Below are 52,863 nucleotides of genomic sequence, written 5' to 3'. Positions count from 1 at the left end.
GTCCGGATAGCCGATCGCCACAGCCAGCGACGAGTTTTTGGTAAGGTTGAGATATTGGCTCGTCAGTGGCGGGATGATGATGCGCATCGCCTGTGGCACCACGACCAACCGTGTTGTCGGCCCCGCCCGCAAGCCGAGCGCATGGGACGCCTCACTCTGTCCCTTGCCGACACCGCGAATGCCGGCACGGACAATCTCGGCGATGAAGGAAGCGGTATAGAAGGACAACGCCAGATAGAGCGACATGAACTCCGGACCGATCAGCGTGCCTCCCCTCAGGTTGAAGGCACCGAGAACCGGATAGTCGAACGAAATCGGAAAACCCTTTATGATCAAAGCCAGGAGCGGAAGACCGATGATGAGGCCGAAGGCCGTCAGGCCAACCGGGAATTGCTGACCAGTTGCCATCTGGCGCTTGTAGGCCCAGCGCCGGACGAGGAACGCGCCGACAATGCCCGCAATGAGGCCTGCGCCTGCGAGCCAGGCACCTTCACCGAACACGGGCGCCGGAAAAAACAGGCCGCGATTGTTGAGAAAGGTGCTGAACGGCAGTTTGATACTTTCCCGCGCTTGCGGCAAAACCGACAAAACGCCCAGATACCAGAAGAAGATGACCAGCAAGGGCGGGATATTCCGGAATACTTCGACGTAGACAGTGCAAAGCTTGCGGATCAGCCAATTGTGCGAAAGGCGACCTATTCCGATGATGAAACCGATGACCGTGGCTGTGATGATGCCGACGACCGCAACTGTCAAAGTGTTGAGAATGCCGACTGCCAGGGCCTTGATGAAGGTCGAATCGCTTGTGTAACTCAGGTAAGGGCTGCTGCTGATATCAAAGCCGGCGCGCCCGTCCAGGAAGCCGAATCCAGAGGCAAGGTTCGCCCGCTGCAGGTTTGTAATGGTATTGTTGACGATCCAGTAGACCAGACCTGCCAGCACAAGAACGGTCACGGTCTGAAAAATATAACCGCGAAATTTCGGATCGTATAAAAGGGATGCTTTTGCGCTGTCTCTGCCGACAGGCGTAATATCCTGTGATGCCATAACCCCTCATTTCTTTAAACGTTTGTTCTTATTGTTATTATTCGTTTGGTGTTGGGAGAGGAGGCAAAGCCCCCTCTCCCTTTTTTATCGCTTGGTGCTTTTCCATTAAGCTCCAGAAATGGAAATGCTCCGATACTTTGTCCGACACAATTCCGAACCGAAACCGGCCCTGGAATTGCGCAAAGCCGATTAGCGGATCGGCATTGCGTACTGCAGACCACCCTTGCTCCATTGCGCATTGATGCCGCGCGCAATCTTGAGCGGGCTGCCGGAGCCGATGTTGCGTTCAAAGACTTCGCTGTAGTTGCCAACAGCCTTGACGATGTTGATGACCCAATCATTGGTGAGGCCGAGGTCTGTTCCAAGCTTGGTGTTGGCTTCCTGACCGAGAACGCGCTTGATCTCCTGATTGTCGCTGTTCTTCAGTTCCTCGACATTGCCTTGCGTGATGCCAAGTTCCTCGGCAGTCAACAACGCAAAATGGGTCCAGCGAATGATGTCGGCCCATTGTGGATCACCCTGACGAACGACAGGGCCCAGCGGTTCCTTCGAAATGATCTCCGGAAGCACGACGTGATCTGCAGGCGCCGACAGCGCCAACCGGTAAGCATAAAGGCCGGACTGATCGGTTGTGTAAACATCGCAGCGACCCGAATCGTAGGCCGCATTTACCTCTTCGACCTTCTCGAACACGACCGGGTTGTATTCCATCTTGTTCGACTTGAAGTAATCGGCAAGATTCAGCTCGGTCGTTGTACCAGCCTGAACGCATACGGAAGCGCCCGACAGCTGCAATGCAGAGTTGATGCCCGACAGCTTCTTCGAATTGATCATGAAACCCTGGCCGTCATAGTAGTTGACGCCCGTGAAATCGAAGCCCTGCGTATCGCGGCTCAGAGTCCAGGTGGTGTTGCGAATCAGTACGTCGATTTCGCCGGACTGCAGAGCAGGAAGACGGTCCTTGGCCGACAGTGGCGTGTACTTCACTTTCGTTGCATCGCCAAACACAGCTGCAGCAACAGCGCGGCAATAATCTACGTCGAAACCCGACCATTCACCCTTATCGTTCGGTGACGCAAATCCCGGCAGACCGGTATTGACGCCGCACTGGAGGAATCCCTTCTTCTTGATGTCGTCAAGTGTTCCAGCCGAGGCTGCGGTCGCCAGGAGAACCAGCGCCGAGGCAGCCAACGCGCCCTTCAAGACAATATTTTTCATAACAAGTGTACCCTTTGGTTGTTGCCTGTCGTTCCCAGAGAGAAAAAACTGCATATTGGCAGGTAACCCCTATACCCCAAAAAGAGGGCCCAATACCTCTCCCATTCACCCCCGCATCGAAGGCCATTCTGCTTCTTTGGTCAAGGGATAATCTTTGCTCAAAATTGGAGCAACAAGCATCCATCGAATGCCCAGCAGCTTAATTTTCCATTATTTCTTGTTGAGATAGCTCTCTGGCCGCCAGAAACGATCACGAAAACGTAAGATAGGCCAGAATCGTCCCCTGTCGAAAAGGAACGCCGTACGGCGGCCCGCAAGGAATCTGGCGAGTGCAACTGTAAATAGAAAGCCGAGACTGTAACCCGCCACGACATCCGTCGCGTAATGGGCGCGCGCGATGATCCGGGTAAACGCGATGAACATGGTCGCGAGGATGATCGGAGCACGCCAGCGTGGAAACCACAGGGCAAGCACCGCGCCTACCGCACCCATGGTGGTGGAATGGCCAGACGGGAAACTTGCGAAATTGTAGCCGGCCTCGAAGGGCGAGAAACTGGTCGTGCCAAGCGTGTCGATAAATTTCGGCCGTGCCCTGCCGATGAAGAATTTTGCAATGTTCGTCAGAATTCCGGCAAGCGCGATGGCCCAGAAGGCGAATGTCGCCTGGGCATAGACCAGACCGAATCGTACACGCCTGGAATGGGCAACACTTGTCCAATCGATGCCGATAAGACAAACGCCGATCGCAAAGGCGGGAATGAGATACCACTGCGACAGACCGATGTCGGTCAGATGGCGCACTTTGCCCAATGTGCCGTAGGACCATAGGGTTCGCGACAGATGTTCATCATAGGGGTGCAACAACAGAATGAGGAAGAAAATCAGCACGACGGCCATCGTCATGCCGTTCGTCCATGCCGGAGGTGACCCCGGATAGGCTGGCCCATTGATGCGGCGCAGAAAACGGACGATGGCTTGACCGGTCCGCCGCAGTGCGGATTTCCGGTGAGGAATTTCAGTCATCTTTCCATTCCGGTTAAGCAAACCTCTCTCCTGTTGCAACGGACGCGCACTGGCATTATCGACTTCCAGAGATCGTCCGCAAATTCTCCCTGACGGTCATCTGATGCGATTTTCTGCGCTTCCGGTGCTCACGTACTTTAAGTACGCTGCGCTCCGGTTCTCAAAAACCACACCAGCTGACACATCACGGAAAAATTTTCAAACGGTCTCTGGTTCAGGCACACAAGATATGGAGACCTACTGATGGAGAAGCAACCGGGCAAGACAATCAAAACGGGCATCAACACCCGCCTTGCCCACAGCGGGTACGATCCGCGCGATTATCACGGTTTCGTCAATCCGCCTGTCGTCCATGCTTCAACCGTGCTGTTTCCCGATGCCGAAACCATGGCGAGCCACAAGCAGAAATACACCTATGCCACTCACGGCACTCCCACCACCGATGCGCTGTGCAAAGCAATCGATGAGCTGGAAGGGTCGGTTGGAACGCTGCTGGTTCCGTCCGGCCTGGTGGCGGTGACGCTTCCCCTTCTGGCATTCCTGTCGCCGGGCGATCATCTGCTGATGGTCGACAGCTGCTACGGCAACACGAGGCATTTCTGCAATACGATGTTGAAACGACTCGGGATCGAAACCGAATTTTACGATCCGCTGGTCGGTGCCGGCATCGAACAGCTCATACGGCCGAATACCCGGGTCGTATTCACCGAGTCTCCGGGCTCCAACACGTTCGAAGTGCAGGATATTCCTGCCATAGTCGAAAAGGCGCATGCGGCCGGCGCGATTGTGATGATGGACAATACCTGGGCGACGCCGATCTATTTCAAGGCGCTCGACTACGGCGTTGACGTGACCATCCACGCGGCTACCAAATACCCCTCGGGGCACTCCGATATCCTGATGGGAACGGTGTCGGCGAACGAGAAATGCTTCAAGACGCTCGATGCCGCCTATACGGCGCTCGGGCTGTGCGTGAGCGGCGACGATGCCTATCAGATCCTTCGCGGCCTGCGCACCATGGGCGTGCGGATGGAACGGCATGCCGAAAATGCTCTCGCAATCGCCAAATGGCTGGAGGGCCAGGACGGCGTCGTGGAAGTATTGCACCCCGCGCTGGAAAGCCATGCGGGACACACCTTGTGGAAACGCGACTTTTGCGGTGCCGGCGGCGTGTTCTCCATCGTCATCGATGGCGGCGTAACACAGGCGAACGCCTTCCTGAACGCATTACGGATATTCGGTCTTGGCTATTCCTGGGGCGGCTATGAAAGCCTGGCGCTGCACGTCCATCTGGGCGGGCGGGTCATCACCGGCAAGAATTATCAGGGACCGGTCATCCGGCTGCAGATCGGTCTCGAGGATACGGCAGATCTGATAGCCGACATCGAGAACGGATTGGCGGCGGCAAAGGCCGCATAAATAGAAGTTGATTTCGATTTGCCTGACGCTCTTGCTATCAAACGTGCATGAACAAGATTGCTGCAATCATCATGCTGCTGGTGGGGCTCAGTATTGGCTGGGTTCCCGTGTTTGCCTCGCCCTCGCGCCTGACGGCTGAGTTATCGGGGACCCCGGCTGCTATCGCTCATATGCATCATTCCGACGCTTGCTCAGGCAAGCAGCACCATTGCCCGCAGGAGACCAAACAGTTGCACCCGCCCGTTTGCGCGGCTTGCATCGGTGTTCCTGCCATCAGCTTCCATATACTGGCGGCAGCGCAGCCCAGAACGATCATTCCACGCGGTGAGCAATTGCCGCTCGTGGCCCGGGTCGATCCTCCGCTTCCACGGCCGCCCCGGAGGGCATGATCGTGTCCAATTCGTCTGGCGCACAGGTGGCGGGCCATAGCCTGTGCCTTATTGACTGGCCCTTTTGAAAGATCACAACAATGAACACGACATTTCTTGCCGGCACGGCATTGATGTGTGTCCTCGCCCTCGCCTCGCCGGCCTTGGCGCAGGACCACAGCGCGCACCAGCAACACGACACGGCGGCAATGCCGGCCGGCGACCAGAGCGCACCATCGAAGGCGTTTGCCGCCGCCAACGCCAAGATGCACAAGGACATGGCGATTGAATTCAGCGGAAACGCAGACAAGGATTTCGTCCTCGGCATGATAGCCCACCACCAGGGTGCAATCGACATGGCGAAGATCGAGCTTGAATATGGCAAGGATGCCGAACTTCGCAAACTTGCGGAGGAAATCATCGCCGCCCAGGAAGGTGAAATCAAACTGATGAAGGCCTGGCTCGCCAAGAGCGGCGGCTAAAAAAGGATCACCCGCCGGTTTGGCACCGGCGGGTGATCCAGGCAAACTCGTATTACTCAGGCCCTACTGGCGCATTTCATAGCCGGCGGCCCGCTTCTGCAGGCACAATTGCCAAAGGCTGTAGGCTGCATCGGCATAGGTCGATGTGCCTGCCTTGAACTCGGCTGAACGCAACGGCAACAAATCCTCAACGACATCCAGTGTGCGTGAAGGAAGGATATCCGTGCAGGTCCACAGCCGCCGGAACACGGCACTGATCGCAACCTGCCTGTCATTGACATCAATCACGGGCTCGTCATTACCGAGTTCCCAATCCTCCAAGGCGTCAATGGCGTCCTGAAATGCGTTATGCAATATGATGGGCGCGTGACCCTCATGAAGTGGGTGCAGCAAACCAGGCATTCCTGTCTCCTCACTCTTGCGTTGCAGTACCGGGGGCTCCCGGAAACGGAATCATAAGGGTGGAAAGCCTCTTTCAGCAAGCCCTAACTGAGATACCATACCAATTTACTAGACATATTGTATTAAATCGAGATTTCGCGACAGATTTACCCAGCTACATTCAACCCCGAATTGCACAAACCGGTATAATCGATTGAATATGCACCCATTTCAATCAAACGGCCACGACAATCCAATATGGGGCCTGTGGAATACGTTCTAGTTTGTCTAGTGAATTTCACTTCCGACGACGACTCAAACGGGCTTTTTCCGGGCCGCCGGCGTGGAGTCAAAACTAACCTCATTGTTAACCTTTGAATTTGCGCTCATTTCCGCAGAGGCGCACCCAGTCGAAGCCTGTTGCGTTTATCGCGAGCCGCCATCTTGCCAAAACGGCGTTGTTAGCCCATTCATGTGGCCGCTGCCCCACGCGATCGAGGATATTGGCATATGACGACAAGGCACCTTCAGGTGATGATACTCTCCGCACTGCTGGCAGGCTGCGGAAACATTCAGGGTCAGCTCGACAACGAAAAAATCTCTTCCCTGCGTTTTGATACGGTCGACTGTCCAGCCCTTGTGGCTCAGCGCAACCAGGCCGCGGCCGAGGTCAGCCGGCTGACCAATGGCGCCGGGTATCAGGATCCAAGCATCATTACGGGTTTTGGACCGTTCCTGCCGGATTACCGCACCGAAAACCAGAAAAAGGCCGGCGCCTTGCAAGGCCAGGTCGATTCAATGAGCCGGTCCATCGACCGCCGGAAGTGCGCGGCCTAGCAACACCTCAAGCCTGCATCGAAATGGCCCCCACGGGGCCATTTCTTCTTGTGACTGCCAATTGCCAGGGGCTAGCTGCCGCGAAGAATCCGGCAAAGCTGCACGAGCCCGCTGTCGTAGCTCATGGCATTGGCCGCAATGTCGCGGCAACGGAGCTTCAGCTTCGAACGCTCGGCCTCGCTGAGCGCTGTCAGTTGCGCCGCGATGGCGCCGGGTCTGGCTATCGTGTCGGTCCTCGTTCCACCGGATGAGGACGTGTATCCGCCACCGGTGACACCGCCACCGGGATTGATACCGCCGCCTTGCGTGCCAGCGCCGATACCCACTCCAACGCCGACACCAGCGTTGCCGCCAATATTTGCGCCGACTGCGGCGTTGACACTTCCACCATTGCCGACATTGGCACCAAGGCCAGCAATTTCCCCGTTGCTGCCGCCAACCCTTGCGCCCGCGCCGGCGCTGATGCCATTATCTACTCTGGCGCCTGCGCCCGCGTTGACACCATTTTGGCCCCGCCAACTGAAGCGGCCGCACCGGCATCGATACCTTTTGAACCGCCGACCGATGCATCGACATCTGTCTTGACGCTACCAAGACCCGCCCTAGCGCCAAGGCCAAGGCCGCCATTTCTCGAACCCCCGACGGATATTCCCTCGGCTGCTGCCGGTATTGCCCCCGTCGCCAATATGAGTGTGCCAGCAAGTATACAAGTCATTTTCTTTGCAAAATGATGCATGTCGCTCTCGTAGCCGTTGCTGTCTCAACAAGTACCCAATACCAGAATTCTCGTCTGGATGAATAGATAATCTCTCAATACATGCTTTGAACCAATTCAAGCGCAAACAATCAATGAAATTCAATATGATATATATTTACTTGAATAAGGTAACCTCATGGAGTATCATAAAATATTCTCACGTCTTTTAGTAAAATTTTACTTTACATGCCAATCATATATTTGAACGCATATCAATATATATTTGTTTTATACGTTAGCTATCTCGTACTGTATGTCACAGCCGCCATCAAGCACCTCACGAAACCATGTTGAGGGGTAGCTCTGTAATAAAAGGCTGATAGGAGCTTTCGGTTCCCTAATCCATTGAAAATTCAATTCGAACCATTGTCCGGGACACAATGCGCACTCACATCTCACGGCATGTTGACCGGTACTGCAGCTGATTCGCCTGTGGATGAATGAGTTCTTGTTGAATAAGCAAAAAATCAGAGTATTTTAGCGCTTTGGGTGGCTTTCAACCGGTTAATTTGTTCTTCTCAAGGGAGTGACAAACAAAATGGAAGAGGTGACGCTGCATACCCCCCACAATGCAAGCTGCGCATCCCCGCAAATATTACAAAGAGTACGCTCGGAAATGCCCAAGAAGACAACCAGTCCGAATAAGCTTTCGGATATTCTGAGGCGCGCCAAAGGCGGATTCACGCATCGTAGATTCAAGGAGCATGCAAAGTAGTAACAGGGTCGTTCCATCGACGCCTTGTAACCTGCCTGCAAACCAAGCCCCGGCAAGGCAACGCGATTGATCGCGGCCGCATCGACTGGACGCATTCCTTGAGTGTGTCCTTCAGAGCGAATTTGACATGGATGAAGGCGAGGTATCACTGGGTGTTGTCTCGCCTTCAACCTGTTTGCGCTGGTCCATACTGAGCGGCAGTACTGCTTGACTGGCAGCAATGGTTGGCTAGGCTAACCATATTCCTCGCCCATGGGTCGAGATGTGCTGCAAAATCATGTATATAGTATCCCAATGGTCTGTCCCTGATCCTGGCAGCATAGCTCGAATTGTTGAGTTGTCTTGGATATATCCCTGTGGCCTGATGTGACCTGAGCCGGATATTTAGATTGGCTTAAAGTCCTCTTGACCACTGTTTTCATTGGCAGATGCGGGAGGCACCAATGGAGGAGGATGACAAGAAGGAGAAGGAGGATTACGCGCCATACCTTACTTCGATATGGGGCTACCTCATCGTCTTTCTGATCATCATACCGATTGTCTTGTACTTAGGCCGCCAGTTCGGAAGGTAACCAGTCGTGTCCAGCGTAATGAAAAAGAGGGCGAAGAACCCCGTCGCAGTTCCGTTTCCGCTATCGAATGACGAAGGTCCATTCGCATTCGACAACGAATTCAGACCGTATCTTTATTGGCCACCAGCAATCGTGATGGTCACGCTGGCAGTTAGCGGCTACCTGATCGGAATGTATTTCGCATCCTGACGGCGCTTTTCCCCGGATCGTGAACAATGTCGCGTACGGCACTTGACGTGCACGTGTGACGAACATTCGATATCAGCGGCTTCCGTTGTATTCCGGAACCTTGTTCTCGTCGCCAAGAATGAGTTTTTGCGGATCATCCTGGATGGTGGAGACACCGCGCTCGATATTTTGGACCGTGCGGCGGCTTTGCGATACAAACCGCTGGACGTCGCGTAGCCTTGGCTCGGTCATGTTGGCGAGATCGTTGGTAATGGAAACCAGGCGCGTGTTAAGCTCCTTCGCCTGCTCCTGATACGCTTGCAGCTTGGACCGCATCGCGCTCACGGTGCTGTCCTTGTCATCGGAAAGCTGCTTGTCGACATTGGCCAGCGTATCATCCACCTTCACCGACGCTGTCTTCACCCGCCCGATGATCTCGCGAGCATCTGCCATGATCTCTTCTAGGCTTTGGGCACGCTGACCATATTTGGTGATCAGCTCCGTGCTGTCGGCTAGGCTGTCAGTAAATGTCTTCGCCTGCTTGATGCTTTCGATGAATGGTCCACGGGTCTCGGCCAGATATTTTTCCGTCGCGGCGGTCGCCTGGTCGACGCGCTCGATCCAGTCCTGTGCGGTCTGGACCAGCGTCTTCAGCGAAGACGGATCAACGTCCATGCGCGCGACCGTATCTTCCTTTTCAGCCTCTTCGAGCAGTTTCGGTTCATAGGCCTTGCCGCCCGTCAGTTCGATACGTGCCTGCCCCGCCAGCAATTCGAATGCCAAGGTCGCAACGGTCGAACGCGTGATGGGGGTGGTCGAGTCGATCTCCGTCTGCACAATGACAGCATCCGGATTGCTTGAATCGACGAACAGGCGTCGGACCTCGCCGACCTTCAACCCGTTGAAGAAAACCGGACTGTTCGCAGCCAGACCCGTGACAGACCCGGGCACGCGGATTTCGAGCGTCGCGGTCTCACGTGTATCGCCATAACGGCCTATCCAGTAAAAGAAACCGAACGCCAGAAGACACACGACCAGACAGAAAACCGATACGAGAAAATAGTTTGCCTTGGTTTCCATCGATGTTCCGGCGCGACTCCGCGGGTGAGTTCTTCAGTCCCTTCATTACTCCGTCAGCTTGCGGCAAATCAACGGCAATAGGTAGCAAAAACCACCGGATTGGAGTTCCTGCATACCGTAGTCCCAAAGGAACATCCATTGTAGGGCCGTGGGCGCACTGTGCGTTACTGTAACGTACTTCACTTGAACCAAGCTGCGGGTCACACTCCTCGCGTTGCAAGCGTCCCGACATGAAATTGCGGTAGAACGATTGCCCATGTTTTCGGATCAGACCCTCATCCGCGTTCTGATCCTGTGAGCGTTCAATATCGCTCCTTCCAAAGAGACCTTGCTTCGCCTTGCCAGGAGGAGAGGTTCCATGCGCTCTCGTTATATGCACGTCTCACACGCCCTGATTGCCGCCGTGGGTTTTACCGCCTTGACCGGAATTGGTTGCCCAACGGCATCCGCACAATCGGTCAGCGGGGAAGCGGGCTCTCCAGGGGCCACGACCACCATCGACGGGAAGCAACTCCCACCATCCCCACCGAAGTTCGGCGGTGTGATCAAGGAGAAAGCTTCCGAGTCACAACCCTGGTGGGCCCCGCGCGTGGTGCCCCCGAAGGGTGCGCCCAACATTTTGCTGATCATGACGGACGACCAGGGCTTTGGCGCACCAAGCACCTTCGGTGGCGTTATCCCCACCCCTGCAATGGATCGAGTTGCCAATGCGGGCCTACGCTTCACCAACTTTCATTCGACATCGCTATGTTCGCCGACACGAGCGGCACTGATAACGGGCCGCAACCACCATTCGGTTGGTGCCGGCGTGGTCGGCGAAATAGCCACGGGATATCCGGGCTACGATTCCATCATTCCAATCGAGAAGGCCACGATCGGTACGATCCTCAAAGAGAATGGCTACGCCACATCGTGGTTTGGCAAGAACCACAACACCCCGTCCTATCAGTCGAGCCAGGCAGGTCCCTTCACCCAGTGGCCGACAGGGATGGGCTTTGACTATTTCTACGGATTCGTCGGCGGTGACGCCAGTCAATGGCAGCCGAACTTGTTTCGCAACACCACCGCCATCTATCCGTTCGAAGGCAACCCCGGCTGGAACCTCGAAACAGCCATGGCCGACGAGGCCATCCACTATGTGAAGCAGTTGAAGGAGATCGCACCCGACAAGCCCTTCTTTGTCTATTATGTGCCCGGGGCCACGCACTCCCCGCACCACCCGACGGCGGAATGGATCAAGAAGATCAGCGACATGCATCTTTTCGACCAAGGCTGGAACAAGCTTCGCGACACCATTTTCGCCAACCAGAAGCGACTGGGGATCATGCCTGACAATGCCAGGCTGACACCTTGGCCAAAAGAGCTGCCGGAATGGGATAGGTTGGATTTCGAGCAGAAGAAGCTCTTCATCAAACAAGCGGATGTGTATGGAGCCTATCTCGCCTATGCCGACCATGAGATTGGACGGGTTATTCAGGCTGTCGAAGACCTCGGCGAACTCGACAACACCTTGATCATCTATATCGGTGGCGACAACGGCGCGAGTGCCGAAGGTATGCTCAATGGTACGCCGAATGAATTTACCACCTTCAATGGTGTAGCCGTGCCCGTGAAGGACCAGCTGCTCTGGTATCCGTTCTGGGGATCAGAGCGAACATTTCCGCATTTCGCGGCCGCCTGGGCGTGGGCGATGGGCACGCCGTGGCGCTTGCCAATGGCTCCAGATTTGGCATCCGGACAGCCGGTTACGGGATGGCGGGCGCGGTTCTGTCCGACTTTGTCCTGATCGGCGCCGTTGCGCTGGGGCTTGGCGCACTGCTTGCGGCGTCGGAATTCTGGTTCTCCGTGGTCAAGTGGATCGGCGTCGGCTACCTGACATTCCTCGGGATCATGCTGTTGCGCTCCAAAGGCACCCTTAATGAGTTTCAAGCCGATCCGAATGTCAGCACCCTGCCCTCCGGCCGCTCGGTCTTCCTCAAGAGCTTTTTCGTCGCCATCACCAATCCCAAGGGATATCTGTTCTTTACAGCGTTTCTGCCGCAATTTGTGGCGCCGGAATTGCCGCAGTTACCACAATATCTGGCGCTCGCCATAACGTTTGCGCTGATCGATTTCACCGTCATGTTCGGCTACGCGCTCTTGGGCGCACGTGCTGTTCGCGTATTGAGGGACAAAGGCGTGCTGTGGCTCGATCGCTTCTGCGGTGGTGCCCTGCTTGCACTCGCCGGCTCGCTGGCATTCTATCGGCGGGCAAGCGCCTGACATTCGAAACGTTATCCGCGCTTGTCGCGCCGGGTCCGCCTATGCGGCGAACCCGTTGATTGAAATGCTGTTTAACGGACTGAGATTACATCGCCCGTCTCGCGATCGATATCGACCCGGATGTCATCGCCGCGCCGATCGATGCCTTCGACCACGAATCTCGACCGGGTCCGCCTGACATTGTCTACATCGCGCACACCTTCAGCGCGGGCAATGCGAACAGCCTGACGCTCACCGATTTCATAGGACCGGCGCTCGACACGCTCTGGAACAGGCTCGCGCAGGCGCACACCATCCGGACCAATTATGATCGACTGTGCAAAGGCTTGCGGCACGGCTGTAGCGGCCATCAGGCCCGCAATTCCTACAATTGCCAATTTCTTCAACATAACATTCTCCTTACATCAAAATCGTACGCGAAATACCGACGCTCCTGAAACCAACGTTTGACTCCCGATAGCGTTCCCTGTCCTGCTTGGGATAGAAACATATCCAAAACGTGGCAACCGCTTCACACAAGATTTCAGTCCGAAATCCCAGGCCCAAATCGAAAGGAAAAAGGAATATCGCGATGGAACATCCGGCAAAGGCAAAGATAGCCCGCGTATGGCGAGGGCGGACGCTGCCGCACGTTGCGGATGAATATGAGGCGTACAACTATGAAGCTGGCATCAAGCCCTTGATCGAGAAGGCTCTCGGCGTCCAGACTTTCCGCGAAGACCGCGTGGACGAAACCGAATTCATGACGATTTCATACTGGGAGAGCGTCGAAGCAATGACCCGCTTCGCCGGCAGCGATCCACGGCGCATCCACCATCTTGAGCGCGACAGGGATTATTTGATCGAGCTTCCTTCGGAAGTGCAAATCCTCGAACTTCGCACCGCTCATGGCCAGACGGCGTGAGTCATGGGCATTTCAAACATCCTGCATCAATCGTGAATGCGTGGGCGCATTATGCCGAGGGCGATGCCTGCGCCCAGAACGATCGGGAGGATTATGACCACGAGAAACCACAGGAATTCAGACATTACGCGTCTCCTTGAATTTCTTGGCAGTACCAGCCGGATATCATAGCAGGTTCTTGCGATTATCGAAAATCGCCCCAGCTTGGCGCTTGCTCGGCCGCCTTCTCCAGTCCGCACCGGCAACATCCAGAAAACCTGCCATGCCCGTCCTCTTGAATCGCTGAACAGTTGGAATGTTCCGGAAGGCACGGCTGAACGGCCGTTACTCACGACTCTAAGTGATTAGGCGTCGATTGATTGTGGCTGCGGCCCAACAAACGTACATTGGGAGCATCGGGTAAAAACAACAAAAGATGGTTGGAGCCATGAAAAAAACTCGAGACTACTACGATTATGAACCGCAACGATCCCGTTCAATCATGGTGAAGCTATGCGATTACGGTGTCGTCATCATGCTGCTGTCGGGCGTGGTCTATTCGACCTATCTCGACATTGAAGCCAGGTTCAAGCCAACCCAGTCCAAGGTTCTGACCGCGAAGCAGACCGCCTCGATTGCTCAATACACGATCGAGTAATCCCCGAAGCGATGCTGGTCCAATCATCGGACTGGCATGGTGAATGTGAACCTTGTCTCGTTCCTATCAGAGCTGACATCCAGGGTCCCGCCATGGGCCTGCGCAATCTGGGACGCGATGTAGAGGCCGAGCCCCAGCCCCTGCACACCCGAGCCGGTCGTGCCGCGGGTGAAGGGTTGGAAAAGCTTTTCCAGGGCGATTCCCGTGATCGGCTCGCCAGCGTTTGAGACCGACACATGCAGTTGTCCGCTCTCGACAAACGCCTGAACCGTCACCGGATCGTCCGACGACCCATAGGTTACGGCATTGCCGAGAAGGTTCGAAAACATCTGGGCAATCCGTCCGTGATCCACGTCGATCTCGGCCGGCAGGTCCATGACAACATGCATTTTCACGTCCGGATTTGCGGAGCCTATTTCCGCGATCACCTGCTGCAAGGTTTCGACCAGGGACCTGTCATGCTGTTTCGTCAGGACCAGCCCGCCGCCAAGCCGTCCGCGTGCAAAGTCCAGCACATTGTCGATAAGGCCAGACATGCGCAGGATGCTGCCTCGCATCATGTTGAGAATCTTCACTGACTTTTCGGTCTGAGGTTCCCGGAGCAGTGCACCGGTACCGCCTGCCAATGAGGCCAGCGGATTGCGTAGATCGTGGCCGAGCACGGCAATGAACTGATCCCGGAGCTCATTGGTGGCCTCAGCGTCAAGCAGGCTTGCGCGGGCCTCGCGGATCGTTTCGTCAGCATCAAGGTGATAGGCAATAAGCTCGGCAAACAGCCGGAACGTCCCCAGGATCTGCGGATTGTTGAGCTTGGCGGGTTTCGGATCGATGGCGCAAAGCGTACCGAAGAAACGGCCGTCGGGAAGCACGATCGGCATGGAGATATAACTCTGCAGACCATAGGTGGCGGGCGTGTGATGCCCGCAATAGACCGGATCTTCCGCAACATTGTCGATGACGATGACTTCGCGAAACTGACGGACTTCATGGCAGAGCGTTGTCTCGACCTTGAGCTCGCCACCCGCCGCCAGCCCAAAGTGGATATTGTCCAGAACCTGACAGGCGACCCACCGGTCTTCAGTCACCCGCGCGACGGCGGCGAATCCCATGCCTGTTGCCCGGCAAACGACATCGAGAATGGTCGGCACAGAAGGGATTCTTTGTACGGCGTCGATGTCGTCCTGAAAGTCATGTGGCATAAGCCGCTGAAACTCGCTTGCTAGTGTCGGGATCATTCACACTAGCCACCCGCAAGCTGTCGCGCAATCGCATCTGTCGGCGATCCAAAATTGTTATTTCACGACCTTTCCCTGCCGGGGCGGACCAGCATACCCGACTGTCTTGCGGCCTCGACGAATACGTCGCGCGCCACGGCGGCGCTGGCCTCTCCCTGTAGGGCAAGCTTGCACATCCTGATTGCCTTTTCCTGGAAATGCTCGTTGTCCGGGGGCCATTTGAGCGCAAGGAAATCCAGTGCAGCCTGAACGGATTCAATAGTCTGCAAATTACCGGACTGATCGGTTTCAAGGGTGAGCGGTTGAAAGGCGTTCTGATCCATCTTCCTTTAACTCGCAGAGTATATGTAGGTTCCAGCCGCATCAGATCGCCGTGGCGCAGCCCGCAGGTTGCGGGCTAGGATGTTGTCAACCTGTCCAGGGAGAGCACATGCCGCGAAAAAGCGCCGGTATTCTCATGTACCGCAACGATGGGGGCGGTCTGAGGGTCTTGCTGGTTCATCCGGGCGGGCCGTTCTGGCGCACGAAGGATACTGGCGCCTGGTCCGTACCGAAAGGAGAGCATGGCGAAGATGAAGACCCGGAAACTGCCGCCCGGCGGGAGTTTCATGAAGAAACAGGGCATATGTTGCACGGAACCGTTCATTCATTGGGCAATATACGGCAAGCGGGCGGAAAGCTCGTAACCTGCTTTGCTGTCGAGGGAACTTTCGACACAGCCAGTCTCACCAGCAATACATTTGAACTGGAGTGGCCACCGCGCAGCGGCGTGCTGCAGTCGTTTCCTGAGGTTGACAAAGCGGCGTGGTTCACGATTCCTGAGGCCAACACGAAAATAATTCCGGGCCAACGTCCGTTTTTTGACCGGCTCGAGGCGCTTGTCGCGGCCGCTGGAGGTCGCAGCGTACCATAGCGATCCCTATGCTTTGCCCGGATCCTCTCCAGCCGCCCAGTCGTCTTCATCATTGTCGTTGAATTCAGACGATGGATCGCCCCCATGTTCGGGCGGGCTCATCGATCGCACCTTGTCTTCGGCCTCATGGCTGAGATGTTGCCAGGTGCGGGCCAGATTTTCCGCCGCCTCGCGATACTGCTCATCGACGTCGGCTTCATCCATGACGTGCAGGAGCTCGTCAAAGTCATTGACGCCCTTCTCTATGACGGCTTGCAGCCGCTCCGCCTGCTCCAGTGTAAGGCTGGGGCGCGCGAGTGCACGGGGAACTTCCTGGACGAGATTCTGAATCAGGTCGGCGTGGCCCTTCAGGCGTGGAATCCATTCAGCTGCCATGTGCGTGGTCCTCGACGGATAATCCTCTGCCATACTATCCCATGTGCCGGCTTTTCCAAAGATGGGACGCTCCAGACGGAAATCCAAAGCCTTCCTGGGTGGTGCAACAAGGAATTGTTTGGAACTTCTGGACGCATTGATGGGTTATGCGGCGAAACTATCCGCGCGATTGCAGGCCTGAACGGTTCTCCGCAATGCTGTGAAAGTGTGTCGGTAAGTTGAATTAAGGGCCTGCTCTCACGATGGCGTGAAAAGGGGAACATCGTGTGAGCAGGCGAAAAAAATCGTGCTATGCGTTTAATTCCACAAGAAGCGCCAACTCAAGCTAGCACCAGTGCTGCAAGCCAGATGCGGAGTTCAGCCATGATTACCTTCAAGCTAAATGGGCAGCAACGAACGTTCGACGGCGATCCCGACACGCCGCTGCTCTGGGTCTTGCGTGATTTCGAGAAGCTCACCGGCACAAAGTATGGATGTGGCATTGCCCAATGCGGCGCGTGCACGGTGCACCTCGACGGCACGACGCGTCGTAGCTGCATCACCCCGACCTCGACGGTAGAAGGGTCCGAGGTCATTACGATCGAAGGCATAGACGGCAAGGAAGCCGAGGCAGTACGCAAGGCATGGATTGCTATCGACGTACCGCAATGCGGCTATTGCCAGTCCGGCCAGATCATGTCCGCCGTATCGCTACTTCAGCTGACTCCAAAGCCAACGAATGAGGACATTGACGGAGCGATGGCCGGCAATATCTGTCGCTGCGCCACCTATCACCGCATAAGGCAGGCGATTCATGACGCCGCCGACACGATGGAGGGCTGAGCCATGACCTTCAACGCTGTCAAAACCACCCGCCGTTCGTTTCTTGCCGGTGCGGGGCTGGTCATCGGTTTCACGCTGGCGCCGAAGGTGTTCAGTGCGTCCGCCATGGAGGGGGTTCCCGCCGGTGGCGACAAGGGCCTTTCGCAGATCAACGCTTTCATAAAGATCGGTCCCGACGACACGGTTACCGTACTATCCAAGCATATAGAGTTCGGCCAGGGGCCCTTTACCGGGCTTGCAACCATTGTTGCCGAGGAACTCGATGCCGACTGGAGCCAGATGCGCGCGGTTCATTCACCGGCCGACGACAAAGGTTACGCCAATCTGGCATTCGGCTTGCAAGGAACGGGCGGCTCGACTTCCATCGCCAACTCCTATGAGCAGTTGCGAAACGCCGGTGCAACGGCACGGGCCATGCTGATCGCTGCAGCAGCTGCAGAATGGAGTGTTCCGGCAAGCGAAATCACGGTCGAGAAAGGCCGTATCAAACATGCCGGGTCGGGCAAGGAAAGTGGATTCGGTGCGCTTGCCGACAAGGCGGCGACCCAAACGCCTCCCACTACGCCGAAATTGAAGGATCCGAAGGATTTCGCACTTATCGGCCAGGAACTGCCGAAGCTCGACACAGTCGGAAAGACCGATGGCACGGCGGTGTTTACGCTCGATATCACAGCCGACGGCATGCTCTATGCCGTTGTCGCCCATCCCGAGCATTTTGGGGCGACCGTGAAGTCGGTGGATGACGCTGCGGCGCGCAAGATTGCCGGTGTCGTTGACATCAAGGCGATCCCGCAAGGCGTGGCCGTCTATGCGGACAATACCTATGCGGCCCTGAAAGGCAGGGACGCTCTTGCGATCGAGTGGGATCTTTCCAAAGCGGAAACACGCTCCAGCGACGAGCTTACGGCCGATTTCGCGAAAATGGTTGGCACCAAGGGACACGAGGCAGCCAATACCGGCGATGTCGACAAGGCCTTTACCGGCAAGGATGTGCAAACCCTAGAAGCCGAGTTTGTCTTCCCCTTCCTTGCGCACGCTCCGATGGAACCACTCGATGCGGTCTTCATCAAGGCAGCCGATGGATCAGTGGACGTCTACAATGGCGCCCAGTTCCCTGGCATGGACAAGAAGGTTGCGGCACAGGTACTCGGCCTCGATGCGGACAAGGTGCGGGTGAATACGCAATTGGCCGGCGGCAGTTTTGGCCGGAAAGCGCAGTTCGGCTCGCCCTATATCGCCGAGGCAGCAGCGGTATTTGCCGCGACTGACGGCAACCGGCCCATGAAACACATGTGGACGCGCGAAGACGACATACGCGGCGGCTTCTACCGGCCCATGTATGTGCACAAGATGCGCGGCGCGATCGACGCCGGTGGCAACATTGTCGGCTGGGACCAGACGATCGTGGGCCAATCGATCATGGGCAAGGCGGAACTCGACGAGACATCCGTCGAAGGGGCCTCGAACCTTCCCTATGTCATACCGAACCTGCGCGTCATTTCGCACAATGTTTCCCTTGCAGTACCGCCGCTCTGGTGGCGGTCGGTCGGCCATACCCATACGGGATTTGCCGTCGAGACATTCGTGGACGAACTGCTGCAAAAAGTCGGTAAGGACCCCGTTGAAGGGCGCCTCGCGCTCCTGACCAAGGAGCCTCGCCATACTGGAACCCTGAAGAAGGTGGCCGAGATGGCGGACTGGGGTTCTGCCGTTCCCGAGGGCCGACAGCGCGGTGTTGCCGTGGTCAAGAGCTTCGGCACCTACGTAGCGCAAATCGCCGAAGTTTCCATCGGCGATGACGGTGCTCCTCGGGTCCACAGGGTGTGGTGTGCCGTCGACTGCGGCGTGGCCATCAATCCCAACGTCATAAAGGCGCAGATGGAGGGCGGCATCGGTTATGGCGTGGGCGCCATTCTTTTCGATGCCGTTACCCTTGGCCAGGGTGGCAAGATCGTGCAATCCAACTTCCACGACTATCGATCACTGCGGATCAATGAGATGCCAGCGGTCGAGGTTGCAATCATCCAGTCACGCGAAGCTCCCTCGGGGGTCGGCGAGCCTGGCGTGCCACCCGCGGGCCCGGCAATCGCCAATGCATGGCGGCGATTGAATCAGAGTCCCGTTCGGCGTCTGCCGATGGTCAATGTCGGCTCGGTCTGAGGGGAAACAGATGAAAAGCAACATCGCCCTTGTTTCCGTGGTCGCTTGCATTGCCATCAATGCGGCGTTCGCCATCTCAAACATTTCGCTGGCGCAGGACAGCCCAGCGAATTCCTTGAAACCGGCCGCTTCCTTCCAGTCGATCGCCGACCAGCAACAGCGTTCAGTGGCGATTTTCGAGGAGGCCGGCAAGGTGATCCAGCATCCGCGATGCGTGAATTGCCATCCAGCGACGGACCGGCCGTTGCAGTCAATGTCGATGCATCCGCATCAGCCGCCCGTCACTCGTGGCGAGGCCGGTATGGGTGTGCCCGGGATGATGTGCAATACCTGCCACGGACCCGAAAATGTGAAGGTTGTTGCGCAGGCGGAGACGATCAAGAGCATTCCCGGCAATGCCAACTGGCACCTTGCACCCATCGAAATGGCCTGGCAGGGCAAGTCGCTTGGCGAGATATGCAACCAGATCAAGGATCCGCAACGCAATGGCGGCATGTCGCTCGAAAAGCTCATCGAACACATGGCTCACGATGATCTGGTTGGCTGGGGCTGGCACCCCGGTGAGGGACGCGAGCCCGTTCCGGGAACTCAGGCAGAGTTTGGAGAGCTTATCCGCACCTGGGTAGAAACCGGCGCCGCCTGCCCCTCTTAGAGGTTCAAAGTTATGCGGGAGTGACCGAACAGAATCGGGCCTGAGTTGGCCGTCCGCCAAAATTCTCCGCGGAGATATCGTCGCCTAATACCAGTGGCGGCGCGTATCCTCACTCAGGGCTCGTCCAACCAGAACGCCGAGGCAGAATCCAAGGAAGCCTACGGTGCCAAGAATTGAAGTTGTCGTTCCCGGGTTGCGCCTTGCCACCTGGGAAACTGTCTGCGCCTGCGTACGCAGCGCGCGCGTCGCACCGGACATGATGGACGACGCATCCTCGGAAATCGATTGGGCAGCAGTTCTGGATTGCTTGCTGCGCACCGGGCTTTTTGCCTTCGCATTCTTTTTTTGAGGCGATGCGCCAGAATTAGCAGGCCTTTTCTGACGATTGTCCGGAGCGGACATGTCTTCGTTGGGTGTGGGAGTATCGACCATTGGGTTCATCCTTTTCCTGTGAGCAACATTTGTAGGGACAAGGCGGGGAGCTGACGCGCCTGATCAAATCTGGACCGGACGAATGGTATCGATCCTGATCTCGCCTTCAATCACGCCCCGCTTGAGATCGGTGCGATCGGTATCCACCACGATGACCGTGTAAAGCTTGTCGTCTCTGAACGCGCTCGCATTGATCGTCGTCACATCATCGGCCGGTGCGGAATCGATTTCCATGAAGTCAAGCTCCCTTCCTGATGCGACCAATCTAGCGTCGCCAGTGTTTCGCGCTGCCACTAGTACCTCTCCCTGAAACGGTGAATTCTGCCAACGGGGATCATCGGACGACGCGGTCGGAACCAGGCGATACAGATGGAGTGTTTGATCCGATCCAGGCAGTGGGGAAGAGCGCCCGGCGGCGTCATGTTGTTGCGCTTGGCTCTCCACCGAGCGCCCAAAGCTGTTCGAACTGCTTCTATCCAACTGCTCGCCCTGCCCTGTATTCTTGATGTCAGCCATCGGAATTGTCCTTTTCATACCTTCCCTTGCGAAACGGAGCCGGCCTTGATTGGTTCCCGGTCCAGCAGGCAGCGGGTTCGTCCGCATCGGCCCGATTGTATCGAGGCGGAGGCATCGAAACGTCAAACTATTCGGCGGTCTTCGCCTGTCATTGACCTCCCGAAGCTGTTCGAGATATGCGCAACGGAACGCAACAGACATGCCGGTGAAATAAGTGTAACAACGCGCCGGTCCGTATAGGCGGGCGGTTAGAATAGCACCTGAACATTTGCGAAGAGCGTGCACGCGGATATTGACGAATAATTCTGATATGCTTGTAGTGCGAGTTCGTATAGTGTTTCGCCGAAAGTGATCGGAGGCCACTATGCCATCAGCAGTCCCCGCCGGTATGTTTTCTTCTTCCGAGATACGCAAACATCGCGACACGATTGCAGAATTTTGCGATGCTGCGGCTGATTTTCTCGACTGGACTTTCGCCGACCACAAGGCGTTCTATGACAAATGGGGCGTGTCCAAGTACTACGGCAACCGCAAGCCTGAGCACCGCACCCGCGACCTTCGCATCAAAGAACTTCGAAAGTTTGGCAAGCCTACATTCCTGGTGGACCAGCAGGTGGCAACTGCCTGCATATTGCTTGCAATGCAGGCCGTAGAGCGCGGCTTCAATGCAACTGGTATGAGCAACACCTGGAAAAAGATCAACAATCAGTTGAAAATCGACCAGAAGTTCTACGGCACCGACTTGCAAATCATGCTGCAACAACTCGGATGGAAGCTCTATTACTGGAACCCGGATCCATCCAAGAACGCAGAATGGGACGCCCAGGACCAGGAGCTCAATCCGCTGAAGCCGCCACGCAAGTGGATGCCGGTATGGGGCGGGCACGCTCTGCGGTTCGCATCGGTCAAGAACCAGGGCATCTATTACGATTCGAAGGTCGACAATTCCACCAAGCTGGTCGGGTTCAAGAAAACGCAGCCTGCCGGCTTCGCGAACGTGCCGATCTTCGTCGGTATCGCCCATGCGGGGTATCACGTGTTCCCTGGACGTCGCGGCGAGGTGGTGGAAGCCCATTCGATGCGCCAGATGATCGACAGGGACAACATCGAGTTCTCCCCGTTCAACCCACTGGCAAGTGGTGGCGGTCCGCGCTGGACCCGATCGGAGAAATACCGCTCGGGCCTCATCGCCGTGCCATTCGACTTCTGAGTAATAGCCGCGATGGTTCACGCACTCATTCGCCTGGCTCTGATATTCATGGCAATGCCGGCATTTGCCGCACAGGATTATCATGGCGCGTGGTTCACCATCGCCTATCCCGATGGCTTTACCGCCATTGAAGGGATCCCAAGCACAACAGCCGACGGGCACGACAGTGCGCGCTTCCGGGACCCTTCCGGTCGCGTTGAATTCTACGTTTATTCGCCCCAGGCCGGCGGCATCGCTACAGACATCGTTCCTGATCCATCCGTGGAAACCCAGGTCGCGGTGGCTGACCAAAAGGGGGCAACAGGCACTGTGCGCTGGACGACCTATGCCGCCAAGGACGGCTCCTATCAACGTTCGGTCGAGGAAACACGCAGCGCCGATGGGACGCAGAATCGGGTTTTCGGCATAAAATATCGCACGTCCGCGGACCTTGCGGATTTCCGCGACGCGTACAGAGCTTTCAAGGAGTCGCTGAAACAGTACCAGGATTGAAGCGCCACAGACCGGTTCACGCGGAAGGTTGTCGGAGGGAACACACCATGCTCAAGCGCGCCGTTATGATCGTTCAGCAGCATCTCAAGGATAAGGGACTTTATCTTGGCGCGGTGGATGGTGCTGCCGGGCCTATAACGGAGGCGGCGGTCACCAAGGGGCTAACCCTGCGCCAGGGCGAGCTGCCGGCCGGCAGCCTTGCTTTCCCGGCTGAGCGGCGGATTACCCTCATGCTGCAATTGATATGCAAGGACAAGGGTATCGAATGCAAACCGATCGACGGCTATTGGGGTCCGGTCACCCAATTTGCCTATGAAAGCATCCTGCAGCTGCAAAACACCGGTACCCTTCCTGATAATTGGCGCGATGATGAGCCCTCTGACGCCAACCCGCACCGGTGGCCGCGCGACACCGGCAACCAGGCGGAAATGAGGTCTTTCTTCGGCCCGCCCGGCAACCCGCCGATAAAGCGCGTGCCGTGCCCATGGTCGCTCAAGCTTGCCTGGGACACACGACAAAAGGTCACTCACATCGGTTGCCACGCCAAAGTAGCAGACAGCGTCGAAGCGGTGCTGGACCGGGTCAACGCCCACTACGGCGCAGGAGAGATCAAGCGTCTGCACCTTGACCTCTACGGCGGATGCTTCTTTTCCCGCAAGAAGCGCGGCGGCTCCACCTGGTCGACCCATGCCTGGGCGGTCGCACTGGATTGGGATCCCACTCGCAATCAGCTGAAATGGGGTCGCGACCGCGCATCGCTTGACCATAAGGATTATGATTTCTGGTGGCATAGCTGGGAGGCACAGGGCTGGGTCAGCCTCGGGCGCTCGCGAAATTTCGACTGGATGCATGTCCAGGCCGCGCGGCTGTAAGCAGCCGCACCATTGCGGCCGCGAGACAAGCCAAACCCAAGTTATTGAAAGGTGGCGATCCCGACTGGATTCGAACCAGTGACCGTCGGCTTAGAAGGCCGGTGCTCTATCCAGCTGAGCTACGGGACCAAATAGGGTTCCGGCGGAACAACGTGCGCCGGAAAAGATGCAAATCCGTAAATCAATGCGTCCAGGGCTGCTTGCGGTCGAAACGGAAGTTTTCCGAATAGGAGACGATACGCCGGCGCAATTCCTTGGGCTCCTGCACCGTATAGGCGATGCCGTTCTTCCGGGCGTATGCGATTGCCTCCTCCTTCGTCTCGAAGGTCAGGCGGATCTGGCTCTTCATGTCGCCCGACGACGTATAGCCCATCAATGGCTCGACCTTGCGCGGCTTCTCCGGCTCGAACTCAAGCGTCCAGGTCTCGGCCTTGGCCGTGCCGGATTGCATTGCGGTTTTCGCCGGGCGGTAGATGCGAGCTGCCATGAAAGAAATCCCCTTGTCTGCAACGCCGATATATTACAGGCAACCGACAAACTCTAGCGTATTTTTGGAAGCTTTGCTGAAAGTGGTCGGAGCGGCAGGATTCGAACCTGCGACCCTCTGGTCCCAAACCAGATGCGCTACCAGGCTGCGCTACGCTCCGTTCCAACTTGAACGCTGTTGTCCCTAGAGATTTCGATTCAAGAACGCAATAGCCGAAGATGGGAAAAAGGCAAAAAAGCAACAAATGGCCTGGGGAGACAGGACACTGCACCAAAGTGCCGCAGATATTGCCACGGATTATCTGCGTGTACTCACGCGGCAGCCCACCGATTCATGATATCGGCGGCATTTGTTGTTACCTTAGCATGCCACTGGCGAAGCCGACTCGGTCAGGATAAGGTTTCCAGGAGGTAAGGTCACTGAGGTTCTCAAACATCGGATAATTGCGCTTGTTGCCCTACAGGAATGATGGTCATGACCAGGGTAAGCCCATTCGTCATCATTTTGAGCGTCATGTCGTTTTTCAACACCGCGGCATCCGCGCAGGAGGCCGTGATTGAAGTTCAATCCCTGACTCTGTCAGACGAGGATTTTCTTAAAGGCAATGACAACGCCGGTACGCCCGTCGTGCTCAACGGCAAGCTGAGCGGCCCGCAGAACAATGGCAAATTGCCGGTTGTCATCCTGCTGCATGGCACAGACGGACCCGGAAGCGGCGCAGTCTGGGGATGGTCAAGGTTTCTCAACAGTATCGGCGTCACGACGCTAAGCCTGGACAGTTATACGACCCGTGGGCTTGCCCACGCATCTTCCGATCAATCCCGGTTTGGCCAGTTCACGCAAATCTACGACGCCTACCGGGCGGCGGATGCGCTGGCCGCCCACGCGAATATCGATGGGGACCGCGTCGCACTGATGGGATTCTCCCGTGGCGGCAACGCGGCCTTGTATTCGGCAATGACACGATTCCAGCAGGCCTTCGGGCCATCCAAGGCTCGTATCGTGGCACACCTGCCGTTTTATCCCGCCTGCAACTTCGAGCTTGTCGACGAATTGAAGGTGACCGTCGCGCCAATTCGCGAGTTCCACGGTGCCGATGACGACTGGACCCTTGCTAAGCACTGTCGCTCCTATATCGAGCGTTTGGCCCAATCAGGCAGCGATGCGAAAATGACCGAGTACAAGGGCGCTTTGCATGCATTTGACAGCCCGCGCAACCCCGCTCGCTACGCTGACCCCGACAACCAGACGTCGCGAAACTGCTGGCGCAGGGAAGAGGATGGAAAGCTGCTGAATGCTGCAACGGGCCTTCCATTCAGCTATGCCGACGCCTGCGTCGAATTCGGCCCGAGCTCGCAGTACAATGATGCTGCGGCCGTGGCGGCTCAAACGGCCGTGAAGTCCATCTTGGACAAGGTTTTTGCGGGAAAGTAAAATTCCAGCACTTTCCTGGAACCAACTTTCCCGTCATGCGTTCTACTATTGCCGAGATCGCGTTGGACAATTCCGAAGCATTTCGACAGGGCTCAGTATTTCACGGCCAAAACCGCGCAATCTGGGCCCACTTTTTTGCTCCGAGCGGCGAACGGGATTGTCGGGAGAACCCACCCTTCGGCCCTCTTGAGCTGGCCGCTTCCGGAGTTTCCGGGCACAGCAGGTCTAAACAAATATATTGAGCTGGCGATTTATTGTTCAGATTCAACGACTCACGCACCATATCGGAAAAAAGATTGGGGACCGATATGATGCGAAATCACGATATCGAACCACTGCATTTTCGAGATTTCATGATCCTGGCTGCGTTGACGGCAACGCTCGCAATCGGATTTTGGGCGACAGTTACAACCATCGCACAGCACAGGCAAACCTTCGACGTTCTACCGGTCGTCACGAGGTCGTAGCGGGGCATTGTGGAAGCGCCGCTTAAAGCGTGGTAAATCCACTCATGCCCTCATCAGACTTTACTCTCAAGCGACTTGCGCCGGATGACGTATCCCGACTGCGTCAGTTGAATGCATTGTTTGGCAAAGCATTTGCCGAAACCGGGACGTACGGGAACGAGCCACCCAGTGATGCCTATGTGGGGGAGTTTCTCGCAAAGGAACACATTGCGACCTTGGTCGCCATGGAAGGCGACACCGTGATCGGCGGCCTTGTCGCCTATGAGCTCGACAAGTTCGAGAGGGCGCGCCGCGAATTCTATATCTATGATCTTGCCGTGGATGGGCGATATCGCAGGCAAGGCATAGCGACAGCCCTGATCAACCACCTGAAAGACATCGCCGCCCGCCGTGGCGCCTGGGTTATCTATGTTCAGGCCGATTACGGTGACGATCCCGCGATTGCACTCTACGAAAAACTGGGCATTCGCGAGGCCGTGCTTCATTTCGACATCGCGGTTGACCCGAAGAGTGAGGACTAGGCCAACGCCTGGAAAGTCTCCTGATGGCGATGCCATCTTGATTGCAGGACGAACCAGAGTTCCGGCATGATGCCAAGGGATTCCTCAAAGCGCAGCGCGATGCTGTCCGTAATCGGATGCCGCCCGGCAACAATGGCGTCGATCGTGGCTGCAGGTATGTCAGCCAATCGCGAAAATTCCTCTATCGAGATGCCGTGCGCTTCGATGCACTCAAGCAAATGCTCACCCGGGTGAATCTCCCAATGCGGCGTCCATCGATTTGCTGGTGTGTTCATGATGTGGTGCCAATCAGCTTTTGTATCCATGCTCGAATCATAACCCGGGCGCGTGTCATCCGAATGAAGAAACCATGACGCGAAAACGGCACTGCCTCATTTCTGCCGCATGACGGCATGTTGCGGGAAGGTAATGTGAACCACACCACGCGAAGCTGCACCCGGAAATAAAGGAAACCAATGGAAGCAGGTGGGCAGCAACGGGCCCGTTCGCCCGTCTGCCGCCTAATCGGCAGCCTTTGACCTGCCAATCTCGTCAACGTGGCTTTGAATGCTGAGCCGATCGAGCGAGGCAAGCGGAAGGTTGACGAATATCTTCAGCCGCCGGTCAAGCTCCACCATGGCGCGCGAGAAGGCTTGCTTGCGCTCCCACGGCTCACCCGTGGCCTTGACCGGATCTGTTGAAGCCCAGTGCGCGCTGACCGGCAGCCCTGCCCAATCGGGCAGCGGCTCACCGGCGGCCGTGTCGCTCAGGGTGAAGACGAAATCGAGCTTCTGTGCGTCAACGGCGCCAAAATCGCGGTAGTGTTTCGGACGCAGCGTATCGGTCGGATAGCCCATCGCTTCCAGAAGTTCGCGAGTTTCCGGCTCCAGCGTGTCGGTGGGATCGAGGCCCGCGCTGTAGGCAACGAAATTAGGCTGGCCAATGCGGTTAAGGATCGATTCGGCCATCATGCTTCTTGCCGAATTGCGCTGTGACAGAAACAGCACGTGAAAGACCTTGGCACTCACAGCTCATCTCCGCGACCGGTTGGCGAATGGGTGAGGTGTCATGCCTAGAATGCAGGCAGAATATGACAATTGCATAACATTCGGCGCCTGGTGCGACTAATCATTCTATTTATCGGTTTCCTCAAATTTACATAAAATTATGCCCTTATTTCATGAGCAAGAGTCGCTTCTGATATGTCGCAACTGCCGTCAAAGCACTTGCGGGCAATCTGAGGGGCCGAGATGACCAGATTTGACCAAACAGCGATATCTGCGCAGGTACGTGACATTGCGTGGCAAACGCACATCAAGCCCGTGCGCAAAAAGATGTCGTTCTCGCAAGGCAAGGCGCTGGTTCACCAGATCTTTGACGACGCCGAGGTTGCGCGTCCCTTCGTCAAGTGCTTGCCGACGAACCACAGCACAGGCGGGTTCCCCACCCAGGAGCACGAGATATTCCTGCAGGACCTGACGTGGGATGACACAGTCATTCACTGTGCGGCAGAGTTGCTGCTGGGTCCGATTGACTCGCAGAGCTTCAGCAACAGGGAAAGCTACGGGCAGAAGGAAATGGAGAATTACCTCTATCTCGCGACCTGTTATACGGGGATGAAGCAACGAACCCTCGAAGCCTATGCCGCGGAACTCTCCGCCATTGCCGGCCTGAACATTCGCGCGCGGCTGACGGTCGGGGCGACGCACTCTTCGTGGGCCGAGATAAAGCCCGGCGACAGGCTCTACGAGACCGCTATCGGAACGGGCTGCCGGCTCTACAAACGCTTTGGCGAGCCGGAACCGCTGCGTGACAACCAAAGCGGCTGACCAGGCCCTCAATCAGGGATGTATCATCGGTGTTGGGTCATTGCCGAGGCGAAACGGGGAACATAAATGCGGGCAGAACTGTTGGTGTTTGCGGCGGTCATCATCTCGACCGCGATGATTGCGTGGCTCTATCTCTTTCAAGTCGACACCGACGATCTGACCGCAACGCCCAATCCATTGACCTGGACCGACTGAGTTTCGCAGGCATCAACACCTGAAGCAGAATGCACAGCAGCCTCAAAGATCAAAAGCTGCCTGTCCCTCGTCGATTGCGGTGACGACGCTCGCAGCGAGTGAGCGCGTGATCTTTGCCTTTTTTTCGAGCGCGGCCTTGTCCAGCCGCTCGACGATGTGATTGGCCGTTGAGAGTGACCGTTCGATGTGGCTTACGAGGAAACTGATGACATTGGGGTCGACGGCGACCTGCCGGTCGGCGAACAGTTTGTAAAGGACACCCGACAAAAGCATGTCATCGGGCTCGCCGATTTCCACCGTCGTTGCAGCCTTCAGACGCGAGGCAAGGTCCGGCAGGGTGACCGGCCAGTTTGCCGGCCATTTGCGCGAGGTCATCAACAGGCTTGAGCCGCTCTGGCGAACGCTGTTGATCAGGTGAAACAGGCCCCCCTCGTCGATTGAAGCGTCACCGATATCGTCGATAAGAAATGGCCCCTTTTCGCCCGATGCCGGCCCGATATTCCGCGCGTCGACGACAATGGCATTGGACTCGGCCTTCCAGACCGCAGCGAGATGGGTCTTGCCTGAGCCGGTCGGGCCAGCAAGCACGACGACCGGAGAGATCCAGCCCGGCCATCGATCGACAATATCCACCGCCGCCATATTCGACGCGGTCACGATCAGATCATCGCGGGAATAGCCCGGCTCATGGCCAAGATCGAGCGGAATCTGACGCGGTGGGGTTATGTTGGTCATGGGCGATGAAATACAGCGGCCAGCGCCGAACTGTCATCTGATTTCTTTGGTCTTCTCGCTTTTGCGATGGTTGCCTGTGTAGAGCGGGGATTGCTGGTAGCGGCTGATGATAAAGCGCACTAGTACGCCAACCGCAGCGGCCGTCGGGACGGCTATAAGCATGCCGGTGAAACCCAAGAGCGAGCCGAAGGCGAACAGCGCGAACATCAGCCAGACCGGATGCAGTCCGACGGAAGAGCCGACAAGCTTCGGCTGGAGGATGTTGCCTTCGATGAACTGGCCAATGCCGAAGGCGATCGCCACGCCAAGGATGTGACCCCATTCCGGCCAGAACTGGACGATGGCGACGCCAAGTGCCAAAACCAGGCCGACCAGCGAGCCGACATAGGGAATGAAGCTGATCAGCCCAGCGAACAGCCCGATCAACAGTCCGAAATTGAGGCCGACGACGGTCAGGCCAACCGCATAGATGATACCGAGCAACAGACAGACAGTGCCCTGCCCGCGCACGAAACCCGCAATGGCCTTGTTCATGTCGTTGGCGATGTCGCGAACCGTGCTGACGTGTTCGCGGGGAACAAGATTGTCGATCTTGGCGACCATCCGGTCCCAATCGAGCAGCATGTAGAAGGCGACAACCGGCGTAACAACAAAGAGCGCCGCCACGTTGATCAAGGTTTTGCCCGAACTCCAGATCGATTGCAGCAGGGTCGTGAGGAAGCCGGCACCCTGCTGGAGCAGGGAATCCAGACTGTTGCGAATGACCGATGCGTCAACGCCGATAAAATCCTTGAGCCATTGCGAATCGCGATCGGCGATAAGCTCCTGGAGAAGGGTCACATAGATCGGCAGGCGGGCGATGAGATCGCTCATTTGCGAGGCAAGCACAGGCACCAGGATAACCAGCAACACCGCGAAGGTTACGATGAACAGCACCAGGATGAGGACTGTCGCCAGAAGTCGGGACAGACCCAGGCGCTCAAGCCGGTCGGCCACGGGATCGAGGAAATAGGCGAGCACGAGCCCTGCCACGAAAGGCAGAAGGATCGAGGAGAAAATGTAGAGAAACAGTGCCAGAAATACCATCGCCCCTGTCCAGAACAGGGCCTGGCGCCGCACGCTCGTCGCCAGCGTATTGACTTGCACGTCGACGTGGATATCGCGCTCGGGGAGAACCTCCACCGGTACTGGCTGAGGCTTCGCCGTGCTTACGCTCTTATTTTCGATCTTGCTCATCACCAGCCATGTGTTTTGTCCAAGCCACGAGATAGGCAGCCGCAGAAGCCGCGGTCAAGAGGGCCGCCACCCACACGAGTGCGGTGCGAAAGCCCGGAAGCGAAAATTCGAATGCCATGTCCGCAAGGGTAACAGCGATCAGAATGATCTGAAATGCCGTATTCGCCTTGGAAACAAGCAACGGATGCATTTCCATGGGCCGGCCAATGACAGCGCCCAGTAGCACCGCGCCTACAATAAAAATATCGCGTGATACGACGATGACAACGAGCCACACGGGCAACTGTTCCAGAAAACCCAGAACGACAAACAGGGAGACGAGCAGAAGTTTGTCGGCGATGGGATCGAGATAGGCACCGAGTTCCGAACGCTGGTCGTAGCGTCTTGCAATGTAGCCATCCACGCCGTCGGACAGCCCGGCAATGACGAAACCGATCAGTGCTGCGCCCACGTATTCGGACAGCAAAGCCATGACGATGAAGGGAACAAGGATGAACCGGAAGATCGTGATGTAGTTGGGGATGGTCACGAGGCGCGAATTCCTGATGGGGGCATCTCTTAGTTAAATGGCGGGCATGGGCGCATTGCTCAAGCCCAAACAGCTGGCAAAGTGTTATAATTCGGGTTTTCTTGGCGCCAGGGTTACTCAGACCTTGCAGCAACGCCGGAGTCGTGCCATTTCGCGGTCATCAACTCCCGGAGCAGATCATGAGCGTGAAAAGCGAGCCCACCAAAGGTGGCAACAATGGCCTCACCTATGCACAGGCAGGCGTCGACATCGATGCCGGCAATCTGCTTGTCGAGAAGATCAAACCGATCGTCCGCTCCACGCGCCGCCCTGGCGCCGACGGCGAGATTGGCGGTTTCGGTGGTCTGTTCGACCTGAAGGCTGCAGGTTTCACCGACCCGGTTCTCGTCGCGGCCAATGACGGCGTCGGAACCAAGCTGAAGATCGCAATCGACGCCGGTGTGCATGATACGGTCGGTATCGACCTTGTCGCCATGTGCGTCAACGACCTTGTTGTACAGGGTGCCGAGCCGCTGTTCTTCCTCGACTACTTCGCCACGGGCAAGCTTGATCCCGACCAGGGAGCAGCCATCGTCAGCGGCATTGCGAAAGGCTGCCTGCAGGCGGGTTGCGCCCTGACTGGCGGCGAGACGGCGGAAATGCCCGGCATGTATCGCGACGGTGACTATGACCTTGCCGGATTTGCCGTGGGCGCGGCCGAGCGCAATGATCTGCTGCCATCCGCCGATATCACCGAGGGCGATGTGATTATCGGCCTCGCTTCCTCCGGGGTTCATTCCAACGGCTTCTCGCTGGTGCGCCGCATCGTGGAGCTTTCCGGCCTTGGCTGGGATGCCGACGCGCCGTTCAAACCCGGGACGACGCTTGGAGAGGCGCTGCTGACGCCGACGCGCATCTATGTGAAGCCGCTGTTGGCGGTCATCGGCCAAACCAAGGCAATCAAGGCGCTGGCGCACATTACCGGCGGCGGTTTTCCCGACAACATACCCCGCGTTTTGCCCAAGACCCTGACTGCAAGCATCGACCTGTCGGCCATAAAGGTTCCGCCGGTGTTTTCGTGGCTGGCAAAGACCGGCGGCGTAGAGCGCGACGAGATGCTGCGGACGTTCAACTGCGGTATCGGCATGATCGCCGTCGCGGCAGCGGAGCATGCCGACATCGTCCTCGACGCCTTGAAGGCTCAGGGCGAACAGGCAGTCCGGCTTGGCACGATGATTGCCCGCGCCGATGCAGGCGTCGTCTACCAGGGCACGCTCGCACTGTGAGTACGGGCATTCCGAAGAAGCGTGTCGCAGTCCTCATTTCAGGGCGCGGCTCCAATATGGGTGCACTCATCGAAGCGGCAAAGGATGCCGGCTATCCTGCGGAGATCGTTACCGTTATAGCCAACAAGGCCGATGCTGGCGGCCTCGACACGGCCCGGAAGCAGGGCATCCATGCCCAGGCTATCCCGCACCGCGACTACGCCGCGAAACAGCGGCATGAAGCAGCCGTTTCGGAGGCATTGCGTGCTGCAAGAGCCGATATCGTCTGTCTTGCCGGCTACATGCGTTTGCTTTCACCGGAATTCGCGCGGGAGTGGGAAGGAAAGATGATCAATATCCACCCTTCCCTGCTGCCACTGTTCCGCGGGCTCCACACCCATGACCAGGCGCTGGAAGCGGGCGTGCGCGTGCATGGCTGCACAGTCCATTTCGTGACGGCAGGCATGGATGAAGGCCCGATAATCGCGCAGACCGCAGTGCCGGTGAAGACTGGTGATACGGCAGAGACCCTCGCCGAGCGGGTTCTTTCGGTCGAGCATGAGACCTATGCCCGTGCGCTGGCACTCGTGGCGACAGGCCAAGCGTTGATGCAGAATGGCAGGACGGTTTTCCGCGACTAATCAGCTCCAAAATTCTTGTTAGATCGACGGATCCGCCAACCGCACCCAGACCTTGTTGTCATGGAAGGCGGCACCACCATTGGGCGCCGGCGAATCCGCACCCGTCAGCACATTGATGCCCTCGCCACGTTCGAAAGCGGAATTGGCGAAAATACCTTCGGAAATCACCACGCCGCGTTTCGTCACGGCCTGAACGCGCGCATGCACGATGACCTCACCGCGGTCATTGCCAACCTCGACGCGGGCACCATCTTTGATGCCGAGTTCCGCCGCATCTGCTGGGTGGATCAAAAGCTCAGGCCGCCGTTCCTTGGCGAGCGAGGTGGGCGTTTCGGCGAATGATGAATTAAGGAAGTTGTGTGCCGGTGACGTGGCGAGCCGGAATGGATGTCTTTTGTCCGCGACCTCGATTGCTTCCCAATAGTCTGGCCATTGTGGCAGCGTATCAACCGGCCCCTGCAACCCCATCGACTTCGGCGGGCGGTTCGGCGACGGGCCGCCCGTCCAATCCGGTCTGAAACGGAATTTGCCATCGGGCCAGTTGAAGCCCTTCGTGTAGTGGGCCGTTTCGAAATCCGGCTGAATATCGAGCCAGCGGGACTCCTTGAGGGCATCGAAGCCGGGCAGATTGCTCGCATGCAACATGTTGTCGATCAATGTCCTGGCATCGAGATCGAACCCCGGAAGGTGGCCGACGCCAAGGCGTTCGGCCAGTTCGTTGATGACATAGAGATTTGGCCGGGTCTCTCCGGGACCATCGATCAGCTTCGGGCCAAGGACGATATGCTGCTGGCCGCCGCCACGATAGATGTCGTCGTGCTCCATGAACATGGTGGCGGGCAGTACAACATCGGCAAGCTTTGCCGTATCGGTCATGAACTGCTCATGCACCGCCATGAAGAGGTCATCGCGCAGCATGCCCTGTTTTACCAGGCGCTGTTCCGGCGCGACATTGGCAGGGTTGGTGTTCTGCACCAGCATCGCCATGACCGGGGGACCATCATAGAGCGCGGCCGGATCGTTGGTCAGGGCGGCGCCGATCTTGCACTGGTCGATATGGCGCACGGACGGATCGGCAAACGCCCTGCCCTCGATCTCCCGCTTGTCCATGCTGAAAATGCCCGAATTGGAATGCAGGCAACCGCCGCCCTCGTATTTCCATGCGCCTGTGACCGCCGGAATTGATAAGGCCGCATGCATGTTGACTGCACCATTGCGCTGGCGGGCAAATCCATAGCCGAGGCGGAAGAATGTCTTCTTGGTTGTGCCGACCAGATGGGCAAATTGCTCGATTTCGGCAACGGACAGACCGGTGATCCCGGCGGCCCATTCCGGCGTACGATCCTTAAGGTGCTGCTCAAGGCCCTTGGGATCATCCGTGTAGGCGTTGAGATAATCCCAGTCCGCATGACCGTCGCGAAAGAGAACATGCATCACCGCGCAGGCGAATGCTCCATCGGTTCCGGGCTTCAGCACCAATCCCAGATCAGCCTGCCTCACGGTTGCAGTCTCATATATGTCAATGGCGACGATCCTCGCGCCGCGCTCCTTGCGGGCCCGTACGGCGTGGGTCATCACATTGACCTGCGTTGCGGCCGCGTTGGTACCCCAGATCACGACGCAGTCCGACTTGGCCATTTCGCGGGGATCGACCCCGCCGAGCTTGCCGGTTCCGGCATAGAACCCCGACCACGCAAGGTTGGTGCAAATGCTGTCGAACTGGTTGGTGTATTTCTTGGCATGCCGCAGGCGATGGATCGAATCACGCTGCGCGAGGCCCATCGTGCCGGCGTAGTAATAGGGCCAGATGCTTTCGGAACCGTATTGAGCCTCGGCGCTCAGGAACCGCTCGGCGATCAGGTCAAGCGCTGCTTCCCAACTTGCCTCCTTCCAAACGCCCTCACCCTTGGCCCCGCCCCGAACCACAGGTTTCAACAGCCGCTCCGGATGATGGATGCGTTCGGCATAGCGGGCGACCTTGGCGCAGATGACACCCGCCGTGTAGGTGTTTTCCTTGGCGCCACGCACACGGCCGATATGGCCCGTATCGAGTACTTCGATATCCAGTGCGCATGTTGAAGGGCAATCGTGGGGACAGGCGGAATGGCCCGTGCGAAGAAGGACAGGTTTGTTCATGGCCTATCCTTAACGCAAAAAATGATACGCAGAAATGCTGCTTTTTGTCTTGATGACAAAGTTTGCAATCCGCCTTGACGCCCGATACGCGTCTTGTTAGTTAAGTAATTGCTTTAGTATTGATCGAGCAACCGGCTGGAGGGGCGCCATGACGCTGAAACTGTATTTTCACCCGCTGTCGTCATTCTGCCAGAAGGTTTTGATCGCGCTCTATGAGAAAGAACTGCCGTTCGAGAAGGAAATCGTTGACTTCATGGATCCGGTAGCCAGCGCCAGCTTCACCGAAATTTGGCCAATCCGGCAATTTCCGGTGCTGCGCGACGAGGCGAACGGCCGGACAATCCCTGAATCAAGCATGATCATCGAATATCTTGACCAGCATTATCCGGGTAAAGTGCAAATGCTGCCCGCCGATCGCGAACTTGCATTCCGGGCGCGGCAGCTCGACAGGTTCTTCGACCTGCACGTGCAGGCACCGATGCAGAAAGTCGTGACCGACAATTTCCGGCCGAAGGGCTATAATGACCCGTTTGGCGTCGAAGAAGCCCGCGGCAAACTGAAGACAGCCTACAGCGTCCTCGAGAAAGAGCTGGCGGGCAAGAGGTGGGCCACCGGAGACCAGTATACAATGGCGGATTGCGCTGGTTCACCGGCGCTCTTCTATGCAAACCTGTCGGTGCCGTTCGCCGGGCATTCCAATCTGGCCAGCTATCTGGAAAGATTGATGAATCGCCCCTCTTTCGCCCGCGCTGTCGAAGAGGCGAGACCTTATTTCAGCATGCGGCCGGAATAGATCAGGCCAGCCGCATCACAGCCGCGCCGGCAGCTATGAATCCGACCGCGACAAGCCGCTTGATCCCCACGCTTTCATTGAGAATGATGGCGGATATTGCTACGGCAAAGAGGATCGATGTTTCCCGCAGGGCAGCGACCGCAGCCACCGGCGCCATGGTCATTGCCCAAAGTGCCAATCCGTAGGACCCGAGCGTGCCAACGCCGCCGATTGTTGCAAGGCGGGTGCGCCTGACAAAATGCGGCCAGAGTTCACCCCGGCGCATGACCATTGTCCAGAGGAGAAGCGGCACAGCATTCAGCACGAATACCCACATGGTATAGGAGGCCGGCGCGCCGGAGTGACGAACCCCGACACCATCGATGAGCGTATACGATGCGATGACGACAGCATTGATCAAGGCGAACATGGTGGCAGCACGGTTTGATGCCGCTCTGCGGCGCGATTCCAGCGCAAGTCCCAGCACACCGCCGCATATCAAAGCAATGCCCATCCATTTCTGCATGGAAAGTACTTCGCCGATCAGTGGACCGCTTGCGATGGCAACGATCAATGGGGCTGTACCGCGCATGATGGGGTAGGCCTGGCTCATGTCACCACTTCGATACGCCGCGGCAACGAGCGTAAGGTAGATGACCTGGGCAACGCCCGAGGCGGCCAGGAATGGCCAGCTTTCGCGGGCTGGCGGCTGCAGGAACGGAAGGCAGCAGGCGGCAATGATGCCGGCCGAGGTGACCACAACAACGGTGTTGAGGAATTTGTCGCCCTCGGATTTGACCACGGCGTTCCAGCTGGCATGCATCAGCGCAGCAAACAGCACGACGAGGACAACGGTTCCGGACATGATTTGACCCCAACACGTCGGCCATCCGCGTGCTCACAATGCTCTATGACAGATTTGTGTCAGACGGCAAATTCCATAATCGCGAGATTAACATCAACAATTCTAAAGGATGCTGCTGCGCGCTTGCGAACGGGCAAACATCGTGAAACAAGCGAGACCATGAACTACCGTCACGCCTATCATGCCGGCAATTTTGCCGATGTGGTGAAACACATCATACTGACGCGCATCGTCCTCTATCTGCAGCGCAAGGACCAGGCCTTCCGCGTTGTCGACACCCATGCGGGCATCGGCCGATATGACCTGCAAGGCATAGAGGCCGGCAAGACCAATGAATGGCAAAGCGGGATTGGTCGCCTTCTGGATGCAGAGGTCGATGCCGGCGTCGCCCAACTCATTCAGCCCTATCTCGATATCGTGCGCGCCGAGAACCCCGATGGCGAGATGCGGCACTATCCGGGTTCACCCCTGATCACACGTCATTTGCTGCGCCGCCAGGACCGGCTGTCGGCCCTCGAACTCCATCCCAAAGACGCCGAACTGTTGTCGGAGGTCTTCGAGGGTGACATCCAGGTGCGCGTAACGAGACTCGACGGGTGGCTGGCGCTTGGGGCACACCTGCCCCCGAAGGAGAAGCGCGGGCTTGTTCTGGTTGATCCGCCATTCGAGGTGGCGGGCGAATTCGATCGGATCGTCGACGGACTGGTACGGGCTCACAAACGGTTTGCCGGGGGAACGTTTGCCCTGTGGTACCCGATCAAGGACCGAAACGAGGTACGGCGGTTCATTGCTGCGCTGCATGACACTGGCATACCCAAGATAATGCGCACGGAATTGATGATTCGTGGTGTTTCGGCCGAGCCGCGACTGGACGGGACCGGAATGGTCATCGTCAACCCGCCCTTCACGCTCCATGACGAACTGCGAACGATACTGCCAGCGTTGTCGAAAATCCTCAGTGAGGAACAGAATGCAGGCTTTACCCTCGATTGGGTCCGCGGCGAGCAAGATCGCACTTGACCGCAAGTAAGTGCTAGTTGAGATTGTCGCCAGGAAGATATTCACGGAGAGTGATCATGGTACGCGTATCGTCCCTACTTGCTGCAGGCTTCGCCGTTGGCTTGGCTTTGACCTCGATCACCGCGCCGGCACGGGCGGCTGATTATTCGCGCGGCACAGCCTATGACGATACGTGCGGTCAGTCGCATGTTCTCAACCGCATCGTCAGCAGGTTCTCCTATCAGGTGCACCATGTGCCCTACCTGCCACAAGTGTCGATCGTAAACTTCAGCAACGTGCAGCAAAGCCGGTATGAACCGAGCCGCGAACCGGAGCTTGCTGCGGTGGCCCGCCATTATTGCCGGGCAACAGCGCACCTTTCCGATGGCGACCAGCGCCCTGTCTGGTATCTCATCGAAGAGGGCCAGGGCTTTGTTGGCATCGGTAACAATGTCGAGTTCTGTGTCGCCGGTTTTGATCGCTGGCACGTCTACAACGGCAAGTGCAAGACGCTGTACTGAGTGCAGACAATAACCCTATCTAAAACTTGGACCTAGGCCATGCCAGCCGGCAAACTGGCGCGCTATGTGCTTCTTGCGGCACTGATTGGCATAACGGTACTTACTTACTTGCGGGAGCAGGACCGGCCGCATGGCACCTCTCCCAGTTCAAGCCCGCCATCGGAACATCAAGCGGACCCTTCGCCGCGACCTTCACCCATTCCTGCCGGATCTGGCTTTGATTATTACGTGCTCGCCCTGTCCTGGTCGCCAAGTTATTGCGCAGCCGAGGGTCCAAGTGCGAACCGGCAGCAATGCGCCTCCGGCAAATCCTATGGCTTCATCGTACACGGGCTCTGGCCGCAATATGAACGCGGCTACCCGCAAGATTGCGATACTTCACAGCCGCGGGACGTCCCCTTTGCCCGTGCGAAGCAACTTTCCGACATCATGCCGTCGACCGGGCTTGTCGTGCATGAATGGCGCAAGCATGGTTCCTGCACGGGACTGAGCCAGGACGACTATTTTACTCTGATACGAAAGGCGGTCGAGCAGGTCTCAATCCCTTCAGCCTATCGCCAGCCAACGCAGCGCCCGCTAGTGAATCCGCTCGTTCTGGAACAGGCCTTCGTCTCGGCCAATCCTGGCCTCACGCCCGACGGAATTGCCGTTACCTGCGACCGCGATTATTTGCGCGAGGTGCGCGTCTGCCTGACCAAGGATCTGAACTTCCGCATCTGCCCCGAGGTGGAACGCGCAAGCTGCCGGAAACGATCGGTGGAAATGCCGGGAACACAATAGGGAGTTTGCTAAACGGTGCGGTGGGTTTACGGTTCGGCATCGAATCGCCATTGCTGGAGCGTCACCGTGACGAAAGTTCTCTATTCCCCTGCCTCGCCCTACAGCACCAAGGTCAGGATGGCCGCTCTTTATGCGGGTATTCCGGTTGAATCCGTTCTGGTCGACAGCAACGCCGAACCGGCGCTATTGATCGATGCGAACCCCTTGGGCAAAATTCCGACGCTCATTCTCGATGACGGCAAGGCAATCTTCGACAGCCGGGTAATTACGCAGTATCTGAACCGTGTTTCCGGCAACAGGATTTTCCCGCGCAATGCGGAAAAGCGGCTTGAGGCCGAACAATTGGAATCCATTGCCGACGGCCTGTGCGACGTGTTGCTTGCACATGTCTACGAGCGCCGGTTTCACCCGGAGGAAAAAATTCACCAGCCATGGCTCGATCGCCAGTGGAGCAAGGCAATCCGCGTACTCGATCAGTTGAATGCGGCCCCGCCCCGTCTCAGCAAGAAAATCCATGGGGGGCATATCGCTTTGGCAGCCGCCCTCGCCTATGCGAGCCTGCGTTTTGAAGGCAAATGGGAAAAAGGCCGCTCGAATCTGAAGCGCTGGCAAAAGCGCTTCGAGGAATTGCATCCGGAATTGGCCGCGCTATTGCCGAAATAGGGTCCAGACACAAAAAAGCCGGGCAGTTGCCTGCCCGGCTTTTTCTGGGACATACGCGGCTTAGAACTTGTAGCCAACGCCCAGACGAACTTCATTCGTGGTCAACTTGCTGGATACGTCATCAGCACCGCCGAGATCGTAATCCTTCCGGCCGTAGTCGGAATAGCGGTACTCAAGACGGCCAACGATGTTTTGCGTGATCTTGGCTTCCACACCGGCACCGGCGGTCCAGCCGATGTGTGTGTTGGAATCGCTGCCCGTTGCGGAGGAGAGCTTGCTGTTGGTCACGGCAAGACCACCTGTGCCGTAGAGCAGGACAGGATTGAGGTCGATACCGGCGCGAGCACGGACCGAGCCTTCTACACCCTGCTTGGCCTTGACGCCATCGCGGGTTTCGTCGCCGCCGGAGTAACCAAGATCGGCTTCACCGCCGTATACGAACTGGCCGTTCTGGAAATTGTAACCACCATAGGCACCGCCCTTGAGGCCGTCCGCATTGATGTTGCCATCTTCCGTCTTGTGCTTGTTCCAGCCGTAACCGCCATAGGCACCGAGATAGGCGCCGGACCAGTCAGAAACCGGTGCTTCAACGATGGCTTCTGGAGCGGGAGCCTGTTCGACGACCGCGTCAGCAGCAAGAACCGGGGCGGAAAGGGTCAGCACTGCGGCCGAAGCGAGGATCATTTTTTTAAGAGTGCGCATGGCAATCTCCTTTATTAGAACTCTTTTACACGCAGCGGGCACTGGTCGGGGGGAAAACCAAAGATTGCGTCCGCTTTGACGAGACTGACATTCGCTGCGCATTGTGGCGGCACTCGCTCCGGACTGTGAAAAGAAGCGGTCCAGAAAATGGCGGAAATGCGATGTGTTTTTTGTGCAACAATCAGAATTCTTCAATGAATTCAATTGATTTTGAATATAGCTATAAAATAGAATCGTCTCGGTATTTGGGTCGGATTTTCGGTTAAGTGAATCTATATTGCACCGCAATATAATATACTTAACAAAGTCTTAATTTTTTCTTTTGTCTGACGATTGACGTTGACATTCTGCCACGATGCGGGCGACGAGGAGCGCGAATTCGATCAACGGGCTCGATCCATTGCAACTGTTCACTGCTGACCTTACGCCCTCGCGCTTTCACTCGGCGATCCTTATATACGTCGCTGAATCGCAAATTGAGGAAAGACCCATTGAAGACTGACCGACCCGTTGTCCTTGTAACCGGTGGCGCCAAGCGGATCGGCAAGGCCATTGTCGAAGATCTGGTGGCTCACGGCTTTGCCGTCGGCATTCATTGCAACCATTCGCGTGATGAAGGCGAAGAACTTCTCACCGACATATATGCGGCGGGTGGTACCGCCTGTGTCGTGCAGGCCGATCTGGAGGACAGCACTGCCGTTCGCCGGCTGATCGGTAACGTACAGGCCCAACTCGGACCGGTACAATTGCTCGTCAACAATGCTTCGACCTTCCAGGACGATGGCATCGGCAATCTGGCGGACGATCAAATCTGGGACAAGCATTTTGCTGTTCACGTCAAGGCGCCGGTGCTGCTCGCCGATGCAATGGCGGCCGCCCTGCCCTCCGATATGGACGGTCTGGTCGTGAACATGATCGATCACCGGGTATGGAAGCTCACGCCCAAGTTCTTGTCCTACACATTGTCGAAGGCTGCGCTTTGGACGGCAACGCAAACGCTGGCGCAAGGACTGGCGCCGCGTATTCGTGTCAACGCGATTGGTCCGGGACCAACAATGCCGAGCCACAGACAGACGCAATCAGACTTCGACCGCCAGGTCAGCACACTCCTGTTGAAACACGGGCCCGATCTGTCAGAATTTGGCGGCACGATCCGCTTTCTCTGGCAGTCGCGATCCATCACGGGGCAAATGATCGCGCTCGATGGCGGTCAACATCTGGCGTGGGAAACGCCCGATGTATCAGGAATAGCAGAATGAACGATCCGGTGAACCCATCAACCAGCCCCAAGCAAACTCTTTCGGATGATGTCGGAGAGGATGGCATCGACATCGTGCTGGCGGAAGACGGGGAAGAAACACCCGCGACCGGCAATGAGCCCACGCGTGACGTCGCCGCGTTGATCGGGGCGATCGAGTGGGATTCTGCCATCGTCAGTGACGGCACCAGCGGCGCGGATGTGATCGCAGCGTTGGTGAAACGCCTGCCGAACAAACCCGGCGTCTACCGCATGTTCAACGAAGGCGGCGATGTTCTTTACGTCGGCAAGGCCCACAGCCTGAAGAAGCGCGTGTCCAATTATGCGCGTGGTCAGGGCCATAATAACCGCATCGCGAGGATGATCCGCGAAACGGCGAAGATGGAGTTCGTCGTAACCCGCACCGAGACGGAAGCGCTGCTACTGGAAGCCAATCTGATCAAGCGCTTGCGGCCGCGCTTCAATGTATTGATGCGGGACGACAAATCCTTTCCGTACATCTTGCTGACAGCACCGAAACAGATAGAAAGACGGCTTGCTCCCGGAATTTTCAAGCATCGTGGTGCGCGGTCGAGCAAGGGCGACTATTTCGGACCATTTGCCTCTGCGGGCGCGGTCGGGCGAACGATCAATGCCTTGCAGCGGGCATTCCTGTTGCGCACCTGTACCGATTCATTTTATGAGAACCGGACGCGGCCCTGCCTGCTCTATCAGATCAAACGCTGCTCCGGGCCCTGCACAGGTGAGATCAGCGACGCGGACTATGACGAACTGGTCAGCGAGACCAAGGCCTTCCTCTCCGGCAAGAGCCAGGCAGTGAAAACGCATTTGTCGGACGCCATGCGCGAGGCCTCGGCCGACCTCGATTTCGAACGGGCCGCGATCTATCGCGACCGTCTGTCGGCGCTGTCCCATGTGCAGTCGCATTCGGGCATCAATCCGCAATCGGTGGAAGAAGCGGATGTCTTCGCGATCCATCAGGATGGTGGCGTGACCTGTATCCAGGTGTTCTTCTTCCGTACGGGCCAGAACTGGGGCAATCGGGCCTATTATCCAAAGGCAGACCCATCACTCTCCGGCGCCGAGGTACTTGGTGCGTTTCTGTCGCAATTCTACGACGACAAGCCCTGCCCGGCGCTGATCCTGCTTTCCGAAACTGTCGAGGACCAGGAATTGCTTGGCGTGGCTCTCACGGCGAAGTCCAACCGCAAGGTGACGATAAGCGTTCCGCAGCGCGGGGAAAAAAGAGAGCTGGTCGAACATGCGTTGAGCAATGCGCGCGAGGCACTGGGCCGTCAGCTGGCCGAGACTTCATCCCAATCGCGGCTGCTCAAGGGTGTGGCTGAGACATTCGGCCTGGAAAAGGCACCGCGACGCATCGAGGTCTATGACAATTCGCATATCATGGGCACCAATGCGATTGGCGCGATGATCGTTGCGGGACCGGAAGGCTTCGTGAAGAATCAGTATCGCAAATTCAACATACGCTCGACCGAGATCACGCCGGGAGACGACTTCGGCATGATGCGCGAGGTGATTGAGCGACGCTTCAGCCGGCTTGTGAAGGAGCACGGCACGCCGGAGAACAAGGATGTGCCGGCAGAGGACATCGAGATCGATGAATTCGACGACGATTCCGATGCTTTCCCCGCATGGCCGGATATTATCCTCATCGATGGCGGCCAGGGCCAGATGAGCGCCGTGCGCGGCATCCTGCAGGAGTTGGAAATTGCGGACAAGGTTACGGCAATCGGCGTCGCCAAGGGCGTCGACCGCGACGCGGGTCGCGAGCGCTTCTTCATGGAAGGCAAACAATCCTTCACCTTGCCGCCGCGCGATCCCGTGCTGTATTTCCTGCAGCGGCTGCGTGACGAGGCGCACCGGTTCGCCATCGGCACACACCGGGCCAAACGCAAGAAGGAAATGGTCAAGAACCCACTCGACGAGATTGCCGGAATAGGTCCTTCACGCAAACGTGCGCTCCTGCATCAATTCGGCACGGCCAAAGCAGTTTCACGGGCCGCTGTCGAAGATTTGATGAAGGTCGACGGTATATCTGAAGCGATGGCGATAACAATTCGCGACCATTTCCGTACATAGCTGATTTCAGGACATAAATGCGCCCGACTTGTTATTGATTGGCTTGACTGATCGCGGTCGAACCCCTTTGATCGGCGCTGATTTGATTGGTTGGAAACATGCCCAGAAACAACGCCTACTCACTGCCGAATATCCTGACCTATGCCCGCATTATCGCAGTTCCGCTTGTGGTCCTTTGCTTCTTCCTCGAAGGCCGCCTGCAATCCAGCGACGCAGCCCGATGGGGAGCCCTGGCGATATTCCTGATCGCCAGTATCACCGATTTCTTCGACGGCTATCTGGCGCGCATATGGCAACAGACATCGACGATTGGCCGCATGCTGGATCCGATTGCCGACAAGCTTCTTGTCTCGGCGGTGCTCCTGCTCCTTGCAGCCGATGGCACAATCGCCGGCTGGACATTGTGGGCAGCGATCATCATCCTTTGCCGCGAAATCCTGGTTTCGGGCCTGCGCGAATATCTTGCGGAGCTAAAGGTCAGCGTGCCGGTGAGCAGGCTCGCCAAGTGGAAGACCACGATCCAGATGGTAGCGATTGCGTTTCTCCTGGCCGGGCCTGCCGGCGACAAGATCGTGCCGATCATCACGATCTTCGGCATCATTCTGTTGTGGATTGCCGCCCTGATAACGCTGTACACTGGCTGGGATTATTTCCGGGCAGGACTGAAACATGTGGTGGATTGAAGCATGACGAAACTCGTCTATTTCGCCTGGGTACGCGAGCGCATCGGCAAGGGTGAGGAGTATCTCGACCTTGAGCCGTCCATCGTGACGGTCGGCGATCTGCTTTCCCATCTGAAGACACGCGGCGAAGAATATGAGGCGGCATTCGAATACCCGGAAGTCATTCGCGTCGCGATCAATCAGGAACATGTCGATCACGATACGCCGATCAAGGGAGCGGATGAGATTGCGCTCTTTCCGCCGATGACCGGGGGATAAGGCATGAGCACGGTCAAACCGCTCATTCTCATCCAGACCGGGGACTTCGATACGGCGGCCGAAATTTCCCGCATGACGAGGGGACGCCGGGACATCGGAGCGGTCGTCACCTTCAGCGGTTTATGCCGCGACGAGGGCGGAATGATTTCGGCACTCGAAATCGAACACTACCCCGGCATGGCTGAGGCAGAAATTCGCCGCATCGCCGAGGACGTGCTTGCCCGCTGGACCTTGACCGGCCTGACAGTGGTGCATCGCTTTGGTTTCATCAAACCCGGGGAAAATATCGTGCTTGTCGTTGCCGCGTCCGCACATCGCCACGCGGCGTTCGAGGCAGCGTGTTTCCTGATGGATTACCTGAAGAATGCAGCGCCCTTCTGGAAGAAGCAGCATCTCGTCAGCGGCGAGGCAAGCGATTGGGTCGAAGCCAAGGCAAAAGACAAGGAAGCACTCCAGCGCTGGACGACTGTCAAATGAATCGTATCGCCGTAGGATCGCTCATCATCGGCTTCGTAGCGGTTCTCGCCCTGCTGGTCATGTCATTGTCGGCCCGCAGCGATGAACCCACGGACGTAAACTGGCTTGCCGAAGACATCGGTGGCGGCGTCATCGACTACGCGCAGACTACGCTGATGATCAAGAGCGACGGCTCTGTTTCAGGATCGGGCGGATGCAACCGTTTTATGACCAGCGCGTCGATTGATGGCTCAAAGATCACATTCAAGCCAGCCGCTGCAACGCGCATGATGTGCGCCCCAGCACTGATGGATCAGGAGCAAAAGTTCTTCTCGGCCCTGGAGCAGACGCGAAGCTTTGCAATCGACAGCGCGACCAAAAAGCTACTCCTGCACAATGCAGACGGGAAGATTACTGCGCGCTTGGCGCGCCAAGATTAATCCAAAACATAAAAAAAGCCGGGCAAGCCCGGCTTTTTCTTGACTGTTACGCGGATCAGCCGACGATTTCTGTACCCGAGAACCAGTAGGCGATTTCTTCGGCAGCAGTCTCAGGAGCATCGGAACCGTGAACCGAGTTCTCGCCGATCGACAGGGCAAACGTCTTGCGGATCGTGCCTTCGTCTGCATTTGCCGGGTTGGTCGCGCCCATGATCTCACGGTTGCGGGCAATGGCGTTTTCACCCTCGAGAACCTGGACGATCGTTGGGCCAGAGGACATGGAGTCGACCAGTTCGCCGAAGAACGGACGTTCCTTGTGCACTGCGTAGAAGCCTTCGGCCTCGCGGCGGCTCATCCAGACGCGCTTGGAAGCAACAACGCGAAGGCCAGCTTCTTCAAACTTCTGGGTGATGGCACCGGTAAGATTGCGGCGGGTCGCGTCCGGCTTGATCATCGAAAAAGTACGTTCAATTGCCATGGAATAAAACCTTGTCATTAGGGGGAATGGTGGCGGCTCTATAGCGGGAGCAGGCCCATTTGCCAATAGATCTTTTGCCACTGGGTCCGGGTTGCTATACCGCCGCAGCCTTGATCTTGCGGGCGATGCCGCCGTGGAGATCCAGGCAACGCTCGAACCAGTCCTGCACGGGATCGCCCTCATCAAACAAACTGTACGGTGTAAGGACTCGCACCCATTGGAAGGCGCCAAAGACAATATAGTCACCAAACAGAGGTCCGTCGCCGCCGATGAAAGGCTGTGACAGCAGCATCTTGCGGATGGGTTCGAGGCTCCTGGTGAAAGCAGCGCGCTTGTCATCGCGTTCAGCGGCCACATCCTCAAGCTTGCGGCCAAACATCTTTTCACGACTCTCGCGAAAATAAGCCTTGTTGGGCTCATCGAGCAGGTCATGCACCGGCATGAGGATTACGACATTTATGAAAGGATGAAGGATCATCTGCGAGTAGCCTTCGACAAAGCGGGCCATCGCACGCCCGCCCTCGCCCTTGAACAGCGATGGCCGGTCCGGATATTTGTCCTCCAGGTAAAGCGCAATGACGAAGGAATCGGCCACCACGCTTTCGCCATCGCGGATGATCGGCACCTTGGCCGAACAACCATTCTCTAGCTGAGGAATGTCCTTGAACGAGATGGTGTTACGGTCAAAGGGCAGCCCCTTGTGCGCCAGTGACATGACGGTTTTCCAGCAATGCGGGCTGAAGGGGCGGCCTTTGTCGGCACCGACGAGCTCGTGCAGAATTATTCCCATGGAAAGAGGCCCTCCTTCAGATATTGTGTCAGCAAGACTGGCTCTTATCCACTGAAAGTCAACGTGATGGAACAGCATTTCCGTATGTTCGCGGCCTATAACCGCTGGGCCAACGAGCGGCTATATGCAGCGGCAGCCGATTTAGACGATGACCAGTACCGGCGCGACATGCACGCGTTCTTTTCGTCATTGCATGGCACACTCAACCATCTGCTCGTAACCGACCGGATCTGGTTCTACCGCTTTACCGGCGAAGGCGATGCCCCGAAGGCGCTTGATGCGGTCCTGTTCCACAAGCTGGAAGATTTGACCGCGGCACGGGTGAAAGAAGACGCGCGCATCATCGCCTGGGTCAACAAGCTGGACCATTCGGCCATTTCCGGGCGGTTCACCTATACAACTGTCAGCGACATGCGGACGATCAGCCAGCGGCTGGCACCGGCGCTTGCTCACCTCTTCAATCACCAGACGCACCATAGGGGCCAGGCTCACGCCATTTTGACTGCGCTGGGAAAATCGGCCCCATCCTTCGATCTCATCCAGTTTCAACGGACTGAAGAGGGACGCCCCTATTCATAGTGGTTGCATCAGCATGGCGCGCCCTTCGACAAGCTCAAGATGAGGGTATGGGTAGCCTGCAACGCCAATCACCAGCAATGCAAATCCCGCCACAAGCTCAGGATGAGGCCGCAACGCCAATCGCCAACTTGCAATTCATGGTAAGCCGCATCGAACTGCGCACACCAGATATGCATCACGAATACCTTGCGGAAATACCATTTCCCGTGCAAAAGCGCGCCCATGCTTATTCTTGACGACATATCCGTGCGTATGGCCGGCCGACTGCTGATCGATCACGCCAGCCTGAACCTACCCTCCGGCACGAAGGCGGGGCTGGTTGGGCGCAATGGCGCCGGCAAATCCACGCTGTTCAAAGTGATCACCGGCGAGCTTCACGCGGAAACCGGTGATTTCTTCCTGCCGAAGAATGTCCGCATCGGTCAGGTTGCACAGGAAGCACCTGGCACCGAGGATTCGCTGATCGAAATCGTGCTTGCCGCCGATACCGAGCGCACGGCATTGCTGGCAGAGGCCGAGACCGCCGCCGACCCGCACCGCATCGCTGACATCCACATCCGTCTTGCCGATATCGATGCCCATTCGGCCGAAGCGCGCGCGGGCGCCATCCTTTCCGGCCTTGGCTTCGACGCCGAGGCACAGAAGCGGCCCGCTTCGTCATTCTCAGGCGGATGGCGCATGCGCGTGGCACTGGCTTCGGTTCTCTTCGCCGAACCGGACCTCCTGCTTCTCGACGAGCCCACCAACTACCTCGATCTCGAGGGCACACTGTGGCTCGAGGATTACGTGCGGCGTTATCCGCATACGGTCATCCTCATCAGCCACGATCGGGATCTGCTGAACTCGGCCGTCAATTCGATCATCCATCTTGACCAGACCAAGTTGACACTGTGGCAGGGCAATTACGATCAGTTCGAACGGCTGAGGTCGGAAGCGCTGGAACTGCAACAGAAGCAGCGCACGAAGCAGGAAGCGCAGCGCAAGCACATGGAAGCGTTCGTCGAACGTTTCCGGGCCAAGGCATCCAAGGCAAAGCAGGCGCAGTCGCGCCTGAAAGCGTTGCAGAAGCTGAAGCCGATCGCCGCTGTCATCGAAGATCACGTGCAGCCGTTTCATTTTCCGGAGCCGGAGAAGGTCGTGGCGTCACCGATTATCGCAATCGAAACCGGTGAAGTGGGCTATACCCCGGGCAAACCCGTTTTGCGTCACCTCAATCTTCGCATTGATGCCGATGACCGCATTGCCCTGCTCGGGTCGAACGGCAACGGCAAATCAACGCTGGCCAAGCTGATTGGCGGACGCCTTCCGCTACAAAGTGGCCGGATGACCGTCGCCCCCAATCTCAAGATTTCATTCTTCGCCCAGCATCAGCTTGACGACCTGATCCCTGAGGACAACGCGATCGAGCATGTGCGCAAGTTGATGCCGGATGCGCCGGAAGCCAAAGTACGAGCGCGCGTTGCGCAGATGGGACTGGCGACGGTCAAGATGAACACCGCGGCCAAGGATCTGTCCGGCGGCGAAAAGGCGCGTCTGCTGATGGGCCTTGCAACGTTCCATGGTCCGAACCTGCTCATCCTCGACGAGCCCACCAACCATCTGGATATCGACAGCCGTGAAGCGTTGATGTACGCGCTGAACGATTTCAACGGCGCCGTCATCCTGATTGCCCACGACAGACACCTGATTGAAGCGACGATGGACCGGCTCTGGCTGGTACGGGATGGCGGTGTCGCGCCCTATGATGGCGATCTCGATGCCTACCGTGCCCTTGTTCTGGCCGATGCCAAGGCCGAGCGGGCGGGTTCCGGCAAGGCCATTGCCGATGAGGGCCAGAAACTGACCAAGGCCGAGCAGCGCAAGCTTGCCGCGCAAAAGCGCGAGGCGCTCAAGCCCTTGCAAAAGAAAATCCAGGAGGCCGAAGCGCAGGTCCATCGCTTCCAGAAGAAGATCGACACCCTGCAAATGCAGCTGGCCGATCCGGCCATCTACACGCGCGAGCCCGCCAAGGCGACGCAGATCGGCAAGGAAATCGGCTACGCGAAAACGTCACTGGCGCGTGCCGAGGAAGAATGGTTGACGCTTTCTGGCGAATACGAAGAGGCGATGGCCGATCTCTAGAGCCTTTCACGGCTAACCGAAAAGCTATCAGCCATCCCCTCTTTTCAGTTCTTTGGCAATGCCGTGAGAAGTACACCCTTCTTCTTCATCGGCAAGGCAAACCCCGCCGCGAATGCGCCAAGGCCGATGATTGTTGATACCGAGAAGACAATGATCGTCGCGTCGCGCAGCGCGTCGGGTGTCGTGGCTTCAGGGTAACCCACGGCATTGGCAACGAGGCCGGCCACGGCGGCGCCGATTGCATAACCGGCAGACTGCAGGGTCGGCAGCAGGGCCGATGCGCGGTCGCGCTCACCACTGCGCGCCGATTCCATCACCGACTGACTGAGAAAGCCCCAACTAACACCAAAACCCGTTCCAATCGCGATCTGGCCCAGCATCACGACAAGCGGCCTGTCGACGGAAAAACCAGCGACGATGGTGGCGAGGCCGGCAACGAGCAGCGTCGGTCCGAGCCGGATCAACCACGCACGACGACGCGGATCCTGAATATTGGCAACGACGATTGCGCAGGTGCTCCACGCAATAGCGAAGGTGGCGCTGAAGGCTCCGGCCTTCGTAGGGCCATAGTCCCAGAGATCCTGCAGTGTCATGACCAGATAGACCGAGGTGGAGGCTTGCGCTACCGGCATCAGCAGGACGATCCACAGGCCAATACCGACGGTGGAATTGAACGCGAAGGCGTCGGACGGGAAAAGCGGTGTGCGGCTGCGCCGGTCAACGACAATGACCAAGGCCAGGACTACCGCGGCACCGACGACGCACAACACTTCCATTGCAACCACCTGCATTATGCTGGCCAGCGCAACCAGCATGATGCCGCAGCCGATGGCAGCCAGCCGCAGGAACGGTACGGAAAGGCGAGCGACCTCGCCCGAAAACCGCGGCACGATGAGAAAGACCAGCGCGATAAAGATCAGGGCCAGAGGCACATTGACAAGGAATGCGGCGCGCCATGACAGATGTTCCGTAAGCAGACCCGAAATCAGTGGTCCACCGAAGGCGGCGACGGCCCAAACGACGGCCTCTGCGCCGAAAACCTTGGCGACCAGCCGCGATGGAAAGAGTTCGGGGATGAGCGCGTAGCAGATGGCGGCAATGATGCCCTCGCCCAATCCCTGCAGTGCGCGCCCGACCAGGACTTCGGTCATTGAACCGGCAAAGGCCGCAAGTAGGGTGCCAGCAAGAAAAACCAGCGCTGACGCCACAAGTGCTGTCCTCGCGCCCACGCGCGCCTTCAGCAATGCACCACTGGCGCCACCGACAATGGAAAGGACAAGGTAGAGCGTAAAAGCCCAGGATATCAGCTCAAGTCCACCAATTTCGCGTACCGCCGTCGGGAGTGAGGTGGAGACCAGGAAACCGTTGAAGGCAAAGAGGGCAACGCCGAGACATAACGTCAAGATTGCCGCCGAATATGAGGGGCTCAGGAGTTCCGACCAGCTGGTGCCGCCGGCTTCTTCTTGCTTGTCGTTCATGGTATTTCCTCATTTAACAAGTTTTTTATTGTTATATTCGACCAATAAAACAAGCAATAGCTTTTTAAATTAATCTTGCTATCTTATGCCCATGCAGGATCGCACGACAAATCGCATGCTTTATTCGCTCAAGGTTTCTGGCCCGCAGACCGCAGCTGCTCTGGCAGACCGGCTTGGAGTCACTGCCGTGGCGATAAGGCAAATGTTGGCCCGGCTGCACGAAGATAACCTCGTTGATTTCGAAGACAGCCGTGAGACTGTAGGCAGGCCGAAGCGGTTCTGGCACTTGACGGATGCCGGAAACGGGCAATTTCCCGATAATCACGCGGGCTTGACGGCAGATATCCTTGCTTCCGTCTCTGCGGTTTTTGGCGAGGATGGGCTCGACCGGCTCATATCCCACAGGGAAAAGTCGACGCTGGCTCAATACCGTGAAGCTCTTGAGCCAACGTCCAGTATCGAGGCGAAAGTCAACCGTCTTGCGGAGATAAGGTCGGAAGAAGGTTATATGGCCGAGGCCGGGCGCGATGAAAGCGGCGCGTTCACATTGATCGAGAATCACTGCCCAATCTGCGTGGCAGCCAGATCCTGCCAGAAATTGTGCAGATCGGAGCTCGAGGTATTTCAGGCCGCGCTCGGACCCGACGTCGAAGTCACGCGTTTGGAACACATTCTCAAAGGTGCGCGGCGATGCGCCTATAGCATTACGGAAAAGGCGAGAATATAGACCGCACTAGCGCGGAGCGATGAAGCTGTAGAGCATCGGGCTCATATATTTGCCGCCGACGTGCCAGTAATCGCGCAGCGGTCCCCCCTCACACTCAAATCCAAGACGAGTGACAAGCTTGATAGAGGGCGTATTGTCAGGGTGGATGATCGCCGTTATCCGGCGGGCTCTCAGATTGTCCACGCAATGGGACAGCATTGCCTGGGCTGCCTCGCCCATCAGGCCGCGCCCGTGCCATTCGGCATTGAGGATATATCCTATTTCCAGCCTGTGGTTGCGTGCCTCACGATGGTGGTAGTTCACCATACCGATGCATTCATCGGTTTTCCTGTCCGCAACGGCCCAGGCAAGTGCCTCGTATGGCGATGTCGTCTTGGCAAGGATGCGTACCCAGCGCCGCGTTTCCTGAATGGAATCACAGGCGGTGAAATCCCAGTAGCGCATGAGTTTGTCGTCGCCAAGGCAAGCGTGCAAACCGATATCGTCCCTCGACTCGAACTGGCGCAGACGCAGCCGCTCGGTGAGGATCGTCGGAAAAGTGCCAGCCTGATCAGCCATTCACCTGCCCCACTTTGGTTGAGGAGGTGCCTCCTTAGCCGCCGACCTGCGCCTGCGGCGCAAGAGGATGAGGCCGACAATGCCGATGACAGTCAGGGCAATACCCCCTGACACGACACGCCAGTCAGCCTTGACGACATCCCGGCGCAGGACAAGGTCGACCTGTGCCACTTCGAGACCATCGTAATCGCCGGGACCAATCGTGATGGTATAATCGCCATCCGCAACGGTATCGATGTCACCGATGCTGTCGCGATAGACCTGCGGTCCCTGTGGCGAGCCTTTGTTGGCTGCCTTGGAACTGGCATAGCTCAAGGTCTCGACCAGAATGTCCCTGCCCTGCCGCGTCACCACCGCCGTAAGCGCCGTACGGCCTTCTGTCGGGATGAAATTGCGCAGCGGTTGCATATCGACGAACGCGCGTACCGGCGCATCGCCTTGCTGCAGATGGACGGTGACGGGCCTGTAGGGGCCGGAACGATCGTAGACACGCCACGAACCGATCTCCTCACCGGAAAAATGCGTGTTGGCCCATGGATATCCCAGTCCAAGCAAGAGCCCAACGATCAGCAGGAGCAAAAGGAACAGACGCATCTCAAGCTTTCTTTTCCCACCGCCCTTCGGCGTTCTGTTGCCAGTAAGTCAGCGAATGG

65 protein-coding genes, 2 tRNA genes and 1 pseudogene (2 of these 68 only partly in view) are annotated in these 52,863 nt (G+C 57.3%); 38 read left to right on the top strand and 30 right to left on the bottom strand.

Features of this window, described 5'->3' with window-relative positions; all coding sequences use genetic code 11:
• From K9U38_RS10675 to K9U38_RS10665, 3 genes are all read right to left on the bottom strand, one after another.
• Positions 1-1,047: the 5' portion of an amino acid ABC transporter permease gene (locus K9U38_RS10675; protein ID WP_224494300.1), read on the bottom strand. The gene continues 150 nt to the left of window position 1, outside the view; only the first 1,047 of its 1,197 coding nucleotides appear in the window; it begins with the start codon at positions 1,045-1,047; the stop codon falls past the left edge of the window.
• Positions 1,048-1,236: 189 nt separating this feature from the next.
• Positions 1,237-2,265 carry an amino acid ABC transporter substrate-binding protein gene (locus K9U38_RS10670; protein ID WP_224494299.1) on the bottom strand — a complete coding sequence of 343 codons (1,029 nt, stop codon included), beginning with the start codon at positions 2,263-2,265 and terminating at the stop codon, positions 1,237-1,239.
• 210 nt (positions 2,266-2,475) lie between these two features.
• Positions 2,476-3,288 (bottom strand): phosphatase PAP2 family protein, encoded by an 813-nt coding sequence (locus K9U38_RS10665; RefSeq protein ID WP_224494298.1) that lies wholly within the window; start codon positions 3,286-3,288, stop codon positions 2,476-2,478.
• A gap of 243 nt (positions 3,289-3,531) precedes the next feature.
• On the opposite strand from K9U38_RS10665, the gene K9U38_RS10660 reads away from it, so the two are divergent.
• The 3 genes from K9U38_RS10660 to copM all read left to right on the top strand — a co-directional run bounded on the left by K9U38_RS10660 (position 3,532) and on the right by copM (position 5,557).
• A complete protein-coding gene (locus K9U38_RS10660) occupies positions 3,532-4,707 on the top strand; it encodes a cystathionine beta-lyase (RefSeq protein WP_224494297.1) in 1,176 nt (391 codons plus the stop codon).
• Positions 4,708-4,754: 47 nt separating this feature from the next.
• Positions 4,755-5,096, top strand: a complete 342-nt coding sequence (locus K9U38_RS10655) for a hypothetical protein (RefSeq protein WP_224494296.1) — start codon at positions 4,755-4,757, stop codon at positions 5,094-5,096.
• Positions 5,097-5,176: 80 nt separating this feature from the next.
• On the top strand, positions 5,177-5,557 hold the full coding sequence (copM, locus tag K9U38_RS10650) for a CopM family metallochaperone (protein ID WP_224494295.1): 381 nt from the start codon (positions 5,177-5,179) through the stop codon (positions 5,555-5,557).
• Positions 5,558-5,620: 63 nt separating this feature from the next.
• Here copM and K9U38_RS10645 read toward each other — a convergent pair whose 3' ends face one another.
• On the bottom strand, positions 5,621-5,959 hold the full coding sequence (locus K9U38_RS10645; protein WP_224494294.1) for a BRA0787 family protein: 339 nt from the start codon (positions 5,957-5,959) through the stop codon (positions 5,621-5,623).
• Positions 5,960-6,448: 489 nt separating this feature from the next.
• On the opposite strand from K9U38_RS10645, the gene K9U38_RS10640 reads away from it, so the two are divergent.
• Positions 6,449-6,775 (top strand): hypothetical protein, encoded by a 327-nt coding sequence (locus K9U38_RS10640; protein WP_224494293.1) that lies wholly within the window; start codon positions 6,449-6,451, stop codon positions 6,773-6,775.
• A gap of 71 nt (positions 6,776-6,846) precedes the next feature.
• On the opposite strand, the gene K9U38_RS10635 is transcribed toward K9U38_RS10640, so the two are convergent.
• Both K9U38_RS10635 and K9U38_RS10630 read right to left on the bottom strand, forming a co-directional pair.
• Positions 6,847-7,101: a hypothetical protein gene (locus K9U38_RS10635; RefSeq protein ID WP_224494292.1), complete on the bottom strand. Its 255-nt coding sequence runs from the start codon at positions 7,099-7,101 to the stop codon at positions 6,847-6,849.
• Between the two features lie 146 nt (positions 7,102-7,247).
• On the bottom strand, positions 7,248-7,490 hold the full coding sequence (locus tag K9U38_RS10630; protein WP_224494291.1) for a hypothetical protein: 243 nt from the start codon (positions 7,488-7,490) through the stop codon (positions 7,248-7,250).
• 1,200 nt (positions 7,491-8,690) lie between these two features.
• Between K9U38_RS10630 and K9U38_RS22005 the strand changes: the two genes are divergently transcribed.
• The gene (locus K9U38_RS22005; protein ID WP_255607106.1) at positions 8,691-8,819 is read left to right on the top strand and encodes a hypothetical protein; all 129 of its coding nucleotides are present in this window, start codon (positions 8,691-8,693) and stop codon (positions 8,817-8,819) included.
• A gap of 261 nt (positions 8,820-9,080) precedes the next feature.
• Here the strand turns inward: K9U38_RS22005 and K9U38_RS10625 are convergent, their stop codons facing one another.
• Positions 9,081-10,067, bottom strand: a complete 987-nt coding sequence (locus K9U38_RS10625) for an MlaD family protein (protein WP_224494290.1) — start codon at positions 10,065-10,067, stop codon at positions 9,081-9,083.
• 373 nt (positions 10,068-10,440) lie between these two features.
• Here K9U38_RS10625 and K9U38_RS10620 point away from each other — a divergent pair.
• Positions 10,441-11,775, top strand: a pseudogene (locus K9U38_RS10620) (sulfatase-like hydrolase/transferase); the annotation flags it as partial.
• Positions 11,712-12,329: a LysE family translocator gene (locus K9U38_RS10615; protein ID WP_224494373.1), complete on the top strand. Its 618-nt coding sequence runs from the start codon at positions 11,712-11,714 to the stop codon at positions 12,327-12,329. The pseudogene K9U38_RS10620 and the gene K9U38_RS10615, both read left to right, overlap by 64 nt.
• Before the next feature lie 71 nt (positions 12,330-12,400).
• Here K9U38_RS10615 and K9U38_RS10610 read toward each other — a convergent pair whose 3' ends face one another.
• Positions 12,401-12,718 carry a PepSY domain-containing protein gene (locus K9U38_RS10610; RefSeq protein ID WP_224494289.1) on the bottom strand — a complete coding sequence of 106 codons (318 nt, stop codon included), beginning with the start codon at positions 12,716-12,718 and terminating at the stop codon, positions 12,401-12,403.
• 182 nt (positions 12,719-12,900) lie between these two features.
• On the opposite strand from K9U38_RS10610, the gene K9U38_RS10605 reads away from it, so the two are divergent.
• Both K9U38_RS10605 and K9U38_RS10600 read left to right on the top strand, forming a co-directional pair.
• Entirely contained in the window at positions 12,901-13,233 is a 333-nt protein-coding gene (locus tag K9U38_RS10605; protein ID WP_224494288.1) for an antibiotic biosynthesis monooxygenase family protein, read from the top strand.
• 427 nt (positions 13,234-13,660) lie between these two features.
• Positions 13,661-13,870: a hypothetical protein gene (locus tag K9U38_RS10600; protein ID WP_224494287.1), complete on the top strand. Its 210-nt coding sequence runs from the start codon at positions 13,661-13,663 to the stop codon at positions 13,868-13,870.
• Positions 13,871-13,893: 23 nt separating this feature from the next.
• Here K9U38_RS10600 and K9U38_RS10595 read toward each other — a convergent pair whose 3' ends face one another.
• Positions 13,894-15,105: a GAF domain-containing sensor histidine kinase gene (locus K9U38_RS10595; protein ID WP_224494286.1), complete on the bottom strand. Its 1,212-nt coding sequence runs from the start codon at positions 15,103-15,105 to the stop codon at positions 13,894-13,896.
• Between the two features lie 62 nt (positions 15,106-15,167).
• Complete coding sequence (locus tag K9U38_RS10590) at positions 15,168-15,428, bottom strand: DUF982 domain-containing protein (RefSeq protein WP_224494285.1); 261 nt, start codon at positions 15,426-15,428, stop codon at positions 15,168-15,170.
• Positions 15,429-15,535: 107 nt separating this feature from the next.
• On the opposite strand from K9U38_RS10590, the gene K9U38_RS10585 reads away from it, so the two are divergent.
• Complete coding sequence (locus tag K9U38_RS10585; RefSeq protein WP_224494284.1) at positions 15,536-16,018, top strand: NUDIX hydrolase; 483 nt, start codon at positions 15,536-15,538, stop codon at positions 16,016-16,018.
• Positions 16,019-16,024: 6 nt separating this feature from the next.
• Here the strand turns inward: K9U38_RS10585 and K9U38_RS10580 are convergent, their stop codons facing one another.
• Positions 16,025-16,393 carry a hypothetical protein gene (locus K9U38_RS10580; RefSeq protein ID WP_224494283.1) on the bottom strand — a complete coding sequence of 123 codons (369 nt, stop codon included), beginning with the start codon at positions 16,391-16,393 and terminating at the stop codon, positions 16,025-16,027.
• A gap of 363 nt (positions 16,394-16,756) precedes the next feature.
• Here K9U38_RS10580 and K9U38_RS10575 point away from each other — a divergent pair, with 363 nt between their 5' ends.
• Genes K9U38_RS10575 through K9U38_RS10565 form a run of 3 tightly spaced genes read left to right on the top strand, consistent with a single transcriptional unit; the run spans position 16,757 to position 20,027 of the window.
• Entirely contained in the window at positions 16,757-17,215 is a 459-nt protein-coding gene (locus tag K9U38_RS10575; RefSeq protein ID WP_224494282.1) for a (2Fe-2S)-binding protein, read from the top strand.
• A gap of 3 nt (positions 17,216-17,218) precedes the next feature.
• Entirely contained in the window at positions 17,219-19,375 is a 2,157-nt protein-coding gene (locus K9U38_RS10570; RefSeq protein ID WP_224494281.1) for a xanthine dehydrogenase family protein molybdopterin-binding subunit, read from the top strand.
• Positions 19,376-19,385: 10 nt separating this feature from the next.
• The gene (locus tag K9U38_RS10565) at positions 19,386-20,027 is read left to right on the top strand and encodes an Isoquinoline 1-oxidoreductase subunit (protein WP_224494280.1); all 642 of its coding nucleotides are present in this window, start codon (positions 19,386-19,388) and stop codon (positions 20,025-20,027) included.
• Positions 20,028-20,111: 84 nt separating this feature from the next.
• Here K9U38_RS10565 and K9U38_RS10560 read toward each other — a convergent pair whose 3' ends face one another.
• Positions 20,112-20,459, bottom strand: a complete 348-nt coding sequence (locus K9U38_RS10560; protein WP_224494279.1) for a hypothetical protein — start codon at positions 20,457-20,459, stop codon at positions 20,112-20,114.
• 63 nt (positions 20,460-20,522) lie between these two features.
• The gene (locus K9U38_RS10555) at positions 20,523-20,975 is read right to left on the bottom strand and encodes a hypothetical protein (protein ID WP_224494278.1); all 453 of its coding nucleotides are present in this window, start codon (positions 20,973-20,975) and stop codon (positions 20,523-20,525) included.
• Between the two features lie 364 nt (positions 20,976-21,339).
• On the opposite strand from K9U38_RS10555, the gene K9U38_RS10550 reads away from it, so the two are divergent.
• Genes K9U38_RS10550 through K9U38_RS10540 form a run of 3 tightly spaced genes read left to right on the top strand, consistent with a single transcriptional unit; the run spans position 21,340 to position 23,549 of the window.
• On the top strand, positions 21,340-22,185 hold the full coding sequence (locus K9U38_RS10550) for a hypothetical protein (RefSeq protein ID WP_224494277.1): 846 nt from the start codon (positions 21,340-21,342) through the stop codon (positions 22,183-22,185).
• Between the two features lie 12 nt (positions 22,186-22,197).
• Positions 22,198-22,677, top strand: coding sequence for a hypothetical protein (locus K9U38_RS10545; RefSeq protein ID WP_224494276.1), 480 nt, complete (start codon positions 22,198-22,200; stop codon positions 22,675-22,677).
• A gap of 47 nt (positions 22,678-22,724) precedes the next feature.
• Entirely contained in the window at positions 22,725-23,549 is an 825-nt protein-coding gene (locus K9U38_RS10540) for a peptidoglycan-binding domain-containing protein (protein ID WP_224494275.1), read from the top strand.
• A gap of 52 nt (positions 23,550-23,601) precedes the next feature.
• On the opposite strand, the gene K9U38_RS10535 is transcribed toward K9U38_RS10540, so the two are convergent.
• The 3 genes from K9U38_RS10535 to K9U38_RS10525 all read right to left on the bottom strand — a co-directional run bounded on the left by K9U38_RS10535 (position 23,602) and on the right by K9U38_RS10525 (position 24,196).
• A tRNA-Arg gene (locus K9U38_RS10535) sits at positions 23,602-23,678 on the bottom strand.
• A gap of 52 nt (positions 23,679-23,730) precedes the next feature.
• The gene (locus K9U38_RS10530) at positions 23,731-24,036 is read right to left on the bottom strand and encodes an ETC complex I subunit (RefSeq protein WP_224494274.1); all 306 of its coding nucleotides are present in this window, start codon (positions 24,034-24,036) and stop codon (positions 23,731-23,733) included.
• A gap of 83 nt (positions 24,037-24,119) precedes the next feature.
• Positions 24,120-24,196 (bottom strand) — tRNA-Pro (locus K9U38_RS10525).
• Between the two features lie 314 nt (positions 24,197-24,510).
• On the opposite strand from K9U38_RS10525, the gene K9U38_RS10520 reads away from it, so the two are divergent.
• The 3 genes from K9U38_RS10520 (at position 24,511) to K9U38_RS10510 (ending at position 26,458) form a co-directional block, all read left to right on the top strand.
• Entirely contained in the window at positions 24,511-25,470 is a 960-nt protein-coding gene (locus K9U38_RS10520) for a dienelactone hydrolase family protein (RefSeq protein ID WP_224494273.1), read from the top strand.
• Positions 25,471-25,781: 311 nt separating this feature from the next.
• The gene (locus K9U38_RS10515) at positions 25,782-25,937 is read left to right on the top strand and encodes a hypothetical protein (protein WP_224494272.1); all 156 of its coding nucleotides are present in this window, start codon (positions 25,782-25,784) and stop codon (positions 25,935-25,937) included.
• Positions 25,938-25,981: 44 nt separating this feature from the next.
• Entirely contained in the window at positions 25,982-26,458 is a 477-nt protein-coding gene (locus K9U38_RS10510) for an AAC(3)-I family aminoglycoside N-acetyltransferase (protein ID WP_224494271.1), read from the top strand.
• Here K9U38_RS10510 and K9U38_RS10505 read toward each other — a convergent pair.
• On the bottom strand, positions 26,455-26,733 hold the full coding sequence (locus K9U38_RS10505) for a HigA family addiction module antitoxin (protein WP_224494270.1): 279 nt from the start codon (positions 26,731-26,733) through the stop codon (positions 26,455-26,457). The two genes, K9U38_RS10510 and K9U38_RS10505, sit on opposite strands and share 4 nt — an antisense overlap.
• A gap of 225 nt (positions 26,734-26,958) precedes the next feature.
• Positions 26,959-27,465: an arsenate reductase/protein-tyrosine-phosphatase family protein gene (locus tag K9U38_RS10500; RefSeq protein ID WP_224494269.1), complete on the bottom strand. Its 507-nt coding sequence runs from the start codon at positions 27,463-27,465 to the stop codon at positions 26,959-26,961.
• Between the two features lie 222 nt (positions 27,466-27,687).
• On the opposite strand from K9U38_RS10500, the gene K9U38_RS10495 reads away from it, so the two are divergent.
• Together K9U38_RS10495 and K9U38_RS22000 are read left to right on the top strand one after the other, a co-directional pair.
• Positions 27,688-28,266: a hypothetical protein gene (locus tag K9U38_RS10495; RefSeq protein WP_224494268.1), complete on the top strand. Its 579-nt coding sequence runs from the start codon at positions 27,688-27,690 to the stop codon at positions 28,264-28,266.
• Between the two features lie 66 nt (positions 28,267-28,332).
• The gene (locus K9U38_RS22000; RefSeq protein WP_255607105.1) at positions 28,333-28,461 is read left to right on the top strand and encodes a hypothetical protein; all 129 of its coding nucleotides are present in this window, start codon (positions 28,333-28,335) and stop codon (positions 28,459-28,461) included.
• Positions 28,462-28,503: 42 nt separating this feature from the next.
• Here K9U38_RS22000 and hdaA read toward each other — a convergent pair whose 3' ends face one another.
• Genes hdaA through pgsA (K9U38_RS10480) form a run of 3 tightly spaced genes read right to left on the bottom strand, consistent with a single transcriptional unit; the run spans position 28,504 to position 30,961 of the window.
• Positions 28,504-29,196 (bottom strand): DnaA regulatory inactivator HdaA, encoded by a 693-nt coding sequence (hdaA, locus tag K9U38_RS10490; protein ID WP_224494267.1) that lies wholly within the window; start codon positions 29,194-29,196, stop codon positions 28,504-28,506.
• Positions 29,197-29,229: 33 nt separating this feature from the next.
• Positions 29,230-30,432 (bottom strand): AI-2E family transporter, encoded by a 1,203-nt coding sequence (locus K9U38_RS10485; protein WP_370631894.1) that lies wholly within the window; start codon positions 30,430-30,432, stop codon positions 29,230-29,232.
• Complete coding sequence (gene pgsA / locus K9U38_RS10480; RefSeq protein WP_224494266.1) at positions 30,413-30,961, bottom strand: CDP-diacylglycerol--glycerol-3-phosphate 3-phosphatidyltransferase; 549 nt, start codon at positions 30,959-30,961, stop codon at positions 30,413-30,415. Before pgsA (K9U38_RS10480) ends, K9U38_RS10485 begins: the two co-directional genes overlap by 20 nt.
• A gap of 179 nt (positions 30,962-31,140) precedes the next feature.
• On the opposite strand from pgsA (K9U38_RS10480), the gene purM reads away from it, so the two are divergent.
• Together purM and purN are read left to right on the top strand one after the other, a co-directional pair.
• Positions 31,141-32,226 carry a phosphoribosylformylglycinamidine cyclo-ligase gene (gene purM / locus K9U38_RS10475; RefSeq protein WP_224494265.1) on the top strand — a complete coding sequence of 362 codons (1,086 nt, stop codon included), beginning with the start codon at positions 31,141-31,143 and terminating at the stop codon, positions 32,224-32,226.
• Positions 32,223-32,846: a phosphoribosylglycinamide formyltransferase gene (purN, locus tag K9U38_RS10470; protein ID WP_224494264.1), complete on the top strand. Its 624-nt coding sequence runs from the start codon at positions 32,223-32,225 to the stop codon at positions 32,844-32,846. The genes purM and purN overlap by 4 nt, the downstream gene beginning before the upstream one ends.
• An 18-nt stretch (positions 32,847-32,864) precedes the next feature.
• Here the strand turns inward: purN and K9U38_RS10465 are convergent, their stop codons facing one another.
• Positions 32,865-34,982 (bottom strand): molybdopterin oxidoreductase family protein, encoded by a 2,118-nt coding sequence (locus K9U38_RS10465; protein ID WP_224494263.1) that lies wholly within the window; start codon positions 34,980-34,982, stop codon positions 32,865-32,867.
• A gap of 148 nt (positions 34,983-35,130) precedes the next feature.
• On the opposite strand from K9U38_RS10465, the gene K9U38_RS10460 reads away from it, so the two are divergent.
• A complete protein-coding gene (locus tag K9U38_RS10460) occupies positions 35,131-35,775 on the top strand; it encodes a glutathione S-transferase family protein (RefSeq protein ID WP_224494262.1) in 645 nt (214 codons plus the stop codon).
• Between the two features lies 1 nt (position 35,776).
• Here K9U38_RS10460 and K9U38_RS10455 read toward each other — a convergent pair whose 3' ends face one another.
• Positions 35,777-36,619 carry an EamA family transporter gene (locus K9U38_RS10455; RefSeq protein ID WP_224494261.1) on the bottom strand — a complete coding sequence of 281 codons (843 nt, stop codon included), beginning with the start codon at positions 36,617-36,619 and terminating at the stop codon, positions 35,777-35,779.
• Positions 36,620-36,778: 159 nt separating this feature from the next.
• Here K9U38_RS10455 and K9U38_RS10450 point away from each other — a divergent pair, with 159 nt between their 5' ends.
• From K9U38_RS10450 to K9U38_RS10435, 4 genes are all read left to right on the top strand, one after another.
• Positions 36,779-37,639 (top strand): 23S rRNA (adenine(2030)-N(6))-methyltransferase RlmJ, encoded by an 861-nt coding sequence (locus K9U38_RS10450; protein WP_224494260.1) that lies wholly within the window; start codon positions 36,779-36,781, stop codon positions 37,637-37,639.
• A gap of 56 nt (positions 37,640-37,695) precedes the next feature.
• Entirely contained in the window at positions 37,696-38,139 is a 444-nt protein-coding gene (locus tag K9U38_RS10445; protein ID WP_224494259.1) for a hypothetical protein, read from the top strand.
• Between the two features lie 39 nt (positions 38,140-38,178).
• On the top strand, positions 38,179-38,919 hold the full coding sequence (locus K9U38_RS10440; protein ID WP_224494258.1) for a ribonuclease T2 family protein: 741 nt from the start codon (positions 38,179-38,181) through the stop codon (positions 38,917-38,919).
• 66 nt (positions 38,920-38,985) lie between these two features.
• The gene (locus tag K9U38_RS10435; RefSeq protein ID WP_224494257.1) at positions 38,986-39,582 is read left to right on the top strand and encodes a glutathione S-transferase N-terminal domain-containing protein; all 597 of its coding nucleotides are present in this window, start codon (positions 38,986-38,988) and stop codon (positions 39,580-39,582) included.
• A 60-nt stretch (positions 39,583-39,642) separates the two neighbouring features.
• Here the strand turns inward: K9U38_RS10435 and K9U38_RS10430 are convergent, their stop codons facing one another.
• A complete protein-coding gene (locus tag K9U38_RS10430) occupies positions 39,643-40,284 on the bottom strand; it encodes an outer membrane protein (protein WP_224494256.1) in 642 nt (213 codons plus the stop codon).
• 491 nt (positions 40,285-40,775) lie between these two features.
• Here K9U38_RS10430 and K9U38_RS10425 point away from each other — a divergent pair, with 491 nt between their 5' ends.
• The 6 genes from K9U38_RS10425 to K9U38_RS10400 all read left to right on the top strand — a co-directional run bounded on the left by K9U38_RS10425 (position 40,776) and on the right by K9U38_RS10400 (position 45,479).
• On the top strand, positions 40,776-41,543 hold the full coding sequence (locus K9U38_RS10425; protein ID WP_224494255.1) for an SDR family oxidoreductase: 768 nt from the start codon (positions 40,776-40,778) through the stop codon (positions 41,541-41,543).
• Positions 41,544-41,683: 140 nt separating this feature from the next.
• Entirely contained in the window at positions 41,684-43,642 is a 1,959-nt protein-coding gene (gene uvrC / locus K9U38_RS10420; RefSeq protein WP_370631901.1) for an excinuclease ABC subunit UvrC, read from the top strand.
• Between the two features lie 98 nt (positions 43,643-43,740).
• Positions 43,741-44,325 carry a CDP-diacylglycerol--glycerol-3-phosphate 3-phosphatidyltransferase gene (pgsA, locus tag K9U38_RS10415; RefSeq protein WP_224494254.1) on the top strand — a complete coding sequence of 195 codons (585 nt, stop codon included), beginning with the start codon at positions 43,741-43,743 and terminating at the stop codon, positions 44,323-44,325.
• Between the two features lie 3 nt (positions 44,326-44,328).
• The gene (gene moaD, locus K9U38_RS10410) at positions 44,329-44,583 is read left to right on the top strand and encodes a molybdopterin converting factor subunit 1 (protein WP_224494253.1); all 255 of its coding nucleotides are present in this window, start codon (positions 44,329-44,331) and stop codon (positions 44,581-44,583) included.
• A gap of 3 nt (positions 44,584-44,586) precedes the next feature.
• Positions 44,587-45,060 carry a molybdenum cofactor biosynthesis protein MoaE gene (locus K9U38_RS10405; RefSeq protein WP_224494252.1) on the top strand — a complete coding sequence of 158 codons (474 nt, stop codon included), beginning with the start codon at positions 44,587-44,589 and terminating at the stop codon, positions 45,058-45,060.
• Positions 45,057-45,479: an META domain-containing protein gene (locus K9U38_RS10400; RefSeq protein ID WP_224494251.1), complete on the top strand. Its 423-nt coding sequence runs from the start codon at positions 45,057-45,059 to the stop codon at positions 45,477-45,479. The genes K9U38_RS10405 and K9U38_RS10400 overlap by 4 nt, the downstream gene beginning before the upstream one ends.
• A gap of 55 nt (positions 45,480-45,534) precedes the next feature.
• Here K9U38_RS10400 and ndk read toward each other — a convergent pair whose 3' ends face one another.
• Both ndk and K9U38_RS10390 read right to left on the bottom strand, forming a co-directional pair.
• A complete protein-coding gene (gene ndk / locus K9U38_RS10395; RefSeq protein ID WP_224494250.1) occupies positions 45,535-45,957 on the bottom strand; it encodes a nucleoside-diphosphate kinase in 423 nt (140 codons plus the stop codon).
• Positions 45,958-46,051: 94 nt separating this feature from the next.
• Entirely contained in the window at positions 46,052-46,747 is a 696-nt protein-coding gene (locus K9U38_RS10390; RefSeq protein ID WP_224494249.1) for a glutathione S-transferase family protein, read from the bottom strand.
• 66 nt (positions 46,748-46,813) lie between these two features.
• Between K9U38_RS10390 and K9U38_RS10385 the strand changes: the two genes are divergently transcribed.
• The 3 genes from K9U38_RS10385 to K9U38_RS10375 are packed head-to-tail and all read left to right on the top strand — an operon-like array spanning position 46,814 to position 49,447.
• A complete protein-coding gene (locus K9U38_RS10385) occupies positions 46,814-47,326 on the top strand; it encodes a DinB family protein (protein ID WP_224494248.1) in 513 nt (170 codons plus the stop codon).
• A gap of 47 nt (positions 47,327-47,373) precedes the next feature.
• Positions 47,374-47,562, top strand: a complete 189-nt coding sequence (locus K9U38_RS10380) for a hypothetical protein (protein WP_224494247.1) — start codon at positions 47,374-47,376, stop codon at positions 47,560-47,562.
• Entirely contained in the window at positions 47,549-49,447 is a 1,899-nt protein-coding gene (locus K9U38_RS10375; protein ID WP_224494246.1) for an ABC-F family ATP-binding cassette domain-containing protein, read from the top strand. Before K9U38_RS10380 ends, K9U38_RS10375 begins: the two co-directional genes overlap by 14 nt.
• A 44-nt stretch (positions 49,448-49,491) precedes the next feature.
• On the opposite strand, the gene K9U38_RS10370 is transcribed toward K9U38_RS10375, so the two are convergent.
• Positions 49,492-50,925, bottom strand: coding sequence for an MFS transporter (locus K9U38_RS10370; RefSeq protein WP_224494245.1), 1,434 nt, complete (start codon positions 50,923-50,925; stop codon positions 49,492-49,494).
• Positions 50,926-51,040: 115 nt separating this feature from the next.
• Between K9U38_RS10370 and K9U38_RS10365 the strand changes: the two genes are divergently transcribed.
• Positions 51,041-51,652, top strand: a complete 612-nt coding sequence (locus tag K9U38_RS10365; RefSeq protein ID WP_255607103.1) for a helix-turn-helix transcriptional regulator — start codon at positions 51,041-51,043, stop codon at positions 51,650-51,652.
• Between the two features lie 6 nt (positions 51,653-51,658).
• On the opposite strand, the gene K9U38_RS10360 is transcribed toward K9U38_RS10365, so the two are convergent.
• The 3 genes in view from K9U38_RS10360 to K9U38_RS10350 are tightly spaced (at most 1 nt apart) and all read right to left on the bottom strand, a layout consistent with a single transcriptional unit that may run on beyond the window.
• Positions 51,659-52,210 carry a GNAT family N-acetyltransferase gene (locus K9U38_RS10360; protein WP_224494243.1) on the bottom strand — a complete coding sequence of 184 codons (552 nt, stop codon included), beginning with the start codon at positions 52,208-52,210 and terminating at the stop codon, positions 51,659-51,661.
• Positions 52,211-52,804, bottom strand: a complete 594-nt coding sequence (locus K9U38_RS10355) for a hypothetical protein (protein WP_224494242.1) — start codon at positions 52,802-52,804, stop codon at positions 52,211-52,213.
• Position 52,805: 1 nt separating this feature from the next.
• Positions 52,806-52,863: the 3' end of a DNA polymerase III subunit chi gene (locus K9U38_RS10350; RefSeq protein WP_224494241.1), read on the bottom strand. The gene runs 392 nt beyond the window's last position; 58 of the gene's 450 nt are visible here — the last part of the coding sequence; its start codon lies beyond the right edge, outside the window; its stop codon occupies positions 52,806-52,808.

Source organism: Phyllobacterium lublinensis (genome assembly GCF_020164435.1).
GTDB classification, from domain to species: Bacteria; Pseudomonadota; Alphaproteobacteria; order Rhizobiales; family Rhizobiaceae; genus Phyllobacterium; species Phyllobacterium lublinensis.
Note: the sequence above shows the minus strand (reverse complement) of the source record. Positions and strands in the feature narration are given on the sequence as shown.

What these genes read in the sequence shown, in the direction of transcription:
- K9U38_RS10355 (WP_224494242.1), bottom strand. Translation starts at nt 52,804, where the DNA reads ATGCGTCTGTTCCTTTTGCTCCTGCTGATCGTTGGGCTCTTGCTTGGA.
- K9U38_RS10520 (WP_224494273.1), top strand. Translation starts at nt 24,511, where the DNA reads ATGACCAGGGTAAGCCCATTCGTCATCATTTTGAGCGTCATGTCGTTT.
- purM (WP_224494265.1), top strand. Translation starts at nt 31,141, where the DNA reads ATGAGCGTGAAAAGCGAGCCCACCAAAGGTGGCAACAATGGCCTCACC.
- K9U38_RS10380 (WP_224494247.1), top strand. Translation starts at nt 47,374, where the DNA reads ATGGGTAGCCTGCAACGCCAATCACCAGCAATGCAAATCCCGCCACAA.
- K9U38_RS10600 (WP_224494287.1), top strand. Translation starts at nt 13,661, where the DNA reads ATGAAAAAAACTCGAGACTACTACGATTATGAACCGCAACGATCCCGT.
- K9U38_RS10530 (WP_224494274.1), bottom strand. Translation starts at nt 24,036, where the DNA reads ATGGCAGCTCGCATCTACCGCCCGGCGAAAACCGCAATGCAATCCGGC.
- K9U38_RS10630 (WP_224494291.1), bottom strand. Translation starts at nt 7,490, where the DNA reads ATGACTTGTATACTTGCTGGCACACTCATATTGGCGACGGGGGCAATA.
- K9U38_RS10370 (WP_224494245.1), bottom strand. Translation starts at nt 50,925, where the DNA reads ATGAACGACAAGCAAGAAGAAGCCGGCGGCACCAGCTGGTCGGAACTC.
- K9U38_RS10390 (WP_224494249.1), bottom strand. Translation starts at nt 46,747, where the DNA reads ATGGGAATAATTCTGCACGAGCTCGTCGGTGCCGACAAAGGCCGCCCC.
- copM (WP_224494295.1), top strand. Translation starts at nt 5,177, where the DNA reads ATGAACACGACATTTCTTGCCGGCACGGCATTGATGTGTGTCCTCGCC.
- K9U38_RS10495 (WP_224494268.1), top strand. Translation starts at nt 27,688, where the DNA reads ATGACCAGATTTGACCAAACAGCGATATCTGCGCAGGTACGTGACATT.
- K9U38_RS10450 (WP_224494260.1), top strand. Translation starts at nt 36,779, where the DNA reads ATGAACTACCGTCACGCCTATCATGCCGGCAATTTTGCCGATGTGGTG.
- K9U38_RS10660 (WP_224494297.1), top strand. Translation starts at nt 3,532, where the DNA reads ATGGAGAAGCAACCGGGCAAGACAATCAAAACGGGCATCAACACCCGC.
- pgsA (WP_224494254.1), top strand. Translation starts at nt 43,741, where the DNA reads ATGCCCAGAAACAACGCCTACTCACTGCCGAATATCCTGACCTATGCC.
- K9U38_RS10575 (WP_224494282.1), top strand. Translation starts at nt 16,757, where the DNA reads ATGATTACCTTCAAGCTAAATGGGCAGCAACGAACGTTCGACGGCGAT.
- K9U38_RS10645 (WP_224494294.1), bottom strand. Translation starts at nt 5,959, where the DNA reads ATGCCTGGTTTGCTGCACCCACTTCATGAGGGTCACGCGCCCATCATA.
- K9U38_RS10640 (WP_224494293.1), top strand. Translation starts at nt 6,449, where the DNA reads ATGACGACAAGGCACCTTCAGGTGATGATACTCTCCGCACTGCTGGCA.
- hdaA (WP_224494267.1), bottom strand. Translation starts at nt 29,196, where the DNA reads ATGACCAACATAACCCCACCGCGTCAGATTCCGCTCGATCTTGGCCAT.
- K9U38_RS10570 (WP_224494281.1), top strand. Translation starts at nt 17,219, where the DNA reads ATGACCTTCAACGCTGTCAAAACCACCCGCCGTTCGTTTCTTGCCGGT.
- K9U38_RS10430 (WP_224494256.1), bottom strand. Translation starts at nt 40,284, where the DNA reads ATGCGCACTCTTAAAAAAATGATCCTCGCTTCGGCCGCAGTGCTGACC.
- K9U38_RS10445 (WP_224494259.1), top strand. Translation starts at nt 37,696, where the DNA reads ATGGTACGCGTATCGTCCCTACTTGCTGCAGGCTTCGCCGTTGGCTTG.
- K9U38_RS10595 (WP_224494286.1), bottom strand. Translation starts at nt 15,105, where the DNA reads ATGATCCCGACACTAGCAAGCGAGTTTCAGCGGCTTATGCCACATGAC.
- K9U38_RS10670 (WP_224494299.1), bottom strand. Translation starts at nt 2,265, where the DNA reads ATGAAAAATATTGTCTTGAAGGGCGCGTTGGCTGCCTCGGCGCTGGTT.
- K9U38_RS10375 (WP_224494246.1), top strand. Translation starts at nt 47,549, where the DNA reads ATGCTTATTCTTGACGACATATCCGTGCGTATGGCCGGCCGACTGCTG.
- K9U38_RS10625 (WP_224494290.1), bottom strand. Translation starts at nt 10,067, where the DNA reads ATGGAAACCAAGGCAAACTATTTTCTCGTATCGGTTTTCTGTCTGGTC.
- K9U38_RS10440 (WP_224494258.1), top strand. Translation starts at nt 38,179, where the DNA reads ATGCCAGCCGGCAAACTGGCGCGCTATGTGCTTCTTGCGGCACTGATT.
- K9U38_RS10540 (WP_224494275.1), top strand. Translation starts at nt 22,725, where the DNA reads ATGCTCAAGCGCGCCGTTATGATCGTTCAGCAGCATCTCAAGGATAAG.
- K9U38_RS10465 (WP_224494263.1), bottom strand. Translation starts at nt 34,982, where the DNA reads ATGAACAAACCTGTCCTTCTTCGCACGGGCCATTCCGCCTGTCCCCAC.
- K9U38_RS10580 (WP_224494283.1), bottom strand. Translation starts at nt 16,393, where the DNA reads ATGGCAGCTGAATGGATTCCACGCCTGAAGGGCCACGCCGACCTGATT.
- K9U38_RS10605 (WP_224494288.1), top strand. Translation starts at nt 12,901, where the DNA reads ATGGAACATCCGGCAAAGGCAAAGATAGCCCGCGTATGGCGAGGGCGG.
- K9U38_RS10385 (WP_224494248.1), top strand. Translation starts at nt 46,814, where the DNA reads ATGGAACAGCATTTCCGTATGTTCGCGGCCTATAACCGCTGGGCCAAC.
- K9U38_RS22000 (WP_255607105.1), top strand. Translation starts at nt 28,333, where the DNA reads ATGCGGGCAGAACTGTTGGTGTTTGCGGCGGTCATCATCTCGACCGCG.
- K9U38_RS10515 (WP_224494272.1), top strand. Translation starts at nt 25,782, where the DNA reads ATGCGAAATCACGATATCGAACCACTGCATTTTCGAGATTTCATGATC.
- K9U38_RS10400 (WP_224494251.1), top strand. Translation starts at nt 45,057, where the DNA reads ATGAATCGTATCGCCGTAGGATCGCTCATCATCGGCTTCGTAGCGGTT.
- K9U38_RS10585 (WP_224494284.1), top strand. Translation starts at nt 15,536, where the DNA reads ATGCCGCGAAAAAGCGCCGGTATTCTCATGTACCGCAACGATGGGGGC.
- K9U38_RS10610 (WP_224494289.1), bottom strand. Translation starts at nt 12,718, where the DNA reads ATGTTGAAGAAATTGGCAATTGTAGGAATTGCGGGCCTGATGGCCGCT.
- K9U38_RS10655 (WP_224494296.1), top strand. Translation starts at nt 4,755, where the DNA reads ATGAACAAGATTGCTGCAATCATCATGCTGCTGGTGGGGCTCAGTATT.
- K9U38_RS10545 (WP_224494276.1), top strand. Translation starts at nt 22,198, where the DNA reads ATGGTTCACGCACTCATTCGCCTGGCTCTGATATTCATGGCAATGCCG.
- K9U38_RS10360 (WP_224494243.1), bottom strand. Translation starts at nt 52,210, where the DNA reads ATGGCTGATCAGGCTGGCACTTTTCCGACGATCCTCACCGAGCGGCTG.
- moaD (WP_224494253.1), top strand. Translation starts at nt 44,329, where the DNA reads ATGACGAAACTCGTCTATTTCGCCTGGGTACGCGAGCGCATCGGCAAG.
- K9U38_RS10455 (WP_224494261.1), bottom strand. Translation starts at nt 36,619, where the DNA reads ATGTCCGGAACCGTTGTCCTCGTCGTGCTGTTTGCTGCGCTGATGCAT.
- K9U38_RS10460 (WP_224494262.1), top strand. Translation starts at nt 35,131, where the DNA reads ATGACGCTGAAACTGTATTTTCACCCGCTGTCGTCATTCTGCCAGAAG.
- K9U38_RS10405 (WP_224494252.1), top strand. Translation starts at nt 44,587, where the DNA reads ATGAGCACGGTCAAACCGCTCATTCTCATCCAGACCGGGGACTTCGAT.
- ndk (WP_224494250.1), bottom strand. Translation starts at nt 45,957, where the DNA reads ATGGCAATTGAACGTACTTTTTCGATGATCAAGCCGGACGCGACCCGC.
- K9U38_RS10565 (WP_224494280.1), top strand. Translation starts at nt 19,386, where the DNA reads ATGAAAAGCAACATCGCCCTTGTTTCCGTGGTCGCTTGCATTGCCATC.
- K9U38_RS10590 (WP_224494285.1), bottom strand. Translation starts at nt 15,428, where the DNA reads ATGGATCAGAACGCCTTTCAACCGCTCACCCTTGAAACCGATCAGTCC.
- K9U38_RS10485 (WP_370631894.1), bottom strand. Translation starts at nt 30,432, where the DNA reads ATGAGCAAGATCGAAAATAAGAGCGTAAGCACGGCGAAGCCTCAGCCA.
- K9U38_RS10560 (WP_224494279.1), bottom strand. Translation starts at nt 20,459, where the DNA reads ATGGTCGATACTCCCACACCCAACGAAGACATGTCCGCTCCGGACAAT.
- K9U38_RS10510 (WP_224494271.1), top strand. Translation starts at nt 25,982, where the DNA reads ATGCCCTCATCAGACTTTACTCTCAAGCGACTTGCGCCGGATGACGTA.
- K9U38_RS10550 (WP_224494277.1), top strand. Translation starts at nt 21,340, where the DNA reads ATGCCATCAGCAGTCCCCGCCGGTATGTTTTCTTCTTCCGAGATACGC.
- K9U38_RS10505 (WP_224494270.1), bottom strand. Translation starts at nt 26,733, where the DNA reads ATGAACACACCAGCAAATCGATGGACGCCGCATTGGGAGATTCACCCG.
- K9U38_RS10665 (WP_224494298.1), bottom strand. Translation starts at nt 3,288, where the DNA reads ATGACTGAAATTCCTCACCGGAAATCCGCACTGCGGCGGACCGGTCAA.
- K9U38_RS10365 (WP_255607103.1), top strand. Translation starts at nt 51,041, where the DNA reads ATGCTTTATTCGCTCAAGGTTTCTGGCCCGCAGACCGCAGCTGCTCTG.
- K9U38_RS22005 (WP_255607106.1), top strand. Translation starts at nt 8,691, where the DNA reads ATGGAGGAGGATGACAAGAAGGAGAAGGAGGATTACGCGCCATACCTT.
- K9U38_RS10555 (WP_224494278.1), bottom strand. Translation starts at nt 20,975, where the DNA reads ATGGCTGACATCAAGAATACAGGGCAGGGCGAGCAGTTGGATAGAAGC.